The following is a 40979-nucleotide window of genomic DNA, read 5'->3' as shown; positions in this document are numbered from 1 at the left end:
TCGACGTGAAAGAGGAGACGTTACCAGCCTGCAGCCCCGAGGATTATGCCGAACCCGATGCAGCAAAACTGAAGGTATTCAGATGATTACACAGTTACATCGGCATAATCCGGGCATCGGCATAATGAGCTTTATGCCGAAGTCGGCATAAGTCGCATACGGTCTGGGCACCGGGACTGTGCTACGAAGGACGCGCCCTTCCCTGTTTTCGCGTGCCCGGGCGGGTCGACTCGCTCCTCCATGGCTCCTGCCGGAAGCCGCATTCCAAGGCCCGCGACGGACTGGCAGCGGCCGATCGCTTTCTGCAGGAAGGCCTTCAATCGCGGCCAGCCGAGGGGCATCAAGCCCGCTGGCCCGAATTGCTCGTTATGAGCGGGGATCAGGTCTATGTCGACGATGTGGCAGGGCCGATGCTTCAGGCCGTCTCGGCCCTTGTCGAGCGGCTTGGATTGCACGATGAGGATCTGACGGGTCTTGAAAGCAATTTGCCGGCGTCGGGTTCGGCTTTGAGGGCGGCGGGAGACCATATCTATCACCGCGATGGCCTTCTGCCGCGGATCGACCAGAACGCGTCCGTATTCGATGTCCTGTTTGGCGGGACACGCAAACCGATCTTCACCTCGGCGCATGCGCGCAATCATCTGATCACCCTTGGCGAAATGCTCGCCATGTATTTGCTGGTATGGTCTCCCACGCCCTGGAGCCTCTTGCCGGATTTCACCGCGCCTTCCGGTCTGTCCGAGAAAGACGCGCAGATGTATGCCCGCGAGCAAACGGCGATGGCCGGGTTCAGGCAGGATCTTCCCGCCTGCCAGCGTGTTCTGGCCCATTTACCGACCGCCATGATCTTCGATGATCATGATGTCACCGACGACTGGAACCTTTCCCTCGCCTGGGAGCAGGCAGCCTACGGTCATCCGCTGTCCCGCCGGGTGATCGGCAACGCCCTCATCGCCTATGGCATCAATCAAGGATGGGGCAACAAGCCGGAGATTCTCTCGGACGCCGTCGGAAAACCGGTGCGGGACGCGCTCCGCGCGCCCGGGTCCAGGGAGCACGACCAGGCGATCGGGACATTTCTGGAATTTGAAGGGTGGGATTTTCAGTGGCCGACGGACCCGCCACTCATCGTCCTTGACACCCGCACCAGGCGCTGGCGGTCCGAGCGGAATTCCCATTATCCCTCCGGCCTGCTCGACTGGGAGGCCGCTACCGATTTGCAGGCGCATTTGCGCGGCAAGGACGCTGTTCTCCTCGTCTCGGCCGCCCCGATCTTCGGTGTCAAACTGATCGAAGCCGTCCAGAAATTCTTCACGCTGATCGGCAAACCCCTGATGGTTGACGCGGAATACTGGATGGCACATCCCGGAACGGCGGGCGCTATTCTCAACGTCTTCCGCCATCGCAACACGCCCCGGCACTTCGTGATCCTGTCCGGCGATGTCCACTACTCCTTTGTCTATGATGTCGAATTGCGCGGCCAGCGGCTGGACCGGCACGGCGCCCCTGATGCGGAACCGGAAATCTGGCAGATCTGCAGCAGCGGGATCAAGAACACCTGGCCCGAGAAGCTGATCGCCTATCTGGATCACGCCAACCGGTGGGCCTTCTCGCCGGGTTCGCCGCTGAATTGGCTGACCAAGCGCCGCGGCATGCGCGTGATCCCGCGAAAGCCCGTTGGCACCCCACACGGCCGGCGGATCCTGAACGCATCCGGGATCGGGCTGGTCGAACTGGAAAAGACCGGCGCGCCGAAAGCCATTTACCAGCTCACCGCCGACGGGCGGAAGGTGGCCTTCGTGCCGCGCGAGGCCGAAGCCCGGATGGATTAGGGGCCGGCCTCCTGAACGATCGATAAGTCAGGCGGGCCTTGGGGATTTCTCGGAGGGAGCCGGGTTGACAATCCGGTCCGTCAGGGCTGCCGACATCCAGATGCTGCTCAACGTGATCCACGCCGTGACAGCAAAGACGGACGCGCCCGTTACCCCCGCTCCGACAGCACATCCACCGGCCAGCATGCCGCCGAAGCCCATCAGGGTCGCTCCGCTCAGATACCGGGCCATCGATTTGCCGCCTTCAAAGCCCTGCAGAGCCAGTTGGCCTGTGAGCAAAGCGGCCAGAAAAGACCCCAAAAACACGCCGGGAACCAAACCGATATCAAAATCGAGACCATCGAGCGGCAGAAGCGCCAGCATCAGTGTGTCGGCGGACGGCCCCGTGAACGTCACACCTTCGACCTGAACCGGATTGAAGGACTGGCGGGCCATGGCTGAAGTGAACCACCAGGCCAGCGGTATTGCCAGCCCGGCGCCGATACCAGTGGCGAGGTGCCAGACAGAACTGCGGGCCCGATAGGCAAAAACACACCCCGCAATCAGCCACAAGAGACCGAAGGCGAGACCAAATCCATGGGTCAGGCCAAGATGGGCCATCACATCATTGCCGCCGATATCCGCCGTCGTCCAAAGCCCTGCAAGCCACTCGCGCACTGGCGTGAGAAGCCCCCGCAGACTGGCCTGAGCAACCACCGCGAAGACAAGGCCGGACAAAAGCGCCCTCAGATTCCCTGTCGCGGACAGAACAAGCAACCGGCTGGCGCAGCCTTTTGCCAGCACCATGCCGGTGCCGAACATCAGGCCGCCAATCAGCGCCCCGGACAGGCTCTGAGGAGAAGCAAGTTGCCTGGCCTCCATGGCCTGAACCTCGCCAAGGGCGATCAGCGCCTGTGTACCGATCAGGGCCGCGGAAAAAGCGAAAAGCCAGACCGGCAACCGATGCCCGGGCGCACCACGGAAAAACTCAAGTGTTGCCGCACGTAAACAGAAACTGCTTTGCTGCGCAAAGGCGCCGAACAGCACGCCAACGGTGACCCCTCCGGCAACCAGCAGAACGGGTTCGGAAAACCGGTCTAGAAAAAAGGTGAGATCCATCGTTCCTGCCCAGCCTCCGATATGACCTCCGTTTTAAATGAGGCCGCCATAGCCCAGCCTCATTGACCTTGCTCAAGGAAACATAGATAAATTCAAAAATTTGCATATGTGGGAGGCGAAAATGGGGAACACCAACCGGTTTCAACTGACACGGCGGCAAATGCTGGCCTCCGGTCTTGCCCTGGGCGCGAGCGCGGGGCTCGGATGGCCGGCTTCACCGGTCCGGGCCCAAGCAACATGGCAACTCGGACCTCATGAACTCACCGTTCTGTCCGACGGCAACCTGACCCTGCCGATGAGTTTCTTTCTGCCGGACCGGTCCGCGGAGGAAATCGAAAGCCTGTTCGCACCGCACGGCATGGCCCTGGATGCCTTGACGCCTGACTGCAACATCACCTTGTTGCGAAGCGGCGAGCGGCTGGTGCTTTTCGATGTGGGCGCGGGACCGAATTTCCAACCGACCGCCGGCGCGCTTCCCTCTGCTCTCGATGATCTGGGGATCGACCCTGCCGACATCACGGATGTTGTCCTCACCCATGCCCATCCCGATCATCTCTGGGGCATCCTGGACGACTTCGAGGACCCGCTTTACCCCGAAGCCCAAGTTTGGGTGCCGCAGGCGGAATGGGACTATTGGCGGGCGGACGACACATTGGACAAGACGCCGGAAGCCCGGAAAAGCTTCGTTGTCGGAGCCCAATCCCGTTTCGATGCGATCGAGGATCGGGTTTCGATGGTCACCCCTGGCCAGGAGGTCTTGCCCGGCATCGAAGCCCTGGACACATCCGGTCATACGCCCGGGCACATGTCCTACATGGTTCACGGCGGATCCGACAGCGTGCTGATCCTGGGCGACGCCATCACGAATGCGGTGGTTTCCTTCGAGCGGCCGGACTGGGCCTCAGGTTCGGATCAGGACCCGGAAAAAGGTATTGAAACGCGGACCCGCCTGCTTGATCGTCTGGCGGCCGACCAGTCGCTTGTCATCGGATTTCATTTGCCCGAACCCGGACGCGGCCGGGTTGAGAGGGCCGGTTCGGCCTATCGGTTCGCGGCGTCCTAGAGTAACCGCTTTGGCCCCGGCGGCATTGCTGCCGGGGCTTATTCAGCGGGCGATCGATTGGAAGCGCCGCCGATCCCCCTGAACACGGCCCAAATCGAGCCTTCGATCAGCCAGGCCAGACCGATCCGCGCGCCGAGCATCATCGACAGGATGACAATGGGCGCGGACACGGCAAGGGTCGAGAACCCAGTTATGCCCTGCCCCACAGTGCAGCCCATGGCGAAAACACCGCCAATGCCCATCAAGGTGCCGCCAAAAATGTGCCGACCAAGTTCGCGGGCATCGTCGCAGGCTTCCCATCTGATATCCCGTTTCCAGACGGCCGCAATCACCGCCCCGACGAATGTGCCGAAAATCAGTCCGACACCGTAATCGGGCCAGATGCCCGTGTAGGTGATGAGCTGGAGAATCGTGTCGCCGACCGGCACCACAAACGACCCAGCCTCAATCTGAACCGGATCGAGGGAGGTTCTGGCCACCATGGTCGTCGCCCACCAGCCAAACGTGATGACCGCCCCAATCGCCACCGCGGACACGATCTTCGAACCTCGTCTGCGATAGTCCGCAGACCGGAAAATCCAGATCAGGCCGGCGGCGGCGACCAGAACCGCCAAGACGCCGTCCAGAGAGACGCCTGCGGCAACGGAAACCAACGCCCCCATGGACTGGCTTCCGGCGGCATCGAAAGAAATCGCCATCTCGTCGACCAGCGGGATGCGCACCAACCCGACGACCCCCCGCTGTGTCGCCAGGGCCGCAAGCCCGATCACCGTCAAAACAACCAAGGCCCGCAGACTTCCACCACCGAAGCGCAGCACGGCGCCGAACCCGCAGGTTCCCACAAGCGCCATGCCCAGGCCGAACATCAAACCGCCGAGAATGGCCCCGGTCCAGGGAAACTCCGGGGACAGGTAAAACGACTGGCCGGTGTCCGCGAGGCCGAGAAGCACCAGCGTCTGTGTTCCGATCAAGGCGCAAACCGCCGCCAGGCCCCACGTCCGCAATCCGCTGCTGTCCCCGCCATACCAATGGCGTTCGAGTGCCGACAACGTGCAGAAATGGCTCGCCCGGCCAACAAATCCGAGAACGCACCCAGCCAGAACGCCAAGGACTGGCAACAACAGCGGGGAATCGGGTCCAAACATGGCGCTTTCACGCCCATGAGCGGACGTCCTCTCGCGTTTCCTCTAGTCGCTCTCAGGCGAATTCGGAAAACGGTAACAGAGGGAAACAGACACGGCAAACAAAGCCGATGCTGCATTGCCGCAAGGAACAGGGCTCATAAGCGTTACCGGTCTGCCGCCCGGACGTCCTTGCAGAACAATTCGTAAAGAGTTGCGATGATCGAGCTGACCTGGTCATCGACAAGCGAGTAGTAGATCATCCGCCCGTCACGCCGCGCGCGCACCAACCCTTCCAGCCGGAGGCGGGCCAGTTGCTGGGACACGGCGGCCTGCGGCATCGTCAAGGTTTCTTCCAGTTCGGAGACCGATTTCTCGCCCTCAGACAAAAGACACAAGATGACAAGCCGCACCTCATGCGACAGCGCCTTCAGAAGATCGCTCGCCTTCCTGGCCTGATCCATGAGCTGGTCAAGGTTCTGAGGATCCATATCCTTTGTGAAGACCGGCAAGTTCATCCGACGGTTAGTCTTTCATATGGCGGTTGTGGGAAAGCGTGCGCTCCTAATGCCTGAGGCAGTGGGCCGGCTCAAGTGGTTTAGTTGATTTCTTCCGGCAGCTTTTCAAGCATCCCGGCGAAAAGCGGCCAGAAAAAGTGTTCGCCGGGATACCCCCTCAAACGGTCGATTTCGACTCCATTGCGGACCAGAATGAAGGTCGGTGTCAAACGTTCTTTTCGCACTGCAACCAGATCGTCTGGCCAGGCGTGGGTTATATCCACTTTTCGCAAAGGTGCCCGCTTGCCTTCCGGGGTGTTGGCATAGGCCACGCCAACCTCCGCGTCCCATCGCTCGCACCACACGCATCCGGGCTGGACGAGCATGACCAGTTCTGCGGCCAGAGCCGAGCCACTGACCCAGACCGCGACCATCAACGCCGAGAAGAGACTTAAAATCCGCATATTTGGACATCCGCAATTTCTTTGATTGCAACATATAGCAATTTTTGAATATTTTAAACCAGCCGCAATCGAGTTTCTTTGGGAGAACCTTCATGCTCGATGTTTCCCTCGGCGCGGCTTTTCTCGCCGGGCTGTTGTCTTTCGTGTCCCCCTGCGTTTTGCCGATCGTTCCGCCCTACTTGTGCTATCTGGCCGGGGTCAGCGTCGATGAACTGAAGGGTGACGCGGCCACCGCAGCGACCGGGCGGCGGGTGGTTCTGGCCGCCATTGCCTTCGTGCTCGGTTTCACCGCAGTTTTTGTGGCCCTCGGCGCGACCGCAAGCGTCATCGGCCAGACGATCACCCAGTATTACGATATCCTGTCCTATGTCGCTGGCACGATCATCATCATCATGGGCCTCCATTTCCTGGGCGTGTTCCGGATCAGCCTCCTGTTCCGGGAGGCCCGGTTTCATGTCGCCAGCAAGCCGGCCGGCCTGGCTGGCGCTTTCATCATGGGTCTAGCCTTTGCCTTCGGCTGGACGCCCTGTGTCGGACCGGTCCTTGCCGCCATTCTGTTCGTGGCGGGATCCTCAGATACCATCTGGACCGGAGCCGGCCTTCTTGCGGTTTACGCCCTTGGTATTGGGTTGCCGTTCATTCTGGCCGCGGCATTCGCCAGCCGGTTTCTGGATTGGGCAAGCCGCTTTCGCAAACACATGGGAACGGTTGAGAAGGTCATGGGTGGCTTTCTCGTCCTGACCGGGGTCCTATTCATCACCGGTCAGATGTCGGCCATCGCGTTCTGGCTTCTGGAGACCTTTCCGGTCTTCACGCAAATCGGCTGACACAAACAAGGGAGGAGATTGAAATGAGGTCCATCACGAAACGGCTCGCGGGCGCGGCGCTGCTGTGCGCACTCCCATTGGCCGCCGCCAACGCGGCAACGATCGGCGACGACGGACTGCATAAGCAGCCCTGGTTCACCATCACATTCAAGGATATGGCCGAAGACATCCAGACGGCTGCCGGAGAGGGAAAACGCCTGGCCATCGTGTTTGAGCAGCGCGGCTGCATTTACTGCGCCCAAATGCACGAGAAAGTTTTGTCGGACCCGGAAGTCGCGGACTACATCAAGGCCAATTTCATGGTCGTCCAATACAACATGTTCGGCGACGAGGAGGTGATCGATCTGGATGGCTCCGAATTGACCGAAAAGTCGGCAGCCCGCAAATGGGGCTATGTCTTTACCCCGACGATCGTCTTCCTGCCGGAGGATGTGGCCGACGGCCAAAGCCTTCCCCAAGCGGCGGTGGCCACGATGCCGGGCGCCTTCGGCAAGTGGACATTCCTCAACATGTTCCGCTGGGTGAAGGAAAAGGGGTACGAAAGCGATGAGCACTTTCAAAAGTACCATGCCCGCATCATCAACGAGTTGCGCGATCAGGGACGATTAGACGCGGAGTAGATGTGATCACACCCGGTCCGCGAAATAAGGGAAAAGACTTATCGACTACACATGCAAAAAATCATATGTTTTAATATGAGAGGAGCGCCGGATCTCGTCAGAGGCCGGTGGAGAAACGGATAAACCGTTTCCATTTGGAGGAGGAACGCCAGACCGATGACCAAGGGCTTTGTCATTTCGATGGCCATTGCTTCCGCAGCATTGGCCGGATCCGCGGTCGCGGAAACGATCGCCCCGGACGCGGTGGAAATCGTGGACATGGAAGTCGCCGCGTCTTTGACCGGGCAGCCAGGAGATCCGATTGCCGGTCGCAAAACATTTGCCGACCGGGGAAAAGGCAACTGCCTTGCTTGCCATTTGAATGAAGACCTGAAGGAGCAGCTCTTTCATGGCGAGGTGGGTCCGCCAGTCGACGGGGCGGCCGATCGCTGGACCGCAAGTCAATTGCGGGCAATCGTCGTCAACAGCAAGGACGTGTTCGGCGGGCAAACCATCATGCCGGGCTTCTACACCTTGAATGTCGGCATCAATGTCGCCGAAGAGTATCAAGGCAAGACGATCCTGACCGCCCAAGAGGTGGAAGACGTCGTCGCCTATCTGATGACCCTTTCCCAGTAACGCTGAAACCACCCGAGGAGAACGGGATGACCTTCACACGACGCCAAGCACTGGGCCTGACCGCAGGTGCAGCCGCTTTCATGGTCCTAGGCCCGAAGATGACCTACGCGGCTACCGAACAGACCGACGCCGCCATCAAGGCGTTTACCGGCGGGGCGGAACCCGCCAAGGGCAAAATCTCGCTCGATACGCCGGAAATCGCCGAGAACGGAAACACCGTTCCGGTGGGTGTTTATGTCGAGAGCCCCATGACGGCCGACAACTATGTGGAATCCGTCGTCATTCTGGCGGACGGAAATCCAAATCCGGCCGTCGCCACCTTTCATTTCACGGCCATGAGCGGCGTGGCGGAAGCCAAGACGCGGATCCGCCTGGCAAAGACGCAAAACGTCATCGCGGTCGCCAAGATGAGCGACGGATCGACTTTCATTGACACCAAAGAAGTCAAGGTCACCATCGGCGGCTGCGGCGGCTAAGCGGTTCGACCGGACGAAAGGAAACGCATCATGGCAACTCCAAAACCCCGCGTTAAGGTTCCCAAGACGGCTTCCCAGGGTGAAGTCATCACGATCAAGACGCTGATCAGCCATCCAATGGAATCGGGCCAGCGAAAGGACAAGGACGGGAATGCCATCCCGCGCCAGATCATCAATAAGTTCACCTGCGAGTTCAACGGTCAGGTGGTGTTTTCCTGCGACATGGACCCGGCGGTTTCCGCCAATCCGTACATGGAATTCACCGCCAAGATCAACGAGCCGGGCACGTTCAAATTCACCTGGGTCGATGACGATGGCAGCGTCTTTGAGACGGAAAACAAGATCGTGATCGAATAACAGCGAGCGCGGACACAACGATCCGCGCCTTCACGTCAAATCGGGAGGAGACGATTTGGACACGAAACGAATGGCCATCTGTGCCATCTCAGGTTTTCTATCGCTCGCGCTGGGGGGCACGGTCATGGCCGGGGGACCGGCGGACGACAAGCTGGTCATCGATGGCGAGATTGAAATCATCACGCGCACGGCTGCCCCGGACGGGCACCCTCTGGGGGAATTGATTTCCGGCTGGCACTATCGCACCGAGGAAACCCGGGCGCTGGAAGCGGACAGTTTTCAGAACCCCGGCATGCTCTATGTCGAACGCGGCGCGGAAATCTGGAACACGGTCGAAGGGGATGCCGGGAAGTCCTGCGCCTCCTGTCACGAGGATGCGTCCGAGACCATGAAAGGAGTCGGCGCTTCCTATCCCAAATGGAACGAGGCGGCCGGAAAGCCTTTCAACATCGAGCTTCAGATCAATGAATGCCGCGAGGCGAACATGGGCGCCAAGCCCTATAAATTCGACGCCGCCGACCAGAAGGCGTTGACCACCTACATCAAGCATCAGTCGCTTGGCATGCCAGTCGGCATCGACCTGTCAACGGGCGCGATGCAGGAGTGGTGGGACAAGGGCAAGGAGGTCTACTACACCCGGACCGGCCAGTTGAACCTTGCCTGCGCAACCTGCCACGAAGGCTATAATGGCATGTTCATCCGGGCGGATCACCTCAGCCAGGGCAATGTAAACGGATTTCCCACCTACCGCTTGAAGCAGGCCGACATGGTGTCTCTGCACAACCGGTTCCGCGGCTGTATCCGTGACACGCGGGCCGAGTTTCCACCGGCTTTTTCGGACAGCCTTATGGCACTGGAAGTCTATGTGACCTGGCGGAGTTCCGGCCTGTCGGTCGAGACCCCGGCGGTCCGGCAGTGAGATCTGCCGAACGGTGCCGGGCGGCGCCCACCGGTGTGGCGGTCCACCGCCGCCCCGCTTAACCCAGACGGCGTGAGCAGCGCCGCTTCGAGAAGAAATTCGCCGGTTTCGCCGAAGTCCCGCGCACGAGGCTCTCGTACGCCAACGGGGATGCTGTGTCTGATCACACACCCGGGACCGGCCCGACCGATGCGTTGGAGGCGGGAATGTTTTCAAGACGGGAATTTCTGATGGCCGCAACGGCCACCAGCGCCCTGCTCGGGTCCGGAATGGCCGGAAACTGGTCACGGCTGATGGCCCAGCAGGCGCTTTCCGAGGACAGCCTGTTGTCGATGGCGCCGGTCGGCAATGTGACCCTCATCCACGTCACGGATATTCATGCCCAGTTGAAGCCGATCTATTTCCGCGAGCCGTCAATCAATCTCGGGATCGGCGAGGTCGAAGGCAAGCCGCCCCATGTCACCGGGGCGGACTTTCTCAAACTCTACAAGATCGAGCCGGGCTCGCCCGATGCCTACGCGCTGACCTCGGAAGACTTTGTCTCACTGGCAAAGACCTACGGAAAGATGGGCGGCATGGACAGGGTCGCCACCGTGATCAAGCGCATCCGGGACGAGCGCGGACGGGAGAACACCCTTCTTCTGGATGGCGGCGACACCTGGCAAGGCAGTTACACGGCGCAGCAAACACAAGGGCAGGACATGGTCACGATCATGAACGCCCTCGAACCGGACGCCATGACCGGACACTGGGAATTCACCTATGGAACCGACCGGGTTCAGGAGATCATTGACACCCTGCCTTTCGCCTTCCTCGGTTCAAACATTTACGACGCGGAATGGGACGAACCGGCGTTCGAACCCTGGAAGATGTTCGAGCGCGGCGGATCCAAGATCGCCGTGATCGGACAGGCCTTTCCCTACACCCCGATCGCCAATCCCCGCTGGATGATACCGGGCTGGTCGTTCGGCATTCGCGAGGACGATATTGCGGGCCACGTCGAAGACGCGCGGGCGGAAGGCGCGCACGTTGTGGTTCTCCTCTCCCACAACGGCTTCGACGTGGACCGCAAGCTCGCGTCCCGCGTGGATGGCATCGACGTGATCCTTACCGGCCACACACATGATGCGTTGCCCGAACCCGTGATCGTGAACAACACCCTGGTGATCGCCTCCGGTTCGAACGGCAAATTCGTGTCGCGCGTCGACCTCGACGTGAAGGATGGCAAGGTTGCCGGATACGGCTACCGGCTGATACCGATTTTCTCGGATGTCATCACGCCCGATGCGGACATGGCGATGTTGATCGAAGACGTCCGGCGTCCCTACGCCGAAGAACTGGCCCGCAAGATCGGAACCACCGACAGCCTTTTGTACCGGCGCGGAAATTTCAACGGCACATTCGACGACCTGATCTGCCAGGCGCTTTTGCAAGAGCGCGACGCGCAGATCGCCCTGTCGCCAGGATTCCGTTGGGGGACCAGCCTGTTGCCGGGCCAGGACATCACCATTGAAGATCTGCACAATGCCTGCGCCATGACCTACCCGGCTGCCTACCGGTCGACCATGACCGGCCAGATGCTCAAGGACATTCTCGAGGATGTTGGCGACAACCTGTTCAACAAGGATCCCTACTACCAGCAGGGAGGGGACATGGTGCGGGTCGGCGGCATGGGCTACACCATTGACCCAAATAAAGAAATTGGGGATCGCATCTCCAATATGACCCTGTTGTCGACGGGCCAGGCCATCGAACCGTCAGCCGAATACACGGTGGCCGGCTGGGCATCGGTGAACGAGGGCACTGAAGGCCCGCCGATATGGGACGTTGTCGAAAACCACCTTTCCAAGAATCCGATCGTCAAGTTGCCAGACAATCAGTCCGTCAAGCTTGCCGGTTGAAGCCGTGACCGAAGATGAAACCTGAGGACAAGATCATGACCGAAACCAAGGGTTCGGGATCGACCAATCTCTCCCGCCGCTCCCTGCTGAAGGCCGGGCTCGCCGGCAGTGGCGCCGCATTGGCAACCGGCGCGCTTCCCGCGGCGGCCCGCGCAGAAGGCGATCCCCTGATTACCGAAATACAGGACTGGAACCGCTATCTGGGCGAAGGTGTGCAGGCACGCCCTTATGGCACGCCTTCCCAATTTGAATCCCATGTGGTCCGGCGCGATGTCGAATGGCTCACCGCCTCCACGGAAAGCTCGGTGAACTTCACGCCGCTGCACGAGCTCGACGGGATCATCACTCCGAACGGCCTTTGTTTCGAACGCCATCATGGCGGAATCGCGGAGATCAATCCTGCCGACCACCGGCTGATGATCAACGGGCTTGTCGACCGGCAGATGGTTTTCACGATGGAAGACCTGATGCGCTTTCCACGGGAAAACCGGGTCTACTTCCTCGAATGCGCGGCCAACTCGGGCATGGAGTGGCGCGGCGCGCAGCTTAATGGCTGCCAGTACACGCATGGCATGATCCACTGCGTGGTCTATACCGGCGTGCCGCTCAAGCTGATCCTCGAGGAAGCCGGGCTGAAAACGAACGCCAAATGGCTGATGCCCGAAGGGGCCGACGCGTCGGCCATGACCCGCTCGGTACCCATGGAAAAAGCCCTCGATGACTGCCTCGTGGCCTTCAAGATGAACGGGGAAGCCTTGCGTCCGGAACAGGGATACCCTCTCCGGCTGGTGGTGCCGGGCTGGGAAGGCAACATGTGGGTCAAATGGTTGCGCCGCATCGAGGTGGGGGACGAGCCTTGGCACCATCGGGAGGAAACTTCCAAGTACACCGATCTTCTGGAGACCGGCAAGGCGCGCCGTTTCACGTGGGTAATGGATCCGAAATCGGTGATTACCTCGCCCAGTCCGCAAGCGCCCGTGCGGCACGGAAAAGGCCCGATGGTGATTTCCGGTGTGGCCTGGTCCGGCAACGGACGCATCACCCGCGTGGATGTCTCGATCGATGGCGGCCGAAACTGGCAAACCGCACGCATCGACGGGCCGAGCCTGCCAAAGGCGATGCACCGTTTCTATCTCGACATCGACTGGGACGGCTCCGATCTCCTGCTGCAATCGCGCGCGATGGACGAGAACGGATACTTCCAACCGACCAAGAACGAGTTGCGGGCTGCCCGCGGCGAGAACTCCATCTATCACAACAACAGCATCCAGACCTGGTATGTGCAGGCGGACGGGACGGTCGAAAATGTCGAAGTTGGTTAAATCCATTCTCATCAGCTCGGCCCTGCTGAGCGGAGCCGGGTTTGGCGCCACACTGGTGTCGGCCGATGACAGTGGCAAATTCGGCCTTGGCCGCGAGGCGACGCCGGCGGAAGTCGCGGCTTGGGACATCGATATCCGGCCCGACGGGCAGGGTCTGCCGGTCGGGTCCGGCAATGTCCTGGACGGCGAAGAGCTCTACACCAACGCCTGCGCCGTTTGCCACGGGGATTTCGGTGAAGGGGTGGGCCGGTGGCCGGTTCTTGCCGGCGGTCACGACACGCTGACCCATGAGCGGCCGGAAAAGACAATCGGCTCATACTGGCCGTATCTGTCGACCGTTTATGACTACGTCCGCCGCGCGATGCCCTATGGCGATGCGCGGTCTTTGTCCGATGACGATGTGTATGCGATCACGGCCTATTTGCTGTATCTAAACGATATCGTTCTGGACGAAGATTTCGTGCTGTCAAATGAGAATTTCCTTGAGATTCGACTTCCCAACGAACGGAATTTCACTCCGGATGACCGGGATCAGGAACCGTTTTACGCCGCGAAAACAGAGCCATGCATGACCGACTGCAAAGACGGTCCGGTTCAAATCACGATGCGCGCGCGTATTCTTGATGTCACACCCGGCACTGTTGACGATGACGCGGCCGCTGGGGTCGGCGGTGTCGATTGATCCCGGCTGGTGCAGGGAAAGTGTGTTTCAGATGGGCGCTTGCGAAAACCGGGCGCCCATCGGTTGAGGAGGCAACCTTTGAGGACCGCATATGTTGAGGAGCATGCCTGCCCCGTCTTTGGCGGGTAAGCCGGTCAATTCGAGCATTTTCACGCTTCAAACCTGGGCGCACCGGCTGTCAGCCGCAGGCCGGAGATTGTTGTTTGGCGCCGCACTTATGGCTTCGGGCCAAATCCATGCCACAGAGCCGGGAGACCCAGCCAAGGGCGAGGACCTTTATCGCGCCTGCAAGAGCTGTCACCAGATCGGCGACAACGCAAGAAACGGCGTCGGACCGCATCTGGACGGCCTGTTCGGGCGTCAGGCCGGCAGTCTTGAGGAGTTCCGTTATTCCGGTGCCATGCAACAAAAAGGGCAGGATGGTCTGGTTTGGAACGAATTCACCATCGATGCCTATCTCGAAAAACCGAACGCCTACATACCGGGAACCCGCATGTCCTACCGCGGCATGCGTGACCCGCAGGATCGCCTGCACGTCATTGCCTATCTGAAAGCTCTTTCGGCGGCCCCGCCAGCCGCTGACGCGGCGGCGAACACCGACATCGGAGCGGAAATAGGCGCCGCGGCAATGCAACTTGAGGGCGATGTCGAATATGGTGAGTATCTCTCCACCGAATGTGTAACATGCCATCAAATGTCGGGCCGCGCCGACGGCATTCCCTCTATTGTCGGCTGGCCGAACAACGCCTTTATTCGAGCCCTGTTCGAATACAAGACAAACGTCAGAAGCCATCAGGTCATGCAAAACATGACCGTCAATCTCGGAAACGAGGAGATCGCGGCGCTAGCGGCCTATTTCGCCACGCTTGAACCGCAATAGGCCCCGCGAGCATCGGGGCGCAAATTGGGAGGAGACCAAATGCCAAACCTAACACGCCGGAGTTTCGGCCTTCTGGCGGGAGCCAGCGCCGCGTCGCTGGCCATGCCTCACTACGCCCGCGCCCAGGGCAAACCGCGGGCCGTTGTGATTGGCGGCGGGTCTGGGGGCGGCACAGCGGCCCGTTACTTGGCCAAAGATGCCGGCGAAGATCTCGATGTCACTTTGATCGAAGCCAACGCGCGATACACGACCTGCTATTTCTCCAATCTCTATCTGGGCGGGTTCCGGGATTTCGAGTCCATCAATCACGGGTATGAACGTCTGGCGTCCAACTATGGCATCACTGTCGTCAACGCCTTCGCGGATATGATCGACCGCGAAGCCCAGGAAGTCGTTCTTGCTGACGGCTCGCGCGTTCCCTACGACAGGCTGGTGGTCGCACCCGGTATCGACATCATTTACGACAGCGTGCCCGGCTATTCCGAGGAAGCGGCGCAAATCATGCCTCATTCCTGGAAGGCGGGACCGCAGACCCAGATATTGAAGTCGAAACTGGATGCCATTGAAGACGGGCAGCAGATCGTCATGGTGGCGCCGCCGAACCCCTACCGGTGCCCACCAGGGCCGTACGAACGCGTGTCGATGTTCGCGCATGTCCTGAAAAATAAAGGATACACGAACAGCAAGATCATCGTGCTCGACCCGAAGCCAAGCTTCTCCAAACAGGCCCTCTTTCAGGAAGGCTGGGAAAAGCACTATCCCGGGATGATTGAATGGTACGGCCCGGATGTGCATGGCGGGATTGTGAGTGTCGACCCGGCCACTGGCGCGGTTGAGACCGACCTCGATACATTTACCGGCAGTCTTGTGAATGTCATTCCGGCCCAGAAGGCGGGCATGATCGCCACCAAGGCCGGACTTTCCAACGACAGTGGCTTCTGTCCGATCGATCCCTATTCGATGCGCTCCAAGATGGATGACAAGATCTTTGTGATCGGCGATGCGTGTATTGCAGGTGACATGCCGAAATCCGGCTTTTCCGCCAACAGCCAGGCGAAAGTCGCCGCCATGGCCATTCGGGGAGACCTTCTGGATGCGCGTGTGTTCCCGGCAAAATACTCAAATACCTGCTGGAGCCTGATCGACACGAACGATGGGGTGAAAGTCGGCGCTCAGTACGCGCCAACGGACGAAAAGATCGCGTCCACTTCAAGCTTTGTCAGTCAGACGGGCGAGGATGCCGCCTTGCGCCAGGCCACCTACGAGGAGTCCATTGGCTGGTACAACGGCATAACCGCCGACATCTTCGGCTCGTAACCCGAAGGAAGGCCTGGTGGACCGGACACCATCAGGCCTTCGTTCCATGCCGCTGGCGGCCGGTTGCTCCGCAAGCCTTGTTCGACCGGCCGACGGGAATGCGATGGCCGGTCATGTCTGGTGGACATATGTTCCAGGGGCCGCAAGGGGGCCGGCCGGATCCAGGACCGGCGGGTCGAATGGCAATGCGGGAACCTGCCCGCTGCTTTTGGTTTCAAGCCAGGTTTTCCACGCCGGCCACCACGATCCCTGACGGGCTGCCTGCTGCGCGAGCCAAACGTCAGGACCGTTGTAAAACGCACCAGCGGGACGATGGGAAATCCTGAAATATCGCCCCGTCCCGCTCGGAGGATTGACGATCCCGGTGTTGTGGCCGCCGCTGGTCAGGACGAAGGTCAGATCGCAGTCTGTAAACAGCTGGGTCTTGTAGACCGACCGCCACGGCGCAATATGGTCGGCCTCCGTTGCGATCACGAACATCGGGGCGGAAATATCCTTCAGCGCAATCACACGGTTGGCGACCGCAAAGCGCCCAGCGGAAAGCCGGTTTTCAAGAAAAAGGCCGCGCAGGTACTCCGAATGCATCCGTGCGGGCATTCGCGTGGTGTCCGCCACCCACACGCCGAGATCGGTCGGCTCGTCCGGCTCCCCGAGAAAGTAGCGCCGGACTGACCGGGAATAGATCAGGTCGCCCGCCCGGATGCTGGAAAAAGCCCGCGCCATTTGCGGTTTGTCCAGGCATCCCTGATCCCACATCATGTCTTCCAGGAGCGTCACCTGGCTTTCGTCGAGGAAGAGCAGCAATTCGCCGGCGTCGGCAAAATCAACCTGGGCCGCGATCAGCGTGATCGAGGCCAGCCGGTCGTCACGCTCCCGCGCCATTGTCGCGGCGGAGATCGCCAGGATCGTGCCGCCAAGGCAATAGCCAACCGTATGGATCTTCCGCTCCGGAATCATGCCGTTGATCTGGTTGATTGCGGTCATGACGCCAAGCTCGCGGTAATCCTCAAGCGACAGATCGGCCTGTTCGGGCTGTGGGTTGCACCAGGAGATCATGAACACAGTGAACCCTTGGTCCACCAAGTACTTGACGAGAGAATTGTCGGGTGACAGATCGAGAACGTAGTACTTCATGATCCATGCGGGCACGAACAGCACGGGTTCCGCCTGAACCGTCCCGGTTGCGGGCGCATATCGGATGAGCTCGAACAGTTCGTTGCGGAACACGATGTGACCGCTCGTGCAGGCCAGATCCTCTCCGATCCGGTAACCTTCCGGCGGTGCGTCATGGGTCTGGGCGACAGCCTTCCAGTAATCGTGGACAAAATGCTGTGCGCCTGTCACCAGGTTGGCCCCGCCACTTTGGACCGTCGCGTGGATGATCTCCGGATTGAGCCAAGGAAAATTCGACGGAGACATGAAATCGAGGGCTTGCCTGGCCATGAACCGGGTCTGGTCCGCAGCGCGCGGCGACAAGCCTCGAGTCCGTTCGGTCGCGAACTCCCAAAAATCCTGCCAGGCGAAAAAGCCCTGCTTCAGAAAGCTGTAAGGCGGCATTTGCCAGCCGGCGTCGTCGAAACGGTGGTCATAGCGTTGCGCCTCGAAGGGCGGTTCCGGATCCTGGCTCGTGTCGGCCGCGTAAGCGACCAGCTTTGCCAGGTTGGATTGCGCGTGTTCCCAAAGCCCCAGTTGCCGTCCCGGCGACTGGCCCACATAGGAAAACCAATCGGCCCAAGCCTGCATCGGAGCGTGCGGGGAGACGCCCGCCGACAATCTGGCGATTACCGCGCGTGCACCGCGGTCAAGCGAGTGGTGCGCCTTGTCAGAAACGGTGGTGGTCGGAACACGCTTTTCCATGCCATTCTCCCGATCGCGGATCTCCGGTTGCAGCGCCTTTAAAGCACGCCGTGACGGACTTTCCCTTGATCGCCATCATGCCACCCAAATCGCTTGGATAACGCAGCCCGCTCTTCTTTGAGGAAGGAAGGGCAAGTCTGTTGTAAAAGTATCTGTCTACTTAACCTTCTTTCCATGCTATTTTTAGGAAGGAGGAACACGCTATGGGTCAATCATCTACGGCTAAGAGGACGGGGTCCCGTGATGCGGCCAGCGCCTCACGCACCAGATCAGGATGGAACAAGGCGTCATAGACCTGATCGACCGAGAACACCTCAAGCCCGCGGACGAGATTTATGTGTTTGGCCCAGCCCACTGAAGCGTTGAAGAACCCCTCGGACGTCATCACAATCCAAGAACCGTCCGTAAACGATACAAACTGCGCGAGCTCGCGACCGCTATCAAACTCCCACAGGCGGGTGGTGTCATCCCAAGACCCCTTTTCACCCTGCAACGGCCATCGGGGCTGTCCGCAGACTGCTTTGAACTGGTCTGGCACCACCGCAAGAAGAACAGTGGATGATAGCCAGCTTCTATCCAAAATGCGGGATATGTGTCAGCAGGAAGATCAGTCCGCCCAGGATCGCACCCAGGAGGGCGCCGTTGATGCGGATGAATTGCAGGTCGCGGCCGAATTCGGTTTCGAACTTGTCGACCAATTCGGCGCTGTCCCATCCCGAGATCACTTCAGTCACATAGCCGGCAATGGCCGGGCGTGCGGAGACAACCGTATCGGCCGCAGCATCAGCGATGACCAGATCCATCTCGGCGCAAGCGGCATGGTCTTTGGCAAGGCGCCGCGCCGCATCCTCTAGGCCCGTCGCAATCATTTGGGCGACACCATCTGGTTCTGTCGCAAGACGCTGTCCAAATTCCTGGAACGCTTCGTCTTCCAACCGGTCCAGGAGCGTTTCGATCAGGCCCCGGTCAAATGCATGGTCACGTGCCTGGTTGATCAGGCGTTCCATGGTGCCGTCCAGGTGAAGCCGGTTGAACAGGCCCGCGATTGCCTGATCGAACTCGGTCCGAAGGGGTGTGTTCTCGGCTGTGAGTTCGTCGATGACCGAGAGAACGCCCTTGACCAGCAGGCCCGCTATTTCTTCATCGACCCGGCTGGCGATCCACCATCGGCTGCGGTCACGGACAACGGCCACCACCTTCTGCCGGTTCTGCTCGATGGCGTCGCGAACTACCAGAAGAAGGCTGTCGGTCACTGCGCCGGTCATCGCCTCGCCCGCAAGCCCGGCAATGCCGCCTGCCAGTTTTTCACCGGACATGGCACGGCGCAGGGTCGCCTGGATGCCATTGCGCAGATCTTCACTCAGGCGCAGCCCGGCGACGTTGCGCAGGGCCAGTCCAAGGGCGCGGACCAGAAGGTCTGCGACTTTCTTGCTGTTGTCCTTGCGGCTGAGCCAGATTGCGGCCCGCCGTGTCGGGTGCTGGTCTAAAATACGGGTCCGGATCAGTGTTCTGTTCAGAAAGTAACGTTGAATGAACTCGGCCACGCCGCGCGCGGCCCGTTTCTGGTTCGATGGCAAAAGGGCCGTGTGCGGGATCGGCAGGCCCAAGGGCCGGCGAAACAGCGCCTCGACCGCAAACCAGTCGGCCAATGCGCCGATCAATCCGGCCTCGGCCATGGCGCGGACCAGAAGGAGCCCGAAACCAGGTTCGTCCACGGCGAAGGTTGCCGCAAACACCACCACCAGGCACACCGACAGGCCGGTCGCGACCCGGCGTATGTGCCGTATGGCCCTCCGTTTTTCGATGTCTGTTTTCGCTGTGGCGTCAGCTAGGCGCATTTCGCGGCTTCGGGCGCGAAAATGAAATCCTCGATCAAAGCGGCTGTCTCGGCCGGACTGGTCAGAATGAAGAGATGGCCGCAGGGCATGGTCACCAGCTTGGCGTCCGGCAGGCGTGCCGCCAGGATCCGGCCATTGACAACCGGGACAATCGGATCGTCGTCCCCCATGACAATCATGGCCGGCATCTTGAGCTGAGGCAGCCAGACCCAACTGGTCCAGCCAACGCCGGCCAGAAGTTGATACAGGTACCCGCGGTTGTTCCCCGGTTTAAGCGCCGAGGCGTGCTCACGCAATACGGCATCTGAAAACCGCAGCTGGCCGCCATAAATGTCGGGCCCGACCTCGACCATATAGTCGGGATTGAGATAGCGCTTGGGCGTGGCCATCTTCGACAGAACTTTGAGGTTGCCCGGAACCATGACAAAGCCGGCCGAGGTTGCCGCGAGGATAAGGGATTGCGTCCGCTCGGGATGGTCATGCGCGAATTGCTGCGCCGCCGCACCGCCCCAGGACACGCCGAAGACATCGACCTTGCCGAAGCCGAGTTTGTCCAGCGCCCGCACGATCATCCGCGAGAGACCGGTGAATCTGTAGGGGAGCACGGGCGTGGGCGATCCGCCCACACCCGGCACGTCAAAGGTAACGATCCGCGTGCGGGCGAAATGTCTTGCCAGAGGGAACACACTGTCCAGACTGGCCCCGATGCCGTTAAAGACGAGCAAGCTCCGCTCGGCATCGTCCGGCCCCAGGATCGCATAACGAAGATCCTGTCCGCCAATCGTCACAGTATTGACTATCTCTTTCATGTCATCTTTTCCCGGGGCCCTACTGCACATATAAACCGGGCGCCTCGACGAGCGGCGGATACTTGGCAGAGCCAAGTTCCTGCTTCGCGTTAACCTGTCTGCCGCCCCGCGCAATCAGCCAGTGGTTCCAGTGTGGCCACCAGCTGCCGGAATGGGTCGCGGCGGTTTGTGCAAACTCTTCGGGCGTCCCATGATCTGCCTGATTGGTCTTGAAGCGTGCGCGCGGATTGCCCGGAGGATTGATCAGCGACTGGATGTGCCCAGCTTGGCTGAGCACGAACTCGGACTTGCCGCCGAAGGCATGAACCGACGCATAGCAACCGTCCCAGGGCGTGATGTGGTCGGTTTCACCGCCGACAACAAACGCATCGCATGTGATGTTCTTCAGCGAGATCCTGTGGCCATCCATGGTCCAGCCATCACCGCCATCGAGCCCGCCCTGGTTGAGCAGTTGCAGCATGTCGTTGTGCAAGCCGGCGGGAAGGTTGGTCGTGTCAGCGTTCCAGTAGAGAATGTCATAGGCCGGTGGCTCGTTTCCGAGGAGATAATTGTTCACCCAATAGGCCCAGATCAGATCGTTCGGGCGCAACCACGCGAAGGCGCGCTCGAGGTCCTTGCCTGCAAGCACGCCTTTTGACCGCGAGAACAGGCGCGCCAGCTCGAGCGTCTCGAAATTGGCGAACAGTCCCATCGTTGTGTTCTTGGCACCGTCGACCTCCAGTATCGCGACAAAGAGCGAAAAGCTGGCGGCACGCTTGATCTTTTTGGCACCCCAGAGCGACAGAAGCATGGCTGCGGTGATGCCGCCGGAACAGGCGCCGACAACCTGAAGAGATTGGGAGCCGGACACTTCGCATGCCACTTCACATGCCCGGTCAAGTGCTCCTACATAACTGTTGAAATCCCAACCGGATTGCGCCGGATCGGGATTGCGCCAAACGACGACAAAGACCTGATGGCCCTGGTTGACAAGGTATTCAACGATCGACCGGCCCGGTGCGAGGTCCCAGACATAGTACTTGTTGATCTGGGGCGGCACGATGAAGACGGGCTTCGAATACACTTTCTCCGTCTGCGGCGTGTATTGGATGAGTTCGAGATGATCTTCACGGTAGACGACCTGGCCCAGGCTCAGGGCGAGGTTCTTGCCGACCGTGAATTTCGACTTGTCGACCATCGCAGGCAGGCCGCCATTTCCGGTCATGTCACCGATGAAATTCTTCAGACCGGCAACAAGGTTCTTGCCGCCGTTATCGAAGGTGGTCTTGACGGCGGTCGGATTGCCCAAAACGGTGTTCGTCGGCGAGATCGTATCGGCGACGACACTGGTCAAAAGCTTGGCCCGAAGCTTGTTGCGATCGTCGAGCTCAAGGGAATCGACCCATTTATCGATCCCTTGCGTTAAGGCCAGATAACTGCTCGCCATGGCCCGGTACGCCGGGTTCGTGGTCCAGACCGGATCATTGAATCGCTTGTCGCCCTTGGGAATGGTCAACTCGGCCTGGCCCAGAGCGCCCTTGATCGTTGCCGACCAGATGTCCTGCGAATGCTTAAGGAAGCTCTTGGGATCGCGCAGCGCAGCGGTGTAGAATCGTGTGGCCGCCCGGGCGAGCTCGGTCGCGGATCCAAGACGTTTATCAGTCATGATCGCATCCTCCTAGCCAATGACCATGGCGAGCAACTCGCCAACAAGTGCCGGTTTGTCACTGCCATCGATCGCGACCGACGCTTCGACCCGCAGAAGCTGGCGGTCATCGCCCTTGGTTTCCACATCGGCGAGCTTGAAATGCGCACGAACAGTTGCGCCCGCAGGCACGGGGGCGAGAAAGCGCACTTTCTCGAGCCCGTAATTCAGGACGCCCCTGGCGTCCGGCGGCACCACTCCGGCCGACGCAACCGCGGCGGCCATGAGTGAGAGGGTCAGAAAGCCATGTGCGACCGGCCCGCCAAAAGGGCTGTGCTTTCGGGCCTTGGCTACGTCGACATGGATCCATTGGTGATCACCGGTCACATCGGCAAAGGTGTTGATGCGGATCTGATCGACAATGATCGGATCGGACGCGCCGAAGTCATGGCCGACGAAATCCTTCAGTGTGCCGACGGAATACCCCTGGGGAGCAGTCATCTTGCCGGTCCCCTTCAAAACTGGTCGCGCAATTCGCGGCGCAGGATCTTGCCGACATTCGACTTTGGCAATTCCGAAACCAACCGGATGTGACGCGGCATTTTATAGGCGGCAAGCTTGTCGCGGCAAAACGCCACCACAGTGTCCGCGGTGATCTCAACACCCGGTATCGCCACGACGAAGAGGGCGACAGCCTCGCCGGTTTTCTCATCGGGCACGCCAAAGCAGGCGCATTCCGCGACACCGTCCATTGAAGCGGCAACAGCCTCGATTTCGTTTGGATAGACGTTGAAACCGGACACGATGATCATGTCTTTCTTGCGGTCGACAATGCGCAGAAAACCGCTTTCATCGAAAACGCCAATGTCGCCCGTTCGGAAGAACCCGTCATCGGTAAAGGCGTCGGCGTTGGCATCCGCGCGGTTCCAGTAGCCGCGCATCACTTGCGGACCGCGGGCGCAGATTTCACCGGCTTCTCCAGGTTCGGCCTCTGTATCGTCTGCCTTCAGCAACTTTATTTCTGTCGAGGGCACCGGAAGCCCGCAGGACCCGGTAAACGCCGTCACCGACATCGGATTGATGCACAGGACCGGCGACGTTTCCGACAGGCCATAGCCTTCTTTGATATGATGTCCGGTCAGTGATTTCCATTTTTCCGATGTGGCCGGCAGCACCGCCGCGCCACCGCCGATGGCGACCTTATAGCCGGACAGGTCGATCTCCTTGAAGGCGGGATGCATCATCATCCCGGAAAAAAGCGTGTTGACCCCAGCCATGATCGAGAACTTCGCGTCCTTGATCGCGTTGATGAACGCATCCATGTCACGCGGATTCGGGATCAGGATGTTGCGACCGCCTACCGAGATGTAGGACAGGGTCAGCATCAGCCCGAAAATGTGATAGAGCGGCAAGGCTCCGATCACGACTTCCTTACCCGGTTCAAGGGCTTCAGGCATGAACGCCTTGTACTGCTCGATATTGGCCAATAGGTTGCGGTGGCTGAGTGCCGCGCCTTTGCTGAGGCCGGTCGTGCCGCCCGTATACTGCAGGAACGCAAGATCATTGCCGGTCAATTCGACCGGATTGAACTGGATCCCGGCGCCTTCGGCCAAAGCATCGGCAAAGCGGAGGACGCCATTCAGGCGCGTATCCGCCTGCGGTGAGGGGATGGGCAGGCCCGATCCATCGCCGAGATCTGCGACAATGATGTTTCGAATTGGCGTTTCGGCCGCAATCTCGGCCAGAACCGGTGTGGAGCCGCCAAAGATAATCATTGTTTCCGCTTCGGCGTCGATCAGCTGATGCGCCAGTTCGCGCGGCGTATAGAGCGGGTTGACGTTGACCTGAACCGCACCGGCTCTCAAAATGCCCAGCATTGCGATCAGAAATGCAGGAACATTGGGCATCATCAGCGCCACGCGGTCACCGTGACTGACACCGAGTTTGTTTTGCAAATAGGCCGCAATATTGCGCGACATACTGTCAATTTCGGAATAGCTTAGCGTTTTTCCGAAACAGGTGAAGGCTGGATGGTCGCCGTAGGTTGCGACCGAATGTTCAAAAAGGCCGGGGATGGATGCGTAGACGTCAGGATTGATTTCCTGCGGGACGTCAGCTCCATAAGATTTGGTCCAATGCTTCATGTTTCTCCTCCCAAAGAAATTGTAAATCCGGCGCGCCCGAAGCTGTTTTGTGCTTCGGGCGCTGTTGTTTCAGGCTACTTTCCTATGCCTGACGAGGTCGACGATCGGCTCGATCGCTTCTTCGCTCTTGGCGCGGGCGAGCTCGACGACTTCCTGCGCATGGGCTGCGCTTGTTTCGATACGGTTCTGCGCGTAGCTCACCTGAAGTTCGGCCATCTCGCGCATCGATTTGGCATTCAGGCTCGCCTTGCCGTGCTGCATAGCCTCATCAAGCGCTTCTTTGCCGAAGCGAAAAACTGTACGGCCGATCTCGCTGACCCCTGCCACATAGGCTTTGCCACCTGCTGACACGGCAGAGGCAACGTCCTTCGCGGCCTTGCGCAGCTCAACACCGCTGGTTGCGGCGGCTTCGGTGTTTTCGACGATTGCTTTTGTGGTCTTATCACTTGCGCTGGTCATGTTTGTCTCCATAAGCGGGCCAAAAATGGCCGGGTTTGGCTGGCCTGAACTGCCACACAGTTCAGAAACAACAACATCATCGGTGCCGAGCGGGCAGAATTCTTGTGATGACGTGACAGAGATTTGAGTTCAGATGACGAAGCGCGGTCTTTTATCCTCCCGTGGGACCGCGTTTATTTTGGGTCGGCTAATAAAATATTGACCGGTTCGCGCTCGAAAAGGTTTGCCCAGACCGGGAAAAAGGTGATCTGAGGCCAAGTTCTTACTTGCCTGGATTGGCAAATCGGGGCCTAGCACTTCGGTTTGCCACGGCCGCCCGGGGTGGCGGGCTTCCCATGACGATTGCTTCTGGCGGTCAGTTGCGTCGGGAGTTTAGTCCGTCAAAGCCGCAGCTGCGTGCCAAGCGCGGGATCATGTCCTTCCATCACCCCTTTGCCGGTCGCGGCCCACCTTGTCGTCCGCACGTCCTTCGATGGATTGTTTCATATTGCTGGCACGCACGACACATAACCGGCGGCCGGACGGGAGGAAGTGGATGAGGGTCCAAAAAGGCATCAGCTGCCTTGGGCGAAACGCGCGCGGCACATTCGGGAGCGCCGAACGCCGGGCGGCAGGAGACCGGCCGGTAAAAGCGGGCGAAGGCCTTTTCCTTCAGAGGATGACCCGCCGCGATGCAAGTCTCAGGCGGCGTTGCCGGTTTGTGTACCGTGCCCGTTTAAGGCCATTCCGGCCGGAATGGCCGGGAGAACGTGGTGGCCGGCACAAAGCGCCGGGAGGCAAGAACGCCGAAGCCCGGCACACATATGCAATGAGATTGGAAAACGCACCGAACAGGCCCGCGCAATGATCATGGGAGGAACCATATGACGGACCGGCTTACATCAGAACTCGCCCGCGACATCGGCAAAGCGCGCGGAACCGACTATTTCCTGATGAAGGATCAGCTCACGGAAGACGAGCAAAACCTGCTTTATACCGTTCGGGCATTCGGCGAGGCAGAGATCCAGCCGGTGATCAACGAGTATTGGGAGAAAGGCACATTTCCGTTCGAGCTGGTGCCAAAACTCGCCAACCTCAACATCATTGGCGACTGGAACATGCAGGATTACGGCTGCCGCCCGATGAGCGCCGTCGGGTCCGGGCTGGTCGTGGCCGAACTTGCGCGCAATGACACCAGCATCCAGACCTTTATTGGCGTGCATATGGGGCTGGCGATGCAATCGATCAACATGCTGGGTTCGGAAGAGCAGAAGGCCTATTACTTGCCGCAGATGGCCCGCCTTGACAAGATCGGCGCCTTTGCTCTGACGGAACCTGATCACGGGTCGGATTCGGTATCGCTCGAAACCACTGCCGAGCGCCAGGGCAATGACTGGATCCTGAACGGCCTGAAACGCTGGCCGGGCAATGCCGTATGGTGCGATTACATCATCGTCTTCGCCCGTGACGTGGCCGACAAGCAGGTCAAGGCGTTCGTGGTCGAAAAAGACAATCCGGGCTACAGCGCCACCAAGATCGAACGGAAGCTGTCCCTGCGGTGCGTGCAGAACGCTGATATCGTGCTTGACAACTGCCGTGTGTCCGAGGATGCGCGGCTACAAAAATGCCGCTCCTTCATGGACGTTGCAAAAGTGCTCGCGGGGACACGCAACGGTGTCGCCTGGGCGGCGGTCGGCAATGCCACGGCAGCTTATGACATCGCATTGACCTATTCCGAACGGCGGGTCCAGTTTGGCAAACCCATCGCCAGCAACCAGATGATCCAGCGCATCCTTGTGGAGATGCTTGGCGATCTGACGTCGATGCAGCTTTACGTCCTCCGGCTGGGCCGGCTGATCGATGAGGGCAAGATGACCGACACGATGGCTGCCCTGGCCAAGTATTATTGTACGGTGAAGGCTCGCGACGTGTGCCGCAAGGCCCGCGATGTGCTTGGCGGCAACGGCATTACGCTCGACTTCCACATCATGCGCCATCTGTGCGACATGGAATCGCTGGTCACCTACGAAGGCACGGCGGAGATCCAAAGCCTGATCGTCGGCCGGCATGTGTCGGGGCACAGTGCCTTTGTCTGACACAGCATCGACCGGAGCCAGGAGCGGACGGAGTGGGGGCGCAAGATGACCGGACCCTACTACGCGCGGGCCACAAAACTGATTGGCCTCAGTGCCATTGCACGCGGCAGAACTCCCAATCTCGTGTCGCTGATGCTGGATGCGGGGCTCGATCCACAAGCGCTGTTCAACCCGGAAATGCGGGTCGAATATAGCGGGTTCTGCAGCTTGCTGCAGCTCTGCGCGCGGCAATGGGACATGCCGGATATCGGTTTGCGGCTTGCCAAGCAGCAGGAGATTGATTTTCTCGGGCCGGTGGCTCTGGTCACACGGTCCGAGAAAACGGTGCGTGGCGCCATCGACGCAATCATAGCCAATCTGGTCATCTACTCCAATGCAACGTTTGTGGCTCTGGAAGAAACCGGCGGTACGGCCTCGGTCATTCTGGTCCAGCGCGACGATGCCCCCCAGGACCGCTGCAACACCGAGCTTGTGGTGGCCCAGGCAAAATGTGTCCTCAACACACTTGTGGAACGCGACATTGATTTGGTCGAGGCCTCCTTCCGGCACGAAAAGGGGCCATCGGCCGCCGCGGTCTCGAGCTATTTCCAATGTCCGGTCCGCTACGAGGCGGAGCGAAATGCGCTCAGTTTCGACACCGGACTGCTGGACCGGCCGCTTGCCTATGCCGATCAGTTCCAGCAAATACCGATCCGTCGATACCTGACCAAGTTACGGACGGAAGCGGCAGGCAATATTGTCGAGATGGCACGCAGAGCCGTGGCGCAGCGCATGGAACAGGGCAGTTGCACGCTGGAGACTGTCGCCGAAACATTGCAATTGCCCCCGCATACACTGCAGCGCCGCCTACGGGCCGAAGGCACAACGATCCGTGGATTGGTCGAGGAATGGCGCCGCCACCGGGCCTTGTCATTGGTGACAAATACGCGGCTGCCGCTGTCGCAGGTTTCGGACGCGCTTGGCTATTCGGAGCAAAGTGTGTTCACACAGGCCTTCCGTCGCTGGTATGGCGCGCCCCCGAAGCGCTACCGCTCAGAAATGCCTGTGGCAGGCAATTATGCCACTGGTCATCGAAGTTGACCGGTGGCCTCAGTTGCGGAAGCAGAGCCTTCACAGCACTGACGGATGACCAGATTCTGGACTTTATGGTTGTGATCAATCACCGCCAGCCAATTGTCGAGGCCTTCGGCGATCAGGCTGCACAGGGTTAGTCCGGAAATGGTTTTCTCAGCCTCGGTCTCGGCACCTGTCGAATACGTCACGAATCCGAGCTTCTTCTCGAGAACGGCCATTGGCCGGTTGTCCATCAACCTCGTCATGTGCACGACCTTCACATCCGCGTTCCGGGCCCGTTGAAGGCAGCGTCGCACCAGAGATTTGGCAACACCTTTTCCGCGCCAGCCCTGCAAGACCGACACCCCGATATGGGCGTGCTCCGCCTCCATCGAGAGATGCGCGACCCCGATAAAATGCAAATTGGTGTCTTCGACGGCAAAAAGGGTGTCGTCCTGAAGAACGATCATCTGGACGTAGTCCTGCAATTTGCCGTCGGAAACCGGCGATCCAAACCGATACCGCCTGTCATTGCTGTCGAGTTGCAAGAAGTGGCACAACAAACGTTGTTCGTCCTGGGCGTGGACGCGGCGTGGCAGACCAATCGAACTCATTCTATCCGGGTTTCCGATATTGTCCTGGCAACAACCTTGGTTCTTGTAGGTTTCACGTCCGGGGCAGAGACGCGACCCGCGGCAATTTTGATAATCGTAGCCCGGGTCACGAGGGCTTGAATTGAGATGAGATGACTGAAATTTTACTTGAGACGACAGAATTACGCGAATTGAAAGGAAATATTGTTTTGAGAATGCAGGGGGTGATAAACTCCAAAGAATGAGGAGACGTCAAAAGGCCGCAGGAAAAGAAGGCGGTATAACATGGGTGGCGCGGAATCCGGCGCCGTCTTACTACGCGCGTGTTCACAAAGCCGACACCCTGTTTGCAATCGTCGAACAGTTGCGATCCGAGGGCGTCGATGCGCATCATGCCTTGGCAGACACAGATCTAACGCCAACGCAACTTGCGAGCCACGATTGCAGGGTGTCTTATCGCCAGTTGGAAGCCGTCATTGGTAACGCGCTCCGTCTTTCGACAGATCTGGCCATCGCTCTCAACGCCGGGTCGCGGGTTTGTGTCACGTCCTATGGCATGTATGGCTACGCGATGCTGAGCAGCCGAACGCTGGCCGAAGTCGTCGATTTGACGAACAAATACATTCGGATTGGAACGCCCTGTTGCATGGCGGTGATGACCAAATCCGAAACCAGTGTTCTGTGCTGCCTCTCCCCGATGCATTGGTACGACGAAACCACCGAGATCTACCGGTTTGCCGTCGAGTTTGCCTTGGCGGCGCATCAGAAAGTCATCCGCGACTTGCTCGGACCGCAATTTGTCTTCAAGAGAATCATGTTGCGGTATGGAAGGCCAAAGCACAGCACCCTCTATACGGGCCTTTTCGGTGCCCAGGTCGATTATGGGCAGGCCGAGAATGGCTACGAATTCGATGCCGCACATTTGCACGCCCCGCTTCCGTTTGCAGATCCACGATCGAACGCGATGGTCAGTGAGATTTGCGAGACCATGCTTCTCGAAATCGAGCAGGTTTCCGATATGGCAGGTGCCGTTCGCAGAATACTGATTGAAAACCTGGGACACATGCGGCGGTTGGGCGATGTGGCCAAGACCTTGAATATTCACCCCAGATCCTTGCGCCGCGCTCTGGCTGCGGAGGGCACAAGCTACAGCGAAGTCTTTTCGTCGATCCGGGCCGAGTTGGCCATTCGCTATTTGCGTGAAACCGACATGACGAGCGAAGATATCGCCTATCGGCTCGGTTTCAGTGATGCTGCGAATTTTCGGCATTCATTCAAACGATTGATCGGTGTTCCCCCATCCGAATATCGGCGCAACGCCAAGCACAATGCGGTCTCAAGTGTCTGAGGGCGAGGCTTCGGCGCATTCGGTTTGACCGCGGTTGTCAGGCTTGGTCACAACGCGACAAGTGCCCCGGCATATGAGGTTTTACGAGCAAAAAAAGACCTGCCGGTCAATCCGGACAATTGGCCGGTGGTGCGGACGGGACAGAAGAAGGCTTTCCATGATTTCGAAAGGGGCTGACGATTCCGTCCTGGTCACTCCAAAGTGAGCCAGAGATGCAGCCCCTTTCTCCAATCAAAGGGCAGAGCTAGTTCAGGTCGAACCCGATTCTCATGCCAATCGCGAACAGCGAGTTGTCCTTAAACTCGCCGGCGGGAACAAACGGCCCGAGCTGGCTGTCGGCATCCCCGACATCCACGTATCGTCCTGCAAGGGTAACTTTTGTCCGCCCGAATTCTTTCGTTGCGCCCAAACTATAGCTTAGAAAGCCATCGACCGGTGTAAGGTTGGTCGTTGGGCTGCCGGTATGGTGTTCATAACCGACTTCGCCGAAAATTGAAAAATCCTCAGTGATCTTTCGTCCCAACCCGAGCCGGTAGGTAATCCGGTCGTCAGCAAAAAAGGCCAAGGGCCCGCCGGTAATGGATGTGTAAAGGGGCGGGGAGATGTCGAAATCCGACCAGGGCACCCAACGCACAGACCCGAACAACAGTGTCTTCGGGTTTAAACCTGTCTGGAACTCCAAATTAAGGGATTCAGGGGTGTCAAAGGCCGTGGTTGTGGCGACCGGTGCGCCACCAGCTAAATTCCCAAAACTCTCCGTGGTCGACCAGTTTGTGTTGATAGCGGACCCATAGGTGAGGGCTATCCGCATGCCGATATCCGGCTTTTCAAAGGCAACGCCAGCCAGAAACCCAAAGCCAAATGCAGGGTCCACGGTGGCACTATATCCGCCGAACGTGAACGGAATACTTGCATGGGCATCCGAATATTGAACTTTCGGGCCGCCATAGATACTGAAGCTGCCGCCAAAGACACTCAACGTTTCTGGCATATTGTATTGAAGAACACCTGAGAGTGCGTGTGTCGTGATGCTCGCGTTGGAATTGGAGGCAAAGAATCCTGACGAAGGGTAAGCGATGTTTGCGCCGTAGGGGTTATCGAAAATAATCGCGTATGAGAACCGGTCGTTGATGTCGTCTTTGAAGGCAGCATTTATGTTCCAAAAATTCTCAGCAAGATTGCCGGAGTTTTGGCCCGGCGTGGGAGAGATGCTGCTCCCGACACCTGAAACTCTAGGAAAAGCGAAGTACCCGCCGATCTGGAAATGCCGACCCTGTTCGAAAAGGACGGCCATAGACTGTTCTATGCGCTCGAAACCGCCAGCGTGTGCCGTCCCGCTTAATGCGATCGAAATCGCGATCGCGATCTTCATTCTATTCATCATTTCTCCCCCCATTTCACCCAGCTGTTGCACCCGCAAGTGCATGGCCCTCCAGCGCCATTGCCGGTTAAAATCAGTTGCTATTTGAGTTGTGGCTGATCGTTGCCTCAGTTGCTTTAGACGCGGTCTCGCGACCCTTGACACGCCTGTTTGGCGCGGATTTTTTGCTTGAAAACAGCGCATATGAACCGGTCTTCGGACCGGAGTTTCCGGTCCGTCTCACGAAAACGCGGCCTCTCGTTCCATCATGATGCTGGCGCTGGCCGGCTTTGAGGTCAGACTTGCGTATTGCTGTTCGAGAAGGCTTCGCTTGAGTTTCATCGTTGGCGTGAGAAACTCGTTTTCGATTGTCCATGGCTCATCAGCCACGACCAAGTGGCTAGGCATTTCATGTGATAGCAGCGGGGCGATCTTGCTGATCCGCGATGAGATCATCCCGACGGCCCCAAGGGCAAAATCCGCGATGAATCGCTCGGCGGTCTCCTTGCCAAGAATGGCGGCAACATCCCCCTTTTTGAGCCACATTGAAAGAAAGGCGAACGTAAGCCGGACGACTTCGTCATGAACCTGCAGCCATGTCGTCTTTTGAACGGCATGGTTTGCCGGCGGACGCAGATCCACTTTGCCGGGTGTTTCAGCCGCCCCCTTCTTCAACAACTCGCAGGGCAACGGATACGCCGTATCCATTTATTGCTCCTCCCAGAACAAAACCCGGAGCGCTTCAACGCCCTCATAAGACTTAATCTTCAAAAATTAAGGGGTGCGGGCGCTTGTGTCTGAGCACTAGTGAACAATTCAAACTATTTTGCCGCGTTACCATTGAGGGCCGGAAAGACGAGGTCTGAAGCATCCCGGATTAATTGGAGCTGAAAAGTCGCACCAGATACCCATCTTGGATCAAAGAACGCTCACTCAGACATATGCGCCTGAGCTCCGCATGGAGGGCGTTCGGCATTACGAGCCAATCACAGCGGCGGCGACAACTTCGATACCGCCCATCGCGCCATCAAGGCCGGCTTGAGCTGTTGCGACACCTTATTTACCCAAAATTCGCAACAAGCGGACCAGCAAGGCGAATTGCAAAGGCGCGACGTAGCGCAGCTTCGGTTCCCGGGCTTCCGTAGCGGCAACGATCTTGCTGACGATCGAATCTGTTGAGTTCGCTTCCAGCCAGTTGAGCGTCTTGTTGGTTTCGTTTTTCATCTGCTCGATTTGGTCCTTGGAAAAAAGCGAGCCTTTCTCCATCCACTCAAATCGGCTGTCGGACATTTTCTGGTTGAAGCCGGTCTTGAACGGGCCTGGCTCAACCACGGAAACATGAATGCCCTTGCCCAGCTTCTTCATTTCCTCACGCAGCCCCGCAGCGGCCGCCGAAAGGGCGAACTTGGTCATGGAATAGGGCATCAGGAATGGTGCGGGGACCCGTCCAACAATGGAACTGATGAAGATGACAGTCCCACCGCCGCGGCCGATCATGCTCTTGATCGCAATCTGGGACAGCTCCAAAGACGAGAACACATTGACTTCGAATAATCGGCGTACCCTGTTGATGTCGATCTCCGCTAGGGAGCCTGACTCGCTTTGCGCTGCGTTGTTCACGAGCACATCCAGATTGAGATTAGCGATCTGCAGCCGGTCCTCCGCATTGGTAACATCCAGCTTGAAGACGGTTGCGCCGGTGCCGAGCTCGGCTTGCAAACTGTCGACCTCACTTTCGTGATGGGTTGAGGCGTAGACCTTGTGGCCCCGCGCCACCAAGCGCTTGGCTGTGTCCTTGCCAATTCCGGTGCCAGCTCCGGTGATCAAAACGGCCTTTTGCATGCAAACTCACCTCATTGGATCTGAAGGCGTCAGGCGGCTTTGAGAAAGCCCAGGCAGCCGGACTGTGCGAGCACGACGGTCAGCGCTTTGTTCTGCGCTACGGTGGAGAATTTCCGGCGTAGTTCGTCGAGCGTACCTGCCTGATATTTAAGCGTTTTCTGCTGAAACAGAGCGCCGTTCATGGTGAGGCGCGTTTCCCTTTCACCGGCATGCCAGGCTTTGTGATTGGCCTCCATCCACGGCAAGAATCGGGCACCCACTTCGCTGGAGAGAATCGGCAATAATGTCGGTTCGAGCGTGTCAAGGCTCTCAAAAATGCCTTCGACTTGGGGATCAAGCATGCGCTTGATGTAACCCACCAGAGCGGGCGCATGCGTCTCTAGATGGGTCTTGGCGGTGGGGTCCGTCCAGGCCTCATAGAGATTACACCAAAGACCGAAGTCTCCAAAGCAGGGCCGCCCTCCTAGCAGGTAGGGGCGTAATTGAAAGTGGGCTTCCAGCATCGCAGCCAGATTCTCAAAGGACTGCTTCAGTTGCGGCAGGTTCGTCGGATGTCCGCCGGAAGAGGTGAGCCGCCGCACCATTCGCCGCACCAAGAGGTGAGCTGCGATCGGCCGGGCCATCGGTCCCCACCATTTCCCTTCCAGGCGGTCTCTTGCGAGGCGCAGGCCGGTGGCCTTTGCGTCTGGCTGACAAAACCAGCGCTGGACAAACATCAGCTTGTTGCACCACTCATCGCCGAATTCCTCGAAGAGGCACGACAAGAACCAGAGCGCCTCATCCTCCGGATGGATCGTGTTTTTCGGCTGGTCCTTCTCGATCCGTTCAATGATCAGGGTCGAATCCTGCATCGTTTCCCCGGACGGGAAAAACACCAAGGGGATCAGCTGAACCCTGGCGTGTTTCTGGAACAGCTTCTCATTGGAAAGGCTCCGGGTGATCCATTCGAACGGGATGCCTTTGAATTTGAAATATGATTGCACCTTCATGGTGTATGGGGATGCCTCAAGTCCAAGTAACTGAAACCTTGAGGCCGATTGCAACATGACGTGCTCCTCTTTCCGATCATGCCAATGACCGGCCGTTGCTGAAAATAACTCTGTGCCAGGCCCTTGAATGCGTTCATTCAAGGGTACGTCCTGCGGTTTCCGCGCGGCGCGCAAACCGGAGGCGCGGAACGGGTCACTGAGGCGCGACTGGGGCGGGTTCCCGTGGAACCGCAATATCGGTGGCCGGGTTCAGATCGTCCCGCGGGTCGGTCAGATACCCTTCTGGAAAAGAAACCGAGACCGCGGGATCCGCCGTGTCGAGGCAAAGGCTGTGGAAGTTGTCTCCGTCCGACAAATCTGCCAGCGCGAAGGGCGTTATCTGTATCATGCTCAGATCGGGCTTCCCGATTGTCACCTGATAGAGGTCTCGGATCTGATCATCCGCAGACGCACCGCCGGGCTTCGTGATTCCGCCATCCCAAGCGACGCGCACAATCTGGCTGGTCCCAATCGGGCAACCCGTACCTCCACCCCATGGTAGGCGCGTCCCGGATGCTTCGAGGTTCCACTGCTCTTGCGGAATGCGTTCTGAAAAGACCATTGTCGGGCCGTCTTCCAAGGCTGTCACGGCAACGCTTGCCCCTTTGAAGTTCAGCGTCTCGTCGCGCGAAAGAATGTTGCCAACGATCTCAAGTTTGATGGGCTGGTCTTTTGCGCTGCCGAACTCGCCAACGAGCAAGACCGTTCGCAGCTCGCCCGGATCATCGGCAGGTGCCATCGTCAGGCAAGTTACCGTGCCAGCCTCGCCGGAAGCCGTTGTGATCTTGAAGTCGCCGGGGTCCACAGTCGCCGGATTCAATTCATGACTGAAGACGGCCGGCATGCCATCCTTGCCGCCTGCCCCTTTGCAAAGAACCAAGTCCGACAGATAGGGCAACGCGTTATCAAGGCCGAAGAACGCTGACAAGACGTCTGCTGTCTTGCCGGTCGCGTCGGTCGTCTCGGTGATATCTGTGTTGGTTGTATCGGTCTGCTCGTATCTGTCCAGAACGCGCTCATACCCAATGATCCAAACGAGATTTCGGAGCACGGCATTTTGCGAGGCCAGATAGCCAAGACCGCCGAGGGCGAGCACGGCAAAGATGAGAAAACTGCGCTTGAACTGTGTCATTTAGCTGTTTTCCGCGATCTTCTTGGCGACCAGCCAAAGCCGATCCTGTCCCCACACGCCCAAGATTTCGCGGCCGCTCGGGTCGAGGAGCCGGTAACTTGGAACGCCCCAGCTGCCGAAGCCGTACATGCTCAGGCGATTTTCCTCGGCTTCTTCCTGCCAGGTGTCGTCATCCAGGTGCTCTTTTGCCTGGTCCCAATCGAGCCCGGCCCTTTCGACCACCTTTTTCAGCCCCAGCATTGAATTGGTGTTTATCCCGTCACAAAACGCTGCCTTCAGGAAGGCGCCGAAAAAATCGTATCCCTTGTCGTGATCGCAGGCCCATTTGTAGATGGAGTAGCCATGCATGACTGGCTTGCCGATGGGGTCATAGAACTTGTCCTGCCGCGTTCCTTGCGCCCGGGCCTCCCGCGCGCAATCGAACCAGAAATAAAGCCCTTTCATAACGGTTGCCGGCACACCGCGCATGACCATGGGCAAGACCGGCCGCAAGACAAGATTGACGCCCGAGTCTTTCGCCAGTTTCAGGGTGGGTTCCCACGAAACCGCCGTGTAGGGGCTCCGCAGGGAGGCGAAATACTCGAGTGTCAGGTTTTTCGCGCCCGGGCCGAATTGCGTGCAGATGGCGGGGCGGGGGGCAATCAGAGGCTGGTTCTGGCTTCGAGCCGCGCCAAGCGACCGGAGCCGTTCCTCAAGGTGATGAAGGCGGCTGATCCCCCAGTACCATTCGCCCTCGTACCAGAAATTGGCACCGCCATAGTGTTTCAGCTTCTTGCGGCGCTCCGCACCTGCCTTCAGTTTGGCTTCAACCGCGTCCTCCGAGGCAACACCACGCTTGTCCGCGATCGCAATCAGGGCGGCGGCATCACCGCGCCAGAAACAATCGCTGACGTCGGCGCCTTCACCCAAGAGGCGATCAGGTGAGAGATTGCAAAATACGCGTGTTGCCAGTTCACGCAGGCTTTCTGGCGGGTGGGCGGGCGTATCTGGAAACGTCACGCCGTAGCCTGGCGCAATCAAAGCCGCATCCCATCGGGACATGTCTTGCAGCAGCTCAGGCTCGGGAAAGTTGTCGTCCCGGAGTGGCGGAACGAGGTGCACCTCGATGTCAACATCGTACTGCGCCTTGATGCGGTCCAGAACCTGGATCGTCAAATGCGAGTATCCATCGTCGACCTGATGGAAATACTCCAGCCTGTGCCGCCGGTCGTCTTTGAGGCGCTTGGCTTCGCGCTTCTCCCGGAGCGTTTTTGTTCTCCGTTCACTCGCCGCTCTGGTCAAGAGCCAGGAAATGGCCCAGCGTTTCGCGGCGGATGGCGTGCTGCTGGAAGCTCCAGCTTGTTCTGTCGTATATTTCATGACCAACACGCCTTCATGGACTTTTCGCGCGCAGAGCAGGCCGTAAGCAGCGGATTCCGGGGGCGCCAGTCAGCGGTCTGTCCGTTTTCTTGACTGACCTGACTGGTTGAGGCCGATATCCCGAAAATTACTCTTGGCCTTTCCGCGGATAGTCTGCGGGAGTAGGTGAGCACAAGACTGCTGGGAATACTGTAAACAAGGTGACATTTCCGCATAAATGACTGCGGCCCGCAGCGGAGCCTTGCCGGCAGCGCGCGTGAGTGCGCCGATAACATACGCAACCGTCTCAATGAGGTAAGCAATGGGTGCCGGTCGTTGACCGCTGCCTTTTCCATAGAAGTGATTATGGGCTGTTCGGGTGAAGTTCCCTCAGCGGCCGGTCAAAGCTGTCAAAGTGCTGCCGGCAAACGGCAGGCGTTCCGCTGACCGTTATGGGAAAGGCCTTGTTCGGTCGGTTGCCCATGAGCAGGTAGAAGTGCACCGGGGACCGGCTCGAGGCATCCATGTTTCGTGGTGCCTTATTGCTCGCGCAAGCGCCGCAATCCATTAAACCCGGGCCGTCTGAAAGCAAAAAGACGGATGGTCCATCGTGAAAATAGGCACGAGGGCCGCAAGGAGGGGGACCGCCATTGCGACGCACTGGGTGAGCCTTCTCTTTTTTATCTTGCGAAACGTCAGCAGCCGGGTCTGTTTTCGGCTGTACAAGCATTGGCAATCAGGTCATCTTTTTCGCATGATCTTCGGTTTCAACAATTATTCTCCCGGTGTCCTCAACATTTTAAGTGCAGATGCACGCGAGGCGTTGCTGGCAATCGGAAGAAGGTTCAGCTTTTCTGATGGGCAACTTGTCCAAAGCCGGGGTCACGTCGCGCTGGACTTGGCGATAGTCCTTAAGGGCGGCCTGCGGATGATGACGCTTGGCGCGGACGGATCCGCTTTGCTGACGGCTGTTTTTGGTCCGGGTCAGCAGATCAATGAGGTCACACTTTTTGCGAAAGCGGCACGCACACATGATGTGGTGGCGGTAGGTGAAACAGAGTTGCTGACGTTGACACAAACCGAATATCAAAGGTTCTCAGAGCAGCATCCGGAGATTGTACACGCACTTCTGGTGAGTAATGTCCACCGTGTTCATCAGCTTGTCGAAGCATTGAATGATTTGAGGGCGTTGCCAAAGGCGGTGGTGCTTGCCCGGGTGTTGCTGAAGAACGCCCGGCATCAGCGCGGCACGAGCAGCACCAATTGCGTCGAACTGGGCCTCACGCAGGACGATGTCGCCATGTTTCTCGGCGTATCGCGCGCGTATCTGAACAAGGTTCTCGGTGGATTGAGCGAACTGGGGCTGATCAAGGTGTCCTACCGCAAGATCGCTGTTCTGGATTTGACGGCCTTGGAAACCTGGATCCAGGATCATCTCACCTATGATCCGGTGGAGTTGTTCGAGGCCCGGGACGCCCCGGCGGGCAAATAACGGCGATCAACGCCTCACGACGACAAGCGGAACCAGCGCGGACAGACCCAGCGTAAGGCGTCAAAGTCACGCATTGCTCGATGCGGCCGGTTCCCCACATCTCGGTGTCTGTGCTGACATTGCTGGGGTGCGTCTTTGTTCGAACGGCACGGCAAGGGCTGGCCGTGCCGTTCGAACAAAAAGTGAAGGCGGTGATTCATTCCGCCGAGGTGTGATTTTAGACGATCAGCTGCGAAACCTCGTGCTGCAAACAGCTCAAGAGACGTACAGCACTCTCGGCGGCACCGATGGCGAACTGATTTCATCCATCAAAGAGGACAAGGAAGGACACTCCATCCCCTCGAATTGCGCCCAATAGCCGGAATTTCATCCCGCCCGCTTCCTATACGCTAGCTGCAACCGCTTAGGAGCTAGTGTAGAGGGAGGCTCAGTCATGAATTTTATTGACGCACCCGTTCGAACAAAGTTCGAACTCGATTTTAAAAGGAGGGGCGTCCATTCCTGAAGAAATGGCGCACCGGGGAAGATTCGAACTCCCGACCCCCAGATTCGTAGTCTGGTGCTCTATCCAGCTGAGCTACCGGTGCATGTGGGCGGCGCGCGCGTGACGCTTAGTCACCACCGGCCCGATTTCGGATCGCCGAAAGGCGCCTCCGAACAGGGCGCAATCTCTATAGCGGGCCTGCCGGGAATGCAAGGGCATTTTTGCATTTTTTGCGGCGGACCTGTGCATCATGATCCAAGATATTGATATCCATATTACTTTGACAGAAAACAGCTCAAACGCCACGATCCGGCAGCGTGATGCAGAAGCAGGCGCCGGGGCGGGTTTCATCCAGCTCGACACTGCCCCCATGGGCCCGCAACAGTTCTGCCGCGATTGCCAGTCCCAGCCCGATGCCGCCCGATTTCGAGCCGCTTTGAAATGCCTTGAAAAGGGCCGGGCGCAGCGCTGCCGGTATGCCCGGACCGGTATCCTCGACTCGGATCGACACACGCCGCTCATGCCGTTCCGCGCTGATGGTCAGGCGTTTGACCAGCGCCTCGTTCCTTTCCGCCTCGAGTGCGTGAACCGCGTTGCGGCACAGGTTGACGAGCACACGAAAAAGCTGTTCGGGATCCGCGTCCACCTCGAGGCCACCAGCAACCTGGTTCTCGAACGTGATGCTTGCATGTTCGGACAGGCCCAACACATCGGCCACATCATCCACCACCCGCTTCAACGCGATCAGCCTGCGTTCTGGAGGCTTTTCCTGGGCCTTGCCATAGGCCATGACGGCCTGGGTGTAACCTACCGCCCGGTCGAGCGTAGCCAGGATCTTGGGGGCCAGACGGTTGACCGTGGGATCCTGCACATGCTCCAGACGCTCCAGAAACAATTGCGCGGAGGCGAGCAGGTTTCGCAGATCATGATTGATTTTCGACACCGCGAGCCCGAGATCGGCCAACCGTTGTTTCTGGTTCAAGTTGCGCGAGAGCACCTCCTGCATGGCCGCAAGCCGGATCTCCGCGTCGCCCAATTCGTCCTGACGGCTGCTTGGTTCGATCACCCGGCTCAGATCTTCGGGGGCTTCGGCGAAATGGTCCATGGACCGGGTCAGCCTCTGGAGCGGGCGAACGAACAGCGCGCGAAGACTGACATAGACCAATGTCGCGGTGATGATCGAAATGATCAGGGAAAGGGCAAGAATCCTGCCGGAAAAGGCAAGCATGTCAGCCTGGAGCAACGCGACCGGCAGGACAATGTCGACGCTTTGGGTATGGCCCATCTGCGCCGGGCCGACCACCCGCATCAGGCCGTCGCCCCGGTACGTCAGTAGCCACAGGCTGTCGATGATCGAGTCAAACGGATTGACCGCCGACAAATCCACCGTGAATTCGATGGCCGGCGGCACGTCTCCCATGGCGATAAGACTGCGCCGGCTGCCCTGGTCAAGCGCGATGGCGACCGCGCCGGTCGTTTGAAGAAGTTCTGCCTGCAAACGCGGCGCAATGGTGTTGGTTTCGGCCAGCACCGAAGCAGCCACGCCCGCCGTCGTGACACGGTCCTTGAGCCAGGTGTTCCGGTAGTTGGCGACCGATGGGACATAAATAAGCACTTCGGCAATCATCACGAAGCCGATCGTCAGGAGCAGAAGCTTGCTGGACAGACCTCCAAAGGGGCCACGGGGCCGCTCCGCGCGGGCCTTGCCGAAAACCGATCCGACCGCCTGATCAGGCGCGGGCGCGGTGGTCTTCCGGGTGTGTCGCGGAGCGGACGGGGGTGGCCCCTCGTGTTTCATACCGATCGACTTTCAATATCGCGTGCACTCAGGTTCCCGAAGCATATCGATCATCCAAACTTGCGCAACAGGCCGAGCACCCGGCGGAGCCAGGGCTTGCCCGGCAAGTCAGCGTAGTAGGAAATAGCCGCCCTGCGCACGAGTTCGCCCAGCGTTGGATACGGCGCGACAAACCCCGACAGATCCTTCATGGTCAATTTTTTCGAGACCGCAAGGGACAGGAGATTGATCAGCTCGCCGGCCTGGGCTCCCACAACATCAGCGCCCAAAAGGCGCCCCCCTGGGCCGGCGACCAGCTTGAGCCGCCCGCAGGTCAGGCCCTCGGCCTGCGCCCGATCGTTGCCGGCGTAATCGGCGGTCAGCACCCGCACCTTTCGGCCGTAGCGTGACCGCGCAGCGTCCTCCGACAGGCCGACATGCCCGAGTTCAGGGGAGGTGTACGTCACCCAAGGCATGGTTTCCGGCTGATAGCGCACCGGCAGACGGAACAACAGCGCCCGGATCAAGAGACCGGCCTGATAGCCGGCCGCATGGGTGAATTGCAGTCCGCCAGTCACATCTCCGATCGCGTAGACCCGCTTGTTCGAGGTGCGCAGGTCCGCCCCGACCTTGATGCCCTTGGCATCATGGTCGATCCCCGCGACCTCCAGTCCGATGCCTTCCACGGCCGGTTTGCGTCCGGTGGCAAGGAGAATGTGCGAACCGACAAGC

General features: G+C 59.0%; 38 protein-coding genes and 1 tRNA gene (1 of these 39 cut by a window edge). 17 read left to right on the top strand and 22 right to left on the bottom strand.

What is annotated here, in order from left to right; all coding sequences use genetic code 11:
• Positions 1-368: 368 nt before the first annotated feature.
• On the top strand, positions 369-1832 hold the full coding sequence (locus F0184_RS17170; protein WP_208998535.1) for a metallophosphoesterase family protein: 1464 nt from the start codon (positions 369-371) through the stop codon (positions 1830-1832).
• Between the two features lie 27 nt (positions 1833-1859).
• Here F0184_RS17170 and F0184_RS17165 read toward each other — a convergent pair whose 3' ends face one another.
• Complete coding sequence (locus tag F0184_RS17165) at positions 1860-2930, bottom strand: YeeE/YedE family protein (protein WP_150497427.1); 1071 nt, start codon at positions 2928-2930, stop codon at positions 1860-1862.
• Between the two features lie 121 nt (positions 2931-3051).
• On the opposite strand from F0184_RS17165, the gene F0184_RS17160 reads away from it, so the two are divergent.
• On the top strand, positions 3052-3993 hold the full coding sequence (locus F0184_RS17160) for an MBL fold metallo-hydrolase (protein ID WP_150497426.1): 942 nt from the start codon (positions 3052-3054) through the stop codon (positions 3991-3993).
• 38 nt (positions 3994-4031) lie between these two features.
• Here F0184_RS17160 and F0184_RS17155 read toward each other — a convergent pair whose 3' ends face one another.
• The 3 genes from F0184_RS17155 to F0184_RS17145 all read right to left on the bottom strand — a co-directional run bounded on the left by F0184_RS17155 (position 4032) and on the right by F0184_RS17145 (position 6075).
• Positions 4032-5138: a YeeE/YedE family protein gene (locus tag F0184_RS17155; protein WP_150497425.1), complete on the bottom strand. Its 1107-nt coding sequence runs from the start codon at positions 5136-5138 to the stop codon at positions 4032-4034.
• Positions 5139-5281: 143 nt separating this feature from the next.
• Positions 5282-5632 carry an ArsR/SmtB family transcription factor gene (locus F0184_RS17150; RefSeq protein WP_150497424.1) on the bottom strand — a complete coding sequence of 117 codons (351 nt, stop codon included), beginning with the start codon at positions 5630-5632 and terminating at the stop codon, positions 5282-5284.
• Positions 5633-5712: 80 nt separating this feature from the next.
• On the bottom strand, positions 5713-6075 hold the full coding sequence (locus F0184_RS17145) for a thioredoxin domain-containing protein (protein WP_172972152.1): 363 nt from the start codon (positions 6073-6075) through the stop codon (positions 5713-5715).
• A gap of 92 nt (positions 6076-6167) precedes the next feature.
• Here F0184_RS17145 and F0184_RS17140 point away from each other — a divergent pair, with 92 nt between their 5' ends.
• From F0184_RS17140 to F0184_RS17090, 11 genes are all read left to right on the top strand, one after another.
• The gene (locus tag F0184_RS17140) at positions 6168-6902 is read left to right on the top strand and encodes a cytochrome c biogenesis CcdA family protein (RefSeq protein WP_150497423.1); all 735 of its coding nucleotides are present in this window, start codon (positions 6168-6170) and stop codon (positions 6900-6902) included.
• Positions 6903-6925: 23 nt separating this feature from the next.
• Positions 6926-7522: a thioredoxin family protein gene (locus F0184_RS17135; protein WP_150497422.1), complete on the top strand. Its 597-nt coding sequence runs from the start codon at positions 6926-6928 to the stop codon at positions 7520-7522.
• 156 nt (positions 7523-7678) lie between these two features.
• Positions 7679-8140: a sulfur oxidation c-type cytochrome SoxX gene (gene soxX / locus F0184_RS17130; protein ID WP_150497421.1), complete on the top strand. Its 462-nt coding sequence runs from the start codon at positions 7679-7681 to the stop codon at positions 8138-8140.
• 26 nt (positions 8141-8166) lie between these two features.
• The gene (gene soxY / locus F0184_RS17125; RefSeq protein ID WP_150497420.1) at positions 8167-8616 is read left to right on the top strand and encodes a thiosulfate oxidation carrier protein SoxY; all 450 of its coding nucleotides are present in this window, start codon (positions 8167-8169) and stop codon (positions 8614-8616) included.
• A 30-nt stretch (positions 8617-8646) separates the two neighbouring features.
• Positions 8647-8973: a thiosulfate oxidation carrier complex protein SoxZ gene (gene soxZ, locus F0184_RS17120; protein ID WP_150497419.1), complete on the top strand. Its 327-nt coding sequence runs from the start codon at positions 8647-8649 to the stop codon at positions 8971-8973.
• 70 nt (positions 8974-9043) lie between these two features.
• On the top strand, positions 9044-9892 hold the full coding sequence (gene soxA, locus F0184_RS17115) for a sulfur oxidation c-type cytochrome SoxA (RefSeq protein ID WP_150497418.1): 849 nt from the start codon (positions 9044-9046) through the stop codon (positions 9890-9892).
• A gap of 206 nt (positions 9893-10098) precedes the next feature.
• The gene (soxB, locus tag F0184_RS17110) at positions 10099-11793 is read left to right on the top strand and encodes a thiosulfohydrolase SoxB (RefSeq protein ID WP_150497417.1); all 1695 of its coding nucleotides are present in this window, start codon (positions 10099-10101) and stop codon (positions 11791-11793) included.
• 35 nt (positions 11794-11828) lie between these two features.
• The gene (gene soxC / locus F0184_RS17105) at positions 11829-13115 is read left to right on the top strand and encodes a sulfite dehydrogenase (RefSeq protein ID WP_150497416.1); all 1287 of its coding nucleotides are present in this window, start codon (positions 11829-11831) and stop codon (positions 13113-13115) included.
• Positions 13099-13797, top strand: a complete 699-nt coding sequence (locus F0184_RS17100) for a c-type cytochrome (RefSeq protein WP_150497415.1) — start codon at positions 13099-13101, stop codon at positions 13795-13797. Before soxC ends, F0184_RS17100 begins: the two co-directional genes overlap by 17 nt.
• A 217-nt stretch (positions 13798-14014) precedes the next feature.
• Positions 14015-14677, top strand: a complete 663-nt coding sequence (locus F0184_RS17095; protein WP_150497414.1) for a c-type cytochrome — start codon at positions 14015-14017, stop codon at positions 14675-14677.
• A 39-nt stretch (positions 14678-14716) separates the two neighbouring features.
• Positions 14717-15994 (top strand): NAD(P)/FAD-dependent oxidoreductase, encoded by a 1278-nt coding sequence (locus F0184_RS17090; RefSeq protein WP_150497413.1) that lies wholly within the window; start codon positions 14717-14719, stop codon positions 15992-15994.
• Positions 15995-16105: 111 nt separating this feature from the next.
• Here the strand turns inward: F0184_RS17090 and F0184_RS17085 are convergent, their stop codons facing one another.
• The 8 genes from F0184_RS17085 to F0184_RS17050 form a co-directional block, all read right to left on the bottom strand.
• Complete coding sequence (locus F0184_RS17085; RefSeq protein ID WP_150497412.1) at positions 16106-17851, bottom strand: PHA/PHB synthase family protein; 1746 nt, start codon at positions 17849-17851, stop codon at positions 16106-16108.
• Between the two features lie 208 nt (positions 17852-18059).
• On the bottom strand, positions 18060-18344 hold the full coding sequence (locus tag F0184_RS17080; protein WP_150497411.1) for a hypothetical protein: 285 nt from the start codon (positions 18342-18344) through the stop codon (positions 18060-18062).
• Positions 18345-18423: 79 nt separating this feature from the next.
• Positions 18424-19689, bottom strand: coding sequence for a DUF445 domain-containing protein (locus F0184_RS17075; protein WP_150497410.1), 1266 nt, complete (start codon positions 19687-19689; stop codon positions 18424-18426).
• Positions 19680-20498 carry a poly(3-hydroxyalkanoate) depolymerase gene (gene phaZ / locus F0184_RS17070; RefSeq protein ID WP_150497409.1) on the bottom strand — a complete coding sequence of 273 codons (819 nt, stop codon included), beginning with the start codon at positions 20496-20498 and terminating at the stop codon, positions 19680-19682. Before phaZ ends, F0184_RS17075 begins: the two co-directional genes overlap by 10 nt.
• Positions 20499-20517: 19 nt before the next feature.
• A complete protein-coding gene (locus F0184_RS17065) occupies positions 20518-22143 on the bottom strand; it encodes an alpha/beta fold hydrolase (RefSeq protein ID WP_150497408.1) in 1626 nt (541 codons plus the stop codon).
• Positions 22144-22155: 12 nt separating this feature from the next.
• Complete coding sequence (locus F0184_RS17060) at positions 22156-22623, bottom strand: MaoC family dehydratase (RefSeq protein WP_150497407.1); 468 nt, start codon at positions 22621-22623, stop codon at positions 22156-22158.
• A gap of 14 nt (positions 22624-22637) precedes the next feature.
• Positions 22638-24266: an AMP-binding protein gene (locus F0184_RS17055; RefSeq protein ID WP_150497406.1), complete on the bottom strand. Its 1629-nt coding sequence runs from the start codon at positions 24264-24266 to the stop codon at positions 22638-22640.
• Positions 24267-24335: 69 nt separating this feature from the next.
• On the bottom strand, positions 24336-24725 hold the full coding sequence (locus F0184_RS17050) for a phasin family protein (RefSeq protein WP_172972151.1): 390 nt from the start codon (positions 24723-24725) through the stop codon (positions 24336-24338).
• Positions 24726-25588: 863 nt separating this feature from the next.
• Between F0184_RS17050 and F0184_RS17045 the strand changes: the two genes are divergently transcribed.
• Both F0184_RS17045 and F0184_RS17040 read left to right on the top strand, forming a co-directional pair.
• Positions 25589-26800 (top strand): acyl-CoA dehydrogenase family protein, encoded by a 1212-nt coding sequence (locus F0184_RS17045; RefSeq protein ID WP_150497404.1) that lies wholly within the window; start codon positions 25589-25591, stop codon positions 26798-26800.
• 45 nt (positions 26801-26845) lie between these two features.
• Entirely contained in the window at positions 26846-27880 is a 1035-nt protein-coding gene (locus tag F0184_RS17040) for an AraC family transcriptional regulator (protein WP_150497403.1), read from the top strand.
• On the opposite strand, the gene F0184_RS17035 is transcribed toward F0184_RS17040, so the two are convergent.
• On the bottom strand, positions 27868-28467 hold the full coding sequence (locus F0184_RS17035; protein WP_150497402.1) for a GNAT family N-acetyltransferase: 600 nt from the start codon (positions 28465-28467) through the stop codon (positions 27868-27870). The genes F0184_RS17040 and F0184_RS17035 overlap by 13 nt on opposite strands.
• 268 nt (positions 28468-28735) lie before the next feature.
• On the opposite strand from F0184_RS17035, the gene F0184_RS17030 reads away from it, so the two are divergent.
• Positions 28736-29794 carry an AraC family transcriptional regulator gene (locus tag F0184_RS17030; protein WP_172972150.1) on the top strand — a complete coding sequence of 353 codons (1059 nt, stop codon included), beginning with the start codon at positions 28736-28738 and terminating at the stop codon, positions 29792-29794.
• A gap of 244 nt (positions 29795-30038) precedes the next feature.
• Here F0184_RS17030 and F0184_RS17025 read toward each other — a convergent pair whose 3' ends face one another.
• From F0184_RS17025 to F0184_RS17000, 6 genes are all read right to left on the bottom strand, one after another.
• Complete coding sequence (locus tag F0184_RS17025; protein WP_150497400.1) at positions 30039-31166, bottom strand: OmpP1/FadL family transporter; 1128 nt, start codon at positions 31164-31166, stop codon at positions 30039-30041.
• A 228-nt stretch (positions 31167-31394) separates the two neighbouring features.
• Entirely contained in the window at positions 31395-31862 is a 468-nt protein-coding gene (locus F0184_RS17020) for a hypothetical protein (RefSeq protein WP_150497399.1), read from the bottom strand.
• A 348-nt stretch (positions 31863-32210) separates the two neighbouring features.
• The gene (locus F0184_RS17015) at positions 32211-32996 is read right to left on the bottom strand and encodes an SDR family NAD(P)-dependent oxidoreductase (RefSeq protein ID WP_150497398.1); all 786 of its coding nucleotides are present in this window, start codon (positions 32994-32996) and stop codon (positions 32211-32213) included.
• A gap of 29 nt (positions 32997-33025) precedes the next feature.
• A complete protein-coding gene (locus F0184_RS17010) occupies positions 33026-34126 on the bottom strand; it encodes a glutathione S-transferase N-terminal domain-containing protein (protein WP_150497397.1) in 1101 nt (366 codons plus the stop codon).
• A 52-nt stretch (positions 34127-34178) separates the two neighbouring features.
• A complete protein-coding gene (locus F0184_RS17005; RefSeq protein ID WP_150497396.1) occupies positions 34179-35156 on the bottom strand; it encodes a hypothetical protein in 978 nt (325 codons plus the stop codon).
• Positions 35157-36515, bottom strand: a complete 1359-nt coding sequence (locus F0184_RS17000; protein WP_150497395.1) for a DsbA family protein — start codon at positions 36513-36515, stop codon at positions 35157-35159.
• Between the two features lie 589 nt (positions 36516-37104).
• Here F0184_RS17000 and F0184_RS16995 point away from each other — a divergent pair.
• Complete coding sequence (locus F0184_RS16995; RefSeq protein WP_150497394.1) at positions 37105-37986, top strand: Crp/Fnr family transcriptional regulator; 882 nt, start codon at positions 37105-37107, stop codon at positions 37984-37986.
• Positions 37987-38496: 510 nt separating this feature from the next.
• Here F0184_RS16995 and F0184_RS16990 read toward each other — a convergent pair.
• The 3 genes from F0184_RS16990 to F0184_RS16980 form a co-directional block, all read right to left on the bottom strand.
• Positions 38497-38573: transfer RNA gene (locus F0184_RS16990), tRNA-Arg, on the bottom strand.
• Between the two features lie 192 nt (positions 38574-38765).
• Complete coding sequence (locus F0184_RS16985; RefSeq protein ID WP_150497393.1) at positions 38766-40268, bottom strand: sensor histidine kinase; 1503 nt, start codon at positions 40266-40268, stop codon at positions 38766-38768.
• A 50-nt stretch (positions 40269-40318) separates the two neighbouring features.
• A protein-coding gene (locus F0184_RS16980) for a dihydrolipoyl dehydrogenase family protein (protein WP_150497392.1) crosses the window boundary here: on the bottom strand, positions 40319-40979 show its 3' portion. Its footprint extends 770 nt past the window's final position; the window shows 661 of its 1431 coding nt (coding positions 771-1431); its start codon lies off the right edge, out of view; it ends in the stop codon at positions 40319-40321.

The organism is Roseibium aquae (assembly GCF_008711285.1).
Lineage (GTDB): Bacteria > Pseudomonadota > Alphaproteobacteria > Rhizobiales > Stappiaceae > Roseibium > Roseibium aquae.
This window is presented reverse-complemented; position numbering and strand designations above follow the sequence as displayed.

Coding starts and splice junctions, on each gene's coding strand:
- F0184_RS17170 (WP_208998535.1), top strand. CDS start 369: ATGAGCGGGGATCAGGTCTATGTCGACGATGTGGCAGGGCCGATGCTT.
- F0184_RS17165 (WP_150497427.1), bottom strand. CDS start 2,930: ATGGATCTCACCTTTTTTCTAGACCGGTTTTCCGAACCCGTTCTGCTG.
- F0184_RS17160 (WP_150497426.1), top strand. CDS start 3,052: ATGGGGAACACCAACCGGTTTCAACTGACACGGCGGCAAATGCTGGCC.
- F0184_RS17155 (WP_150497425.1), bottom strand. CDS start 5,138: ATGTTTGGACCCGATTCCCCGCTGTTGTTGCCAGTCCTTGGCGTTCTG.
- F0184_RS17150 (WP_150497424.1), bottom strand. CDS start 5,632: ATGAACTTGCCGGTCTTCACAAAGGATATGGATCCTCAGAACCTTGAC.
- F0184_RS17145 (WP_172972152.1), bottom strand. CDS start 6,075: ATGCGGATTTTAAGTCTCTTCTCGGCGTTGATGGTCGCGGTCTGGGTC.
- F0184_RS17140 (WP_150497423.1), top strand. CDS start 6,168: ATGCTCGATGTTTCCCTCGGCGCGGCTTTTCTCGCCGGGCTGTTGTCT.
- F0184_RS17135 (WP_150497422.1), top strand. CDS start 6,926: ATGAGGTCCATCACGAAACGGCTCGCGGGCGCGGCGCTGCTGTGCGCA.
- soxX (WP_150497421.1), top strand. CDS start 7,679: ATGACCAAGGGCTTTGTCATTTCGATGGCCATTGCTTCCGCAGCATTG.
- soxY (WP_150497420.1), top strand. CDS start 8,167: ATGACCTTCACACGACGCCAAGCACTGGGCCTGACCGCAGGTGCAGCC.
- soxZ (WP_150497419.1), top strand. CDS start 8,647: ATGGCAACTCCAAAACCCCGCGTTAAGGTTCCCAAGACGGCTTCCCAG.
- soxA (WP_150497418.1), top strand. CDS start 9,044: ATGGCCATCTGTGCCATCTCAGGTTTTCTATCGCTCGCGCTGGGGGGC.
- soxB (WP_150497417.1), top strand. CDS start 10,099: ATGTTTTCAAGACGGGAATTTCTGATGGCCGCAACGGCCACCAGCGCC.
- soxC (WP_150497416.1), top strand. CDS start 11,829: ATGACCGAAACCAAGGGTTCGGGATCGACCAATCTCTCCCGCCGCTCC.
- F0184_RS17100 (WP_150497415.1), top strand. CDS start 13,099: ATGTCGAAGTTGGTTAAATCCATTCTCATCAGCTCGGCCCTGCTGAGC.
- F0184_RS17095 (WP_150497414.1), top strand. CDS start 14,015: ATGGCTTCGGGCCAAATCCATGCCACAGAGCCGGGAGACCCAGCCAAG.
- F0184_RS17090 (WP_150497413.1), top strand. CDS start 14,717: ATGCCAAACCTAACACGCCGGAGTTTCGGCCTTCTGGCGGGAGCCAGC.
- F0184_RS17085 (WP_150497412.1), bottom strand. CDS start 17,851: ATGGAAAAGCGTGTTCCGACCACCACCGTTTCTGACAAGGCGCACCAC.
- F0184_RS17075 (WP_150497410.1), bottom strand. CDS start 19,689: ATGCGCCTAGCTGACGCCACAGCGAAAACAGACATCGAAAAACGGAGG.
- phaZ (WP_150497409.1), bottom strand. CDS start 20,498: ATGAAAGAGATAGTCAATACTGTGACGATTGGCGGACAGGATCTTCGT.
- F0184_RS17065 (WP_150497408.1), bottom strand. CDS start 22,143: ATGACTGATAAACGTCTTGGATCCGCGACCGAGCTCGCCCGGGCGGCC.
- F0184_RS17060 (WP_150497407.1), bottom strand. CDS start 22,623: ATGACTGCTCCCCAGGGGTATTCCGTCGGCACACTGAAGGATTTCGTC.
- F0184_RS17055 (WP_150497406.1), bottom strand. CDS start 24,266: ATGAAGCATTGGACCAAATCTTATGGAGCTGACGTCCCGCAGGAAATC.
- F0184_RS17050 (WP_172972151.1), bottom strand. CDS start 24,725: ATGACCAGCGCAAGTGATAAGACCACAAAAGCAATCGTCGAAAACACC.
- F0184_RS17045 (WP_150497404.1), top strand. CDS start 25,589: ATGACGGACCGGCTTACATCAGAACTCGCCCGCGACATCGGCAAAGCG.
- F0184_RS17040 (WP_150497403.1), top strand. CDS start 26,846: ATGACCGGACCCTACTACGCGCGGGCCACAAAACTGATTGGCCTCAGT.
- F0184_RS17035 (WP_150497402.1), bottom strand. CDS start 28,467: ATGAGTTCGATTGGTCTGCCACGCCGCGTCCACGCCCAGGACGAACAA.
- F0184_RS17025 (WP_150497400.1), bottom strand. CDS start 31,166: ATGAAGATCGCGATCGCGATTTCGATCGCATTAAGCGGGACGGCACAC.
- F0184_RS17020 (WP_150497399.1), bottom strand. CDS start 31,862: ATGGATACGGCGTATCCGTTGCCCTGCGAGTTGTTGAAGAAGGGGGCG.
- F0184_RS17015 (WP_150497398.1), bottom strand. CDS start 32,996: ATGCAAAAGGCCGTTTTGATCACCGGAGCTGGCACCGGAATTGGCAAG.
- F0184_RS17005 (WP_150497396.1), bottom strand. CDS start 35,156: ATGACACAGTTCAAGCGCAGTTTTCTCATCTTTGCCGTGCTCGCCCTC.
- F0184_RS17000 (WP_150497395.1), bottom strand. CDS start 36,515: ATGAAATATACGACAGAACAAGCTGGAGCTTCCAGCAGCACGCCATCC.
- F0184_RS16985 (WP_150497393.1), bottom strand. CDS start 40,268: ATGAAACACGAGGGGCCACCCCCGTCCGCTCCGCGACACACCCGGAAG.